The following is a 57,671-nucleotide window of genomic DNA, read 5'->3' as shown; positions in this document are numbered from 1 at the left end:
TGTTTTGCCAATTCACGAATAGACTTGATATCGATATCAATTTCTGGAATTTGATTTTTCCCAAACAAAAGTTTGCTGCAATGAGAATGATAGTCATCTTCACTCTGTTTCGCGCATAGGAGGCAAAATTTCATTATCTTTCCCCTATTACACTGACTGCACCAATACAATCTTCACATACAGTCAGTAGGATACCAAACCGATCTTTTTTGTTAAGTTTCCAAATATTTTGTGTGAGGTTAAGCAACCAACCTTCAGGGATTAAACCATCAAAAAATGGAAAAAGAGTTTTTGATTGGTATGCTTCTTTTTGTTTTGGCAAAGTAAAACTAATCGCAGGATAGGCTTCATTATTTATGTAATTTTCGTTGTATTGGAATACATAGCCATTTTCATTCTCGAATATCTCTCCTGCAAAAATTTCTCTGTAGAAAACGTTTCCCTTACGATTCATATTCGCTACCTTTTGCTTTTGGTTTTGGAACCAGTTTCGCACCGAAGGCTTCTAATACCTGATTCACTTTGTCCATTCTTAGTGATGGCTTTCCTTGTTCTAATTCTCTAATAAATCGTAATCCAACGCCTGTCATACGAGCTAGATCTTCCTGAGTTAATGAATTCTTTTTTCGTTCCCTTTTGACAAAATCAGATAAATGATCTAGTTCCATATATGTACCTTATCGGGTATAAAAATTAAGTAGTAAAGCGAAATAGTCCCGATCGGGTATATTTTGTTATTATAAGAAAATATTATACCCTAAAGGGTACAATAAGACAATTTTAAAAAAAACGAAGCAATTTTGCATTTTTTTCATAAAATATCGAAAAATCGCAAAACGGAGTTCTCCGATATTCGAAAACTTTATAAAATCTAGGTAAGAAATCGAAGGAGAACTAATTTGGAAAACCAAATACTAACCAAACAAGAAAACAATCTGACCCCAGAGCTATATCAAATAGCAGTTGAGCATTTTTTGCAGATACTTACTAAAAGGAATGAGATTTTAAAGAATCCCTACCCTGGTCTATCAAACGAAAAACAAACTGCTTTGGTCCATATCGAAAAAGGTCGCAGTTACCGAGAGACGGCAAAAGCATTGGGAATGAACCACACGATCATTACACAATGGTCGAAAAATGATCCAAAATTCAAACAGGCTCTTGAAGAGGTTAAGATGGAGAGGCAAAAAACCATTCGCATGCAAGCCCTGCTGCCTCAGTCAGGAAAAGAAGAGAAGGCCTCCACTTCAGTAAATGTTGAAGAAATTAAGGATCCTATTACTTAGAGAGACCTTCTCTATTCAGATTCCCTGATTCCTTTTCAGGAGATCTATTGTAGTTGCAACAATTGCAGCACATAATATGCGTTAGTGTAAGTGGGGGTTTCTCCGAGTATATACTCGGAAGAACCCCGGAAATAAAAAAATCCATCTGGCAAAACCCAATACTAAATGCATCAAATGCAGCAGTATGGAATCAAATTACATAAGATTATTATAATAATATTAAATACCAGATTTTTAAGACCTCGTTTTATGAACTTAAAAATTTGAGTTTCTTAAAAAATTTTTCGTACAGCAAAAGTGAAAAAAATTCAATAAATATGCGATATCGGTTCTCCGATATTCGATTTTTTTATAGAATTTAGTCAAGGTGATCACTTGGCGACCTAAAAGCCCTCCTTTTGAAAACCCCAGAAAGTGCGATGACCCAAAGTCTTCGTGATCTGTTGTCGGACTTTCGAAGTTTTAAAAGCGGGAGGGCCGTATATGGTCGAGCTATGTCTACAGGAATTAGCGGAAGAAAGGTTTAAGAGAAACAGGATAGTCAATATCTGCGAAGTAAGATGGGATAAACTTCAAAGAGAGTACGGAAAAGAATCAATGAACATAAGACATGTTAAACGAGTCACGAACAGAGTCACTTGGAATTGTCTTAAGAAATACAATCAGAAAAACCATGAGGTATATAGCAAGATTGGATACATGGGATATGCATTCACATTAACAAGAGGTGATAAAGAAGCGGATATGAAGGAATTGAAAGAGGCACTTCAAAAAGCATTAAAACAAATAAATTTTGAAGTTTACGGGTATAATATTTATGGATTAGAAATACCAATCATGACCTTTGAAGGCAATGGAATCGATGGGAAATACAATCCTCACCTACATGGTTATGTTTTAATCCCAAAAGGAGAAGTGAGGAACTTCAAAAGGATACTAAGAGAAGAACTAGCGAAATCATTATTCAATCGGCCTAAAGAAAATGGTCTGAGAAGGAAGCCAAATAAGCTATGGATGCAGAAAATAAAAGGAGATGGTGTCGCATACTTCGGATACTGCGGACGAGAAGAATCACCTGAACATGGCCAAGAACTGGATAAACTTGATTGGGATTTGTCTTCTTTTGGATTTGTATCAGAACCAGACCACAAAAGGAGCAAACGCATCATGAAGAGGATTTATCGCAGATTCCCTGAAACAGAACTCAATTCTGAATTCTTCCATCGCGTCATTTGCATGTTACACTGGATCCATAAACGAAAGTCTATGCCTTATTATTTAAAAACTTTCATTCCTCCTTTTGAAACATTCAGTTTCCCTAAGGAACAAAAGAAAAAAAAGAAAAGTTCTAATCCGTACCAAACGAAAGAACCGATTCTCAGTAGCATTCCAATTTCAGACACGAATTCGCATGATCAAATCGTTTGGAACCAATGCAGCACCCCCGGAAATTCAATCCCTGTGAATTGAATCCCTCTGCTGTATTTGGTGTAAAAATTCGACAATTTCGACAAATTCGACAGTAAACGAGTCGGTTTTGTCGAATTTTAGAGATGGATTTTCTTTCCTAATCGAGATTAGGTGCTGAAAATGCTGTACTCATCCTAGTTTATTTATGATTCAATTGGTTTAACTTCTTTTTATCAAATTGATTGTGTTTGGTTTTGCCATTGAACTTTTGTTGGTTCTTTACAATGGGACCTAACTCTTTGTCGGATTCAAATCGCTTGATAAAATTACTTTGTCTATTCGTATCAATTTCTGAAAACTTAGAGTAGGTTCGGATCGCAAGCTTTCGAATATGAGATTTTTCATGACTGTCTTCGATCGTTTTTTCTAGAGCAGATTGACTTGTTTGGTTTTGGTACAATTCCAATAATTGGATCGCTCTTGCTCTGATGAAAACATAGGTATCCTTTGCTTGGGCAATCCTTATCAAATAAGGCAATGGTTCGTCAGTCACCTTTCGAATCCTTTCTTCGTAAATTTCTACTTCTTCCTGGTGGTGAGGGTTCGAAATGATCTCTTTGATCGATTGGTATTTTTGGTGATCTATATCATTTGCACCAATTGGCATGATGATGAAGAGCGTGACACTTAGGATGATGATTTGAACGATCTGTTTCATTTAATATACCAAAGGATTCAATCGAAGAATCCATCCTTGTTCCGCTGTGATATCTCCTTGAGTGAAACCCACAGCACCTGTCCAAAACATCATATTCCTACCACCTGAGTTGGTTCCACTCCCACCCAAACATTCATTTAATTCGATGTACCCATTTAAATTGGTATCATTGGAAATATGACAGGTAGGCGTGTCTCTGAGTGGATCTCTATCCCAAAGATTCCCATAATCTCCAGAAGATTCTGTTACATGCCACAAGCCTAAAAAGTGACCTGTTTCATGAGATAAGGTTTCACCAAGTAACAATTGTTCATCATATGTAAGAACTTCTCCAGAATTCGAATACAACCTATGGGAATCAACAAACACAGCAATGCCTGATTGTTTTGTACCAAGTAAAGTGGCAGGACCCGGAATTCCACCTGACACGCCAAGTACTCCCCCATATTGGAGTTCTTCTCTTACGATGAATACATTTAACGCATTTTGTTTGCCGATAAAACTTGTTGTTTTAAACAAACCACCTAGAGTACCTGGGTATGCAGTTTCTGTTCCAAGATTGTATATCAAATCATAGTCAATTAAATTTGCAGAAGTAACTGAAACATTCAGTTTAATTTTAACAGATGATTGAGAAAAGTTTTCTCTCCATTTTTCCAATGCAACTTCGATCGCCTGTTCCGTTTGGATGGGGTATGCTTGGCCATTACTTCCATTCACAAATATTAGGTTGACATCGAGAATTTTCTCTTTTGCCCATGTATGGTAGAGTCCACTCATAGGACTAAGGGCATCTGCCGTTTGAAAATTTGATTCATCATTGTCCAGTTCTCGACAGGAATGGATCAATGTAGTCTTTACATTGAACGGATATGTAAAATTAAATTCAACTCCCAATGGTTGAGAAGAATCTCCTGTGTTTAAGATGGAAACAGCAGGATCAGTTGCATAGGAAGTATCTTTTGCATACGGTAACATCGAAATATGAGTGTTAATGCCAATAAAAGATGCTAAATCCCGATTTATAAAAGAAGTATTAAAATTATTGCGATCCGAATACCATAAAGGGAATAATCCTCCATAGAAAGTATCAGGATGTTCCACTACCACTTGCACCATAGGGCGTTTGCGATCCAAGGTCACTGGATGAATTTCAGTATAATAGTATAAATTCCCAAAGGGATACCACCATCCGATCGTATTCGATTGGATGGATTCAGTTTTGACACATGACCCATTATTGGAATTTAGGATTGAGTTGACGAGAAGGAGTGTCATCACATTGTCAGAGACACCCGAGTTAGCTTTCGATTTGATACAATCACTTAGGAAGAAAAGGATAGGAAAAAGAATTAAGATTTGGGACTTTCGCATACTTGATTCAACAATTCGAGACGAGTTTATTTTCAAAACTAAGGATTTTTCTTGTACATTCAATTCTTTTTATTTGAATACTTAGGTTTTACCATTTATCGGCTGTTCCACGATTTTTGTCAAAAATGAAAATATCCATCAAAGTGAAAGCAAACCAAAAAGTGCAAGGCCTGACATTTACTTCCGAGACGGAATGCATTGCAAAATTAAAGTCATTGCCGATAAAAGGCAAAGCCAATCAGGAATTAGTTGGTCTTTTAGCAGAGCATTTCGGGGTCACAAAAAAGGATATCCAAATCATTTCTGGCCAACTTTCAAATCTAAAAACAGTGGAAATCCTTAATTTGGATTGATAAGTATCAACCTCCCTCTCAGAGCCATATTCGTTTTTTCTGTTCACAGGATTGTTACAAAATTGTAATTTGTATCAATTGATTCTCTAAGAATGTCCGGAACAGAAACATGAAACAACAGGCAGTCCTTCTCCAAACCAAGAACCTCGGAAAAACATACCAAGTTGGTGAAGTGCCACTCGTTGCCCTCCATTCGGTCAATTTAGATTTTTTTGAAGGGGAGCTCGTTGTCATGTTAGGGGCTTCAGGTTCTGGCAAATCCACCCTTCTCAATATTTTAGGTGGTTTGGATACAGCAACAACAGGGGAAGTACTGTTTCATGGGAACACATTGGCTCTCGAGTCAGATGAAGGCCTCACACTTTACAGAAGGAACCATGTGGGCTTTGTGTTTCAGTTTTATAATTTAATCCCAAGTTTGACAGCAGAAGAAAACGTAAGGCTTGTGACGGATCTCTCAAAGAATTCGATGTCACCAATAGATGCTCTCACTCTCGTTAAATTGGCAGAAAGAAAAGATCACTTTCCAGCCCAACTTTCAGGTGGGGAACAACAACGTGTTGCCATCGCACGTGCCATTGCCAAAAGACCAGAACTTTTGTTATGTGATGAACCAACGGGAGCTTTGGATTTTAAAACAGGAAGGATCGTTTTAGAGGCAATCACTGGGATCAACGAAGATTTAGGGACCACAACCGTTGTGATCACCCATAATGAATCGATCGCTCAAATTGCAGACCGAATCATCCTTGTGAAAGATGGAACCATTGTTTCTGACACGAAAAACAAACACAAAAAATCAGTTTCCGAGGTGAGTTGGTGATTGGCTCAACTCTCAATTTAAAACTGTTACGAGACCTCAAATCGATCTCCTTACAAGGATTAACCGTTGGGCTTGTCATTGCAGCAGGCCTTAGTTATTTCTCAGCTTCTTGGTCTTCTTACTTTTCTTTATTACAAGCAAAGGAACAATTTTACAGCAAACAAAGTTTATGTGATGGTTTTGTGTATTTGAACCGGGCTCCCAATTTTTTGGAAAGGAAAATTGCAGCCCTACCTGGCATTACGAGTTTCGAAACAAGGATTTCAAAAGAGATTGTTCTCGATTTTCCCACGGAAGTGTACCCTTCAGCAGCACAACTTTTGTCATTAACAGATCACATCAATACCATCTATTTAACTAAAGGATCCCTTCCGAAACAAAATGAAGAAGTGGTGATCAGTGAAAGTTTCGCAAAAGCCAATGGCTTAGAACCAGGTGCAGAACTATCAACGATCATTGGAGGAAAACGTGTCCTTCTTACGGTCACAGGGATTGGACTTTCACCAGAATATGTGTATGTCTTTCGGCCTGGGAACCCACTCCCTGATGACAAACATTATGGAATCTTCTGGATGAAACGAGAGGCCATCGAAACCAATTTTAATTTTGAATCATCATTCAACCAGGTGGTTTTCCAACTCACCAAAGACCCGTTAGATAGAAAGAGAACACTTCATGACCTAGATTTACTGCTCGAGGAATACGGTGGCCTTGGTGCCAAAGAACGAAAGTTTTTACCATCCGAATCCTTTTTGAACGATGAATTTCGCCAACTGAGAACAACGGCAGTTTTCCTTCCTGGGATCTTTCTTGCCATAGCGGCCTTTTTATTACACATCATCTCGAATCGTCTCATCACAAAAGAAAGAGAACAAATTGCAACCTTACGAGCATTAGGATACACTGCCTTACAAATTGTTTTCCATTATCTCAAGTTAATCACGTGCATCACAGCCATTAGCAGTTTGTTTGGAATTTTCATTGGTTATCTTCTTGGGAACGCGATGACAAACCTATACGGCGAATTTTATAAATTCCCACATTTGGTTCCCGTTTTCCCACCTCTTTTAGTTTTATTTACCTTATCCTTTGGAATTTTCATAGGAGGGATCGGCACTCTATTTTCGTTATACGGCATCATCAAACTAGACCCGGCACAAGCAATGCGCCCTGCCCCACCAGGAAAATATTCCATTGCATTTTGGGAATCATGGATCACAAATTTGCAAACGATCCAGAGGATGGTCCTCCGAAACCTATTCAAAAGGCCTTTGCGGACAATCTTAACCATCCTTGGGTTATCCACTTCCATTATGATCATGATCATTGGAAACTTCATCCAAGACACTGTTGGCAATCTTTTAGATTTGCAGTTTAATACCATCCAACGTGAGTCACTGACACTAACCTTTCGCAATCCTGTCCATGAGTCTGTTTTATTTGAGCTAAAAGAGATGGACGGAGTGTTCGTAGCGGAAGGGCAAAGATCCATTCCCATCAAGATGACAAAAGATCAGAAAAGTAAAGACATTGTGCTCACTGGACTTCCAGACCAATCCGAATTAAGAAAAATTCTTGGAAAAAACTTAAAACCAATTCAAATCCCAATTTCTGGAATCATGGTGAACCAAGATTTAGCCAATCGTATGAACATCCAAATTGGTGAAACCATCCAAATCGAAACGCTTGATGGTGAGAAAAAGAAATTCTCTATTCAAGTAACCTCGCTTGCCAATGAAATCTTAGGCCAAGGTGTCTTCATGAGCAAAGAGAATTTAAACCGAATCTTAAATGAAGGAAATCTCATCAACATCGCCTTACTCAAAACCGATCCAAAGAAAGACATCGATTTAATCAAAGAATTCAAAGATGATCCATTGGTGATCGGTCTTTTTTCCAAAACGGCCATCTTAAAAGGATTCCAAGAAGTGATGCAAAGATCGTTACAATCAACATCCATCTTTATTTTGATTTTTACGATTATCATTTCCATTGGAGTGATTTACAATACTGCCATGATCACACTCTCTGAACGCATTTATGAATTGGGCAGTCTTCGCATTTTAGGATTCACGTTAAAAGAGGTTTTTGCCATCATTGCTTGGGAATTATCATGGCAAATCTTATGTGCCATTCCGCTTGGTTGCATTTTTGGTTACCAGGTAGCCAATTTGATTTTAAATAGCAATGAAACCGAAGGGTTCAAAATCCCTGCAACGATCTACCCATCAACCTATTATGTTTCAATCCTACTTGCATTATTCACAGCGGGCATTAGCTATATGATTGTATTTAGAAAATTAAAGACCATGGATTTATTAAGTGTTTTAAAGGTAAGGGAATAAAATGTTGAAAATGGATTTCGTCGAAATTTTAAAATCGAAACAAATAAAAATTGGAATCGGAGTTTTACTCCTTATCGGTTTCTCATACCTTATCTTACGAAAAAATCCCAAACCTGTTGAAATCTCACTTGTAACAAAAGGAACCTACCAACAAATCCTTTCGGTCCAAGGGAAGTCAAAGATCAAAGAATTATATACGGTGTATTCACCTGTGAACGGGGTGTTGCGAAGGGTGGAACTTCATGCAGGGGACAAAGTAAAGAATGGTATGACCCTCATCACAGTGGATTGGGACATCGTGAAAACGGTAAAGGCCAATACAAATGGGCAAATCTTAAAGGTATACCGAGAAAGTGCGGGCCCTGTTGCCATGGGTGAAAGGATATTAGATTATGGTGATCTTTCCAAACTAGAAATCATTGCTTACATCTTAACAGAAGACATGCCTGAGCTGACTCTTGGAGATCCTGTGAATCTTTCCGGATTTGGCGAACAAATCCTCAAAGGAAAAATTGCCATCATAGAACCTGCTGCCATCACCAAGGTCTCTTCCCTTGGAGTGGAAGAACAAAGGGTACCGATTTCCATCGCCTTTGATCCTCCAACGGGAATGGGTGACGGATACGAATTAGAATGTAAAATTATCCTTTTCGAAAAACCAAACTCGATCCTCATTCCAAGTTCCGCACTCTTCAGGCAAGATGAGAAATGGGCAGTGTATACGGTTGAGAAGAAAAGAGCGAAACTACGATTTGTGAATGTGGAGCACCAAAGTGAAGGGATGAGTCTTGTCAGTGAAGGATTGCAAGAAGGTGAATCCATCATTTTGTATCCAGGTGATGGGATCACAAACGGAACAAAGGTAATCCCGGAATAAACCTTATTTGCCCATGGGAAGTGTGATGGAAAATTTTGATCCCTTCCCTACTGCACTCTCAACTTTAATTTGTCCATGGTTCCTTTCTAAAAATTCCTTACAAAGGATTAAACCAAGAGCAGTTCCCCTCTCCCCTAAAGTCCCTGGCATACTTTTTTGTTTGGCATCAATTTGAAAAAATGTGCTTCGGATTTCATCGGAAATTCCTGTTCCAAAATCTTCCACTTGGATGGAAACTTTGCCATCAGTAGATTCCGTAGAAATTGTTACCTGACCACCGATATGAGAGTACTTGATCGCATTGGAAACTAAGTTTCTAAGAATCGTTTCCAACATATTCTCATCAGCAAAAACATATACATCATTTTTCACTAAGTTTTGGATCCGAATTCCTTTATTTTCGATCATAAAAGTAAAATAAGAGGCAACTGTATCCACCAATGATTTCACTGATACATTTTCTGGCAAAAATGAAATCTCATTGGTTTGTGTTCTTGCCCATGTTAACAAGTTTTCTAGTAAGGCATATACCTCACCAGATGATTGGAATAGAAGATTCAGATCATTACGCATCCGTTTAGGAGATCTGGTTTCCATATCTTCCAAGAGCATACCAATGAAAGTATTCATCCCACCAATGGGCCCTTTCAGATCATGTGATATGATTGAGAAAAATTTATCTTTTGTATGGTTTAATAATTGTAAGTCATTAAAATACCGGTTCATCTCTTGTTCTGATTTTTTTCTAGAATCAATATCTCGAGAGACACCAAGTAATTCTATTTCTGAATTTTGGTTCTTTTGGAAAACTGTATTTGCTTCAATCCAAATCGTAGATCCATCTTTTCGTTTTTGTTCCAGTTCATAGGCGTACGGGATTTTCATGTTTGATTTTCGAAAATCTTCCATACGTGGGTTCAGTAATTCTGTAAATTTCAAATAAGAATCGTTTGTGAACACACTTGAAATGTGGTGGTCTATTGCTTCCTCAATAGTAAAACCAGTCACTTGCGCAATCGATGGGCTCACATATGTAAATTTCTCTAAGTCAAAATTCCATACCCAAATGATATCGGTCGAATTTTCGGCAAGTGATTTGTACTTTTCTTCATCTTGGATTTGGCCCTTGATAAAAATATCAATACACATCGATAAAAAACCGAATGTGATCATCACTGATACAATATAAAAAAATAAATATGTGATGTCTTGGATTGGTCCTTTCCCAAAAGCAATTTGAGAAACTGAGACTTCTGTAAATGTATATATTAGGAATCGGCCAAATAAAAATAATCCACTAACAAGAAAAAAGTAAAATATAAAATTCCCTGTTAGGCGTTGTTTTCTATTTTCTTCAAAGATTGTTTTTGCAGTTAGAAGTAACTGTATGCTAGGGAATAAGGAAAGGAGCGAGACTCTATATTGTTGAGGGATGGTTGTAAATTGGTGGAGCGCCAAAGAGACAAAAAGCACTAATGCAAAGAATACTCCTAATTTCCAATTTGATTTTTTCCCAAATAAACTTACAATGATGAAATGATAGATTACTATCGATAAGAAGATAAATGTATTGCCGAAGCTGATGGAAATCCAATCAGGGATTAAACCCCTCATTGCTCCCATGACAATCCAGCCGAAAGCTTGTAACAATGTCGCAAGTGACCATGCTTTCACCAACTTGAGTTTCTTAAAATAATACCCCGATGCAAACCAAAGGCCAGCAGACATCAAAAGACATCCGACAATATTGATAAAAACAACGGTTCTTGGATCTAAATTCATGAAAATCGATACTTTAACGAGTATTTGTATAGAAAAACGAAAAGATGCGGAACGCAACTCATTTTAAATCATGATGGGACGATTGATTTGATTTCAGAATGATTCTAATTTAGTAGTTCCACTCAAGTTAGGTATGAATCCAATTTAGGATAAACGAGCGTTATCGAACGATTGATTGAAGAAGATTCCTATGTTGACGAAGGCAAATTGATCCAGTCTTTGCTTCAGGTATCCATGCTCGATGCAATCACAATCACACAAATTCCCATTTTACTTGCAGTGGGATCCCTCTTTTTGGTGAGACCGACCGCGTGATTGAACTCAAACTCAGAAAAACAAAATCCTTTTCAAATGGATTTGTTCAAAATGAATATGAGATTGTGAAATAACGAAGATTCTACGGAATCGTAGTAAATTTTTCTCTAAAAATATTGTATCTACTTTTTAAAAATGATTCAGAAAAGTATTAAGATAGAAATACTTGACACGAGGCACACATTGTCATCAGATATATTTGAGTGAAGAATTATCGTTGGGATTTAGAGAAAGACGAAATCTTACGAAAAGAACGAGGAATTTCTTTTGCATTAATTCTTTTTCAAATTGAGAATGGATTTCTTTTGGATATCATTAAACACCCGAATCAGGATAAATATCCAAACCAATCAATCTTCGTTATTGAAATTGACGGCTACGTCTACTTAGTTCTTTTTATTGAAAATAAAGACGAGATTTTTCTCAAAACGATTATACCAAGCAGAAAGGCTACCCGAAATTATCTTTTGAAGGAAGGCGATTAAAATGAAATCTAAGAAAAATAAAACATCAAAAAATATACCTTCGCTTTCTAAAGAAGAAAATGACATTCTCACTTCATATGAAGCTGGTGAATGGAAATCAATTGGATTGAATCATAAATTAATCAGTAGTTATCAGAAAGCTGCCTCTGCGACTTTAGCTAAGAACAAAAGAATTAACATTCGGCTTAATCAATTAGATTTGCAATCGATCCAAAAGAAAGCTTTCGAAGAAGGATTACCTTACCAAACCTTTATTTCTAGCTTAATTCATAAATTTGTTACTGGAAAATTAATAGAAAAATAATCTAAAAACCCACTACTTCGGATAACAGCGCTTTCTTGCTTCAGTTTCAGTAGGTACATAAAAGATCGAAAGATCAATTTTTAACCCATGCAAAAAATCTTTACCCCACATGACGAAAGACTGAGCGATTACCACCTCCTGAAGGCAAAGGAATCACCCTCAGAATCTTTCATTGCCGATCACGAGAAAACGGCGGTTCGGTTGTTACTGTCAGATTTTGCAGTTACCTCTGTTTTTTGTACAGAAAAGTATTGGCTTAAACATAAAGACCTCATCGAAAGAAAGTTAATTGATCCAAACCAATGTTTTGTAGCAGATAAATCCATCTTTGAAGAAACCATTGGATTTCATGTCCACCAAGGGTTTATGGCAGTAGGCAAACAAAGGTGGGCAACGGAAGAAAACCTAACCTTCCCCATCCTCATCATCAATTCGATTGTGGATAGCGAAAACATCGGTTCAATCCTTCGCAATGCAGCAGCATTTGGCATTCAGTCCATTCTCTTGGATGCAAAGTCAGCCTCACCGTATCTCAGAAGGTCTGTCAGAGTTTCTATGGGTGCAATCTTCCAATTGGAATTAGCCAAAACAACGAGTCTCCTCGATTCGATCAAACGACTCAAAGAGAGATCGGCCAATACAATCGCTATGGCTCTCCCAAAAGAAAATGCCTACCACTTACAAAAAACCAAAACAATCCATGAAATAGGGAAACCAAAAAACCTAGTCCTTGTCATTGGCAATGAAGCAGATGGCATTGAAGAAACTATCCTCGACATAGCGGATGTGATTGGTTATATCCCGATGAAAAATCAAATCGATTCTTTGAATGTTTCCCATGCCTTGGCTGTGGCACTATCCCACCTTCTCTGAAACTTAGTTTTCCCAATCCCAAAAAAAATCTTTATTTGTCATTTCCGGTTCTTCGTTTTCCTTCGATGTAGAAGGCGTTGGATTGGCCTCGTCCAAATCTCGGTTTGCATTCTCTAAGTCTAGTGTTTCCTTTAACCAATACTCTTCGGTTCCAAAATGTGGGAATAAGGATGGAAACGATGGATCTTCCCAACGTTTTCCAATCCAAGCTGCATAATGGATGAAACGTATGATTCTAAGCGGTTCAATGAGTTTTAGCCAATTTTCATCAAAGTCTGCAAACATACAGTAACCACTAAAAAAGTCAAAGAACTCATGCCTACGATCTGATTCGCCAAACGGAAGTAACATCCAAAAATCTTGTACGATGGGTCCATGTAAAAAATCATCAAAATCTAAAATGCTAAACCCATCACTGGAGATTAATAAATTCCCTTTGTGACAATCACCGTGGATCCTTTGGGAAGGGATCTTATATTCTTTGATGAGTGATTCAAAAACCTGAAAGGCACTGCGTGCATTTTTTTCGTATCGATCCGCTAAGGCAGCATTCAAAATCAATTTTTTATCTAAGATGTACTGAAGAGACGAAAGCCCATAACTTGGAATATCGAGTGAGGGCCTTCTAACAATCTGACTCCTTTTCCCCACAGAATGAATCCTTCCGAGTAAGGCACCTACTCGTTCCAAATCATCCGCTTGGATTTCTTCCACAATCCTACCGTTACGTAACGGCCAAATGGCAAAGTAAATCCCACCCCATTCAAAAAGAGTTTTCCCGCCAATGGCAATAGGAGCTAAAACAGGGATCTCTTCTTCTGCTAATTCATTTAAGAAAGCGTGTTCTTCTAGGATTTGTTTTTCATTCCATTTCCCAGGTCGATAGAACTTAACCACGATCCTTCCTGCTTTCGCAGTTTCAATATCATAAACACGATTCTCAACACTGTTTAAAACAAAATACCTTCCGGTTGTTTCGTAACCAAGGGATTCAACAGCATTTAAAATTGTATCGGGCGTTAATTGGTAAAAGGAATGGTGGATGTTCAAGGGGATAATCTAATGCGTTAACTTACGATTTTGTTTCGTCCAGAAGACTTTGCTTCATATAAATTTTTATCAGCAATTTTTAATAATTCATGATTGGATTGAAAGTCTGCTAGCTCTCCACCAGCAACTCCACCACTAAACGTAAAATGGAACATTTGATCTGTATCCGATTTCATCTCAAGTTTGGATACATTCTCTCGCACGCGGTCCAAAATTCTTGTCGCATCTACAATTCCTGTTTCTGGGAATAGGATGACAAACTCTTCCCCACCAAAACGAGAAATGATATCTGATTTTCGAAAACTCGTTTTTAACTCATGGGCCAATTGTTTGATCACTTGGTCTCCAATTTCATGCCCGTATGTATCATTGATCGATTTAAACTTATCAATATCGATCATTGCCATTGATAATTGGCTACTATGCCTTTTGCAACGTTGGAATTCTTGTTCGATCCTCTCTTCCATATAACGTCTGTTGTATAAGCCAGTCATCACATCACGGATCGCCGTTTCACGCAATTGGTCATGTAAGGCTTTGATTCGTAAGGCACTAAAAATTCTTGCGAGTAGTTCGATTTCTTTGGCAGGTTTTGTGATATAATCTGTTGCCCCTGCCTCGATTGCTAATTTAAAATATTCTGGTTCTGTATGGCCTGTCACCATAATGATCGGAAGCCAACCTACTGGTGAGGTAGATAGAATGTCAGAAATTAAATCGATCCCATTGCCATCAGGTAATTCCCAATCGAGTAAAACGACATCGATTGGTTCACTGAGAATCTTTTCCCGAGCAACAGAAATGGTTTCCGCTTCAATCGCGTTGTAACCATTTTTGATAACCCAACGACTGAGTAATTTCCGTTGTAGGTCAGAATCTTCAATGATTAGGATGTTTCTCTGACCCTCTGGCATTCACCTATCGTTTACTTTTTCTTTTTTTTACCTAGTATTTTTTCTACTTCCCCTGGTTCCATCGGTACTTTTACAACCGTCCCACCTTCTTTTCGGATCTGGTCTAAGTCAACGACAGCCCCCGATAACAACCGTGTTGCTTTCTTAGAATGATCCTTCACTCCATAGACAACCCATTTGCCTCCCTCAAGGGATAACACTAAATACGTGCAATCAGCGACTGCCAAAATGGAATGCGCAGAGATTTGAGCCATAAACTCATAACTAAGCACGATGCCTGTTCCTATCGCAACACCTGAGGGAACCCCAACCGCTTTTGTGACTTGGTACACTCCATAGGTCACACCGGTTCCAAAAGAAGCAGCTGTTCCAACGACACCCACCGTAGCCGACGTAGCCCTAGACGAAGCATACGTGACCACCTCAGTGGTGGCAGATGCCCCGGCCACAGTCCCACCTGCCACTGTCCCTGTGACAGCAAGCCCGCCACCCAAGACAGCCTGTCCCGTTGTCACACCAACATAACTCATGGGAGCAAGGATGTATTTCCCAGATGACTCAGTGACAAAGGCAGCAGACTTCACCGAATATGCAGAGGATTTCCGAGACATGGCAGAAGTGATCTTTGCACCTTTGTCTAACGACTGGACTGATTCATGTACAACTACTTCTGTACTATTGATGATTGATCCCAAAACAAGTTCAATGCTTGGTGCGGTCAAATACACAACACCTTTCCCTGTGAGTGTAATTGTTTCCACTAACCCATACATGGTTGTCCCTGCAGCGTTTGCACTGAGTGCTACAGGATAAATGAGCCCATTCCAAGTCACATAACCAACAGACAACAGAGCAAACTTTCCAATTGGTTTGATGATACTGTCATACAAAATTGCTTTGGTCGCTCTTGAAAAGGATTTGAGTAAGGCAGTGGGAATGCCTTCGTCTTTGTCAGCGATGGCCTCAATTTCTCCTTTGGCTCTCCCTAACTCTTCTTTTGTTTCCTTTCCATATTGGAAAATGGTTTCTTTCCAACTTCCAAAAATCGATTCAGAAACGGCAGAACGAATCTCGTTGATTTCAGAATTCCGACTAAAAAATCCACCCTTTCGAAAGTCTTCGTACGATTCATTCCATGATGCCTTTAACGCTTCATCCAAATCTATGTAGCCGTATACAGTAGATTCAAAATCTTTTTGGAAATTTTCTTGGTACTTTTGGAATCTTTTTTTTGCAGAAGGCGAAGTATCTTTTGGCATCTCTTTATTGAGTTGCATCTCGGCCCATTCATCCCACTCCTTTCGGATTTCTGCGGATTTTGCGATCACTGCTTGGTGGCTTTGTTTCCCACGATCAAACGAAGAACCAATAAGGCCATAAGATTCGGCAACAGATGCATACATAATGAAGAGACCAGGTTTCGTTGCATTCTCACTTAAGTACTTACGAACCTCTTCTCCTTTCTCATTGATGTTCCCTGCTGCCTTCCAACTCATTTTTGTTCCGTCTTTCACAATCACGACTGATTCTGAAGCACGAATCATGGATTTGGAAAATTGTTCCGCGGCAAAATCATAACGACTCCCAAGTACGGTAATCGATGCCTCTTCCATGGGAGGGATGAACTTGATGCTTGTCCCTTTCACAGGGAGTGCCCCTTGGTAATAGAGAGAGCTGTGACCTTCGATCACAAGTTTTTTGGTATTCTTTAATGGATCTTCCGCCTTCTTATCAGAACTTGCACAAGTAACAAGAAGGAAACAGGAGATAAGAAAACAATTGGCTTTTAATAATGGATTGGATTTCACTTTGTTTGTGCCTCTAATTTTTTGGAACGTTTCAATTGCTCTGACATCTCGGCATCTAACACCTTTTTGATGAGTTTCGGATCATCGGTTAATACTTTTACACGGCCTTGTTTTTTTGCTTCTTCTAAGTTAATCACAGTTCCCGTTGGGATATCATCATAACCTGCATAATTCCCTTTCACAACTGCGATGACAACCCTTGGGCCATCATAGGTGATGAAAATTGGACCATCCACTGCTGTGAGTAAAATCTGTGGTGGTAAAGCTGTGAGAGCCGTATAACCTAAAACAACTCCAGAACTCATTGTGTACATTCCCGCTTCTGCCACACCCGTTGTGAGGTCATAGGTAAGGCCTGTTGCATACGCTGCCGATTCAAGCCCAACCCCACCTGTTGCTCCGATGGCACCACCTGCAGTCGTTGCAGCGACTGAGGTCACCTGGTTGAAGAGAGCAATGGAAGTTCCCGATGTGTACGTGGGTACAGTTGCCGATGCCGATAGAATCCCAATCGAACTAAAGAGCCCTGCTTCCAATGTGGGAGAAAAAACTCTGTATCCCGATTTTGTTCCGTAATAAAAAACCAAACCGGTTGAAACGAGTGCATTGGAAGAAAAGTTCATCCCTTGTGAAAGAGGGACATACACTCCATTCACAACTAAGAGCTCTCCCGTATTCACCGTGGTTTTGGCAAGAGGAGAAATCACGACTTCCTTCAATGCAACCGTATACCCTTGGAAGATATCAATGAGGGCAAGAAGGGCATTGCCCCTTTCCCCTGACTCTTCATAATTTCGTGTGAATTCATCCGATGCTTTTTTAAAGGAATCTCCCCAAGAGTTCATAATATTCTTTGAATTGTTTTTTAAGGTCGAAGCAAACAATTGATTGAGTTGGTTTGATTTCTGATCTCTTGATTCCGCAAACCGGCTCAGTTCTTTATCCAATACATCGATATCGGATTTGACTCTCGGAACCAAATATACATATCCCAAAACAAAGCGGTCTCCCGCTTCCATAAAACTGGATTTGGAAAGTTTCCACTCTTCTTTTGATAACTCAAGACCGGCATCATAAATATCTTCTGTTCGTTTGGTTCCATCGGAATACCCTTCCTTCGTCCAATTTTTCACAGCTTCCATCGTACTACCAAGTTTACCTGGGAAATCTTCACTTCGTTTTTTTAATTTCACAAGTACCATGGCCCTGGCAACGTTAGCACTCATTAGATTTTCTTGGGATAGATCGATTGCTTTTTTCCCTGAAGGGATCACAGCCCATCCATGTTCATAAAGATTTTTCCTTGAGCCAAGGGAATTGGCGGTTAAGGGTGCAATTTTTTTAAATGATTGTGGTTTGTCAGAGGAAACAACAGAGGCACCGAATACTTTCTCTGCTTTTTGTTCACTCAAACAACTCACAAAATTTGCGAAAAAAACGAAAACAAGACAAACATAGAATTTCAAATGAGACTTCATAAGTTGGGAGAATGATTTCGAACGAAATGAATCATGCAACTGAAAAAAATCTTCCCATTGCTTAATCCATGTTTAGTGAAACTATTTGACTGCATTACAGAATTTGAATGACCGATCGAGATTGTTTCAAAGAATCATTCTTATGAAGAAATTAAACATATACTTTGCCATCATTGCCATTTTGTTATGTGTCTTGGTTGTCTTTAAAAAAAATGATCTCTCGTTCCATGCTCTCTTTTCCATCACCCCCCATGTTGAAATTTTTGATTTCAATGCTGCAGACAGAATTGCAAAAGAAAAATTAAAATCTAAATTCATCCCAACCCCTGTGTATAAAATTCCAGGTCTCGATGGAATCAGTTTCGAGGACTATAGGCAAATTGAATACAAACCCGATGTTGCCATTTGGAAAAATTTAGCACTCCCCTACCAATTGCATTTTTTCCACCCAGGCCATATTTATAGCAATGGGATCAAAATCTATGAAGTGATCGGAGAAAAACCAGTGGAGATCCCTTATGATTCTTCTCGGTTTCAATTTGGGAACCTCCCACTCACAGATGACTTTTTTGAATTAAGTAAAAAATTACAGTACACTGGCTTTCGAGTCCATTACCCCATCAACCAAAAGGAAGCACTGGAAGAGTTTTTAGTATTCCAAGGGTCTTCTTATTTCCGTGCCTTATCCAAAGGCCAAGTGTATGGTTTGTCAGGAAGGGGGCTTGCCATCAACACCGGCCCTGACGGAAAAGAAGAATTCCCAATCTTTGAAAGTTTTTATATCAAACGCCCCGAAAAAAATGATTCCTCCATTTTGATTTATGCCATCATGAACAGTGAATCCGTTGTCGGTGCGTATGAATTTTTTGTCACACCTGGCGAGGTCACAACGATTGACATACGAGCCAAAATTTACTTACGAAAAAAAATCAAACGTTTGGGATTTGCTCCACTCACCTCCATGTTTCTCTATGGTGAATCCAACATCCCAATCCTTGGCAACATCCATCCAGAGATCCACGACTCTGATGGACTGCTCACATATCTTGGCGAAGAGAATTGGGAATGGAGGCCACTCATCAATCCCAAAAAAACCAAACTCACAAGAATCGAACTGAACCATCCCAAAGGATTTGGCCTCATCCAAAGGGATCGAAAATTCAAAAGTTACCAAGATGAAAAATTGTTATACCATCGTAGGCCAAGTGTTTGGGTCGAACCCAAAGGGGATTGGGGTGAAGGTGAACTCTATCTTTTAGAATTCACAACCAATCTAGATTCCGATGACAACATCACTATTTTTTGGGAACCAAACATCCCTCCCAATTTGAAAGAAGGATTCGAATACCAATACAAACTAAGTTATTTGGAAAAATCACCTGAATCACACAGCTTAGGAAAAACATCCTCCTATTACAAAGGGACTGACCCTCTATTCCCAAAAGAAAAAATGTTAACCGTGTACTTCACAGGTGATTTGCTAAAGGCCTTAGATCCAAAAACAGAACTGAAAGCCGCGATCAAAAATGACATGATCCCAGCGGATCAAATTCGGTACCAAATCGAAAAGATCCGAGAACTTGACCAATGGAGATTACAAATTTGGCATACTTCACCCATAGAAGTGTCTACTTGGAATGTTCATTTAGAGAAAGAAAACCAAAAAATCACAGAAACATGGATCTATCGAGATGGCATATCAAAATAATACCTTGTACCAAATAGAACTGAGTGAACGTCTGCGAACTTTCCTTTTGTTATCGGGAATCCAAAACGAATATAACATCGCCAATACCCTTTCCGATTTTTTCAAAAACGTTTCCATTTCGTGCCAATGGGAAACAGATTGGAACGTTTGGTTGGAATATGTAAAGACAAACAATATCAAAAGAGAGTCCCCTCTCCCGTTCCCTGACAGAGCTTGGCAATTTGGTTCCATGGTTCCCAAGGATTCCGATTGGGAAATGGGTCCTAAAAAAACAAAAGAATCCATCATCAGCTCCTTCAAACCCATCTTCATTTTAGTTTCCATCTTCATTTGGAGTGCACTTTACTACATCCTCATCTTTAGGTTATTATGATCCAATTCCATCGATTCCTATTTTTTTTCGTATTCATCGTACCAATCATCATTGGCCTAACCACGTTCGCACAAATCATCTCGTTTGGTGGAGTGGAGTTAACCGAGTACTACCAATTCATTACCCTACTCTTCCTATTGCCCATGTTATCCTATGGTGCCACAACATCCCTATTTGGATTTTTCATTTCTCTTTTGAAAAATGGTGATCCTTCTCTCAAAGCAAAAAAAATCCCCGAACAAGAGTTGGATTTTTTAAACATTGAAAAGACACCTGTTGCCCTTGTGATGCCTGTTTACGAAGAAGATGAAGTTTCGATTTTTGCAAGGATCAAAGTCATCTATGAATCCCTAGAGAAGTACCACTCACTTCCCAAATTAGATTTTTTTATCTTAAGTGATACAAGAACCCCTGAGAAATGGATCAAAGAAGAAGCCGCTTACCTTGAGTTATGTGAATCAACGGGGAATTACAAAAAATTCCATTACAGAAGGAGGAAGAGTAACCTAAACGGAAAGAGTGGGAACATTGCTGATTTTTGTCGCCGTTGGGGCAATCGGTATGAGTACATGGTCATTTTGGATGCGGATAGTTTGATGAGTGGAGAGATCATCGTGCAACTCATTGCGATGATGCAAAAAAATCCGAAAGCAGGCATCATCCAAACAAATTCAAAATTATTCCGCGCAAAAACCCTCTTCCAAAAATTAACCGAATTTTCCTCTTATCTCTTTAGTTCTTATTTCTTAAAAGGTGCTAGTTTTTGGCAGATCAATGCCAATAGCTATTGGGGTCATAATGCCATCTTACGCATCAAACCGTTTATGGAATCCTGTGCCCTCCCCCACCTCCCCGAATATGGTGGGCTCGGTGGAAAAATTTTAAGCCACGATACAGTGGAAGCAAGCCTTATGCGAAAGGCTGGTTACGAAGTTCTATGTGCTTATGAACTAGAAGGGAGTTACGAAGAGAACCCACCCAATATCATCGATGTTTTGAAACGAGACCAAAGGTGGTGCCAAGGGAACATGCAACATTTTTGGTTTTTATTTGGAAAGAAGGTCCCGTTTATCAATCGCATCCATATCCTAAATGGAATTCTGTCTTACTTAAATTCACCCATTTGGCTTTGTTACATCCTACTCAGTTTGTGGAATTATATCGAAGAAAGTAAGTTTCTCAATTATTCGATGTTACCAGAAGAGTTCGAATATTTTAAATCTCAGATTTATGATCCCTTGTATTTAAAACTTTTGTATCTTTCCTTAATTTTACTTTTTTTACCAAGGTTATTAAGTTACTTCAGTTTGCCCCTAAAACAGATTTTCTTAAAGTTCCCAGCCTTCGTTTTTGAGACCTTATTTTCAATCCTCATCGCACCCATTTATATGATTTACCATAGTGTTTTTGTGGTTTCCATCTTCTTAAACAAAAAGATTTCATGGGGACCCCAAAACCGTGATGCGGAATCAAGTTACCCATTTTCTTACGTGGTCTCATCTTTTTTTGGAATCACAATCCTTGGACTTGTCTCTGCTTATATCAGTTACTCCTATTCTCTAATGCTTTTTTTTCTAACCATGCCAATTTGGATTGCTTGGGCCCTCTCCATCCCCCTTGTCATGTTGACAAGCCGCGAACAAAAATCATTAGAATCGTTTTTTGATCTCTCGTATTGGAAACCCAATCGTTCTCTCACGATGCATTTGGAGGAAGAACTGGGTCGCATTGGCGAGAAACGAATGGAAGGAAAGGAAATGTTTTATGCACTAGCCCATCCTGTATTCCATGCAAAACACAAACAATTACAAGGGAACAAATCATACCGTTCCAAACTTTCGGACTCCATCGCGAAGGATTTCGACATTTTACTCAGTGAAGGGCCAGAAGGATTGGATCGAAAAAAAATCTTAAACATCCTTTCCAATCGTGAATTATTAGATTTGTTTTATCAAAAATTTTGGACCTCGGAAAAATCCAAATGGGGGCAGTATTGGAAAACGATTTGGGGTGAAATCAACCCATCTTCCTTTCCATAATCCTCCAATAATAGGAAGATCGTTTCCAGTCTTCAATAAAACCGCAGTGCCCACCTTTCGCTTCAATCACCACATCAATGTAGGCGGAAGTTGGGATCTCTGTGAACTCTTTCCAAGGGATCACGGGATCATCCATAGAAGTCAAAATCGATGTGGGAACTTTGATGGTTTTGAAGAAAAGATCAGACAAAGTATAAGATAAAAAATATTCATCCACAGAACGAAACTGAGAAAATTCTTTTACCATTTTTTCTGTTAAATCCATCACAGATTCATATTTGTCCAAATCATGAAAGGAATACAAATGAGGGAAAAGTTGGCCTTTTTTCTCGAGAGAAGACTTCCATGATTTTAAAAAATATTTCCTGAGGAATGGATGGTCATCCATTTTGATTGTGGCACGTTTCGGATCAAGGGCCGGGCTAAAGGCAAAACAATGTTTGAGCCCTGGAATTTTTTGATCACCCTTCGCAGTGGAATGACGGCTTGCCATTCGTAAGACAAAGTTTCCTCCAAGAGAAAACCCGGCCAAATACACGGGGAGTTTGGATTTCACAGACTTTGCTAATTCGAGAACGGCATCATAGGTTTCTTCCAATAAACTTCCATTAAAGATGCCTTCGTTTAAATGGTGGGTGTCTCCGTGGTCTCGCAAATTCAATCGATACACAGAATAATCTTTTGCTAAAAAATGTTTGGTGGTCCGTATGATGTAACTGGAATGGATACTACCCTCCCAGCCATGCACCAAGATGACGATACCTCTTGGGTTCGGAACATCATGGACCCTTGCGAGTAACGTAACACCTTTTTTAGTTTTTACCGATTTCCATTCCCCTTCCAGATTTTTCCCATAGGATTTGTCTGCCTTCGATTTAAAAGAAGCAAGGAAGGACTGCACCATAGGGCCAGAAAAAAGAGGGATTGGTTTGAATGAACTCATCTTGGCTCCTTCCCAATCTCAAACGAAACTCTTATTTTTCAATAAATTAACAAAACCCGATCTTTCGGCACGACTCTTTCCATTGACAAAGACTCATCCTTCGTTACAATTTTGGCATGAGATACTTACCGATCCCCTTTCTCTTTTTTCTTTTCACTTGCCATAGCTATGCTCCCTGGAAATCCGAATGGAAACAAATCAATGGTTCCGAAGTATTTTTTGCGGCAGTCTCTGCAAAAGCGAGCCCGCAAGCAATCGAATCAGGTAGCCTTGCCATGCGAAGGACTACTTGTGTCAACGCAACAAACCTTCTCTCCACTTCCCCGAAACTAACAAGCATTTTGTTAGAAAATGAATCGGTTGAGCTCTCCGAATCTGAAATCAAAGACTTAGGGCGTCTCATCGCTTCTCACAAAATTAAACCCAAACAAGATTCTTGCCAATCAGAAGAAGGTGGTTTTATCCTATCAAGCCCTGCATGGGAAAATTGCCAGTGTGTATACCTCATTGAATACCCAGGTGGCAGATCCCAATTCCGACAAGACATCACCCAAGTCAAATAAACGCTAGGGCCTCGGGGTAGCAAGCCAGCGTTCCCAATAACGTTTCTGTAACCCTGAGAGTTCTTCAGGCCCTTTCAATTGGACAAGAGACAACCGAGTGGACGGGGACATGCTTTCCTCCATCCAACGTTGGAACTCTTTCCATTTCTCTTCACAAAATGGTTTTGAATTCAAATGTAATTTATTTTGTTTTTGTAATGTATAAGATGAAACCTCACGACTAAGCGGATCTGCCTTGGACAAACGTCCTAAACTCTCCCCTACTCGCTTCGCACTCTCGTCCGGAGAACGAAGCGCTAAAGCTCCCTTCGATCCTTGCCCTTCCTTTACAACTGGTTTTAAAAATCGTTTCCTTCCATCAAAGTGAGTTTGAACGAGCAAACCCTTCCCTTTCAACTGTGAGACAAGTCGCGAGATTGTATCCGCTTTCAAATGGAGTATCTTTGCAAAATACTCATTCGATGCATAACACCCCTCCTTTGCATCCAAAGAAACTATTTCTGCATACAAACGAATCTGATTCGGATTTAAATCCAAATCATACATCCATTGCGCAACCCAAACTCCCGTCCTTTCTTTCCCTTTCATCCTTCCTCTCTTTTCCAACAGAGACCTTCGGTGCCCAAAAGACAAAATGTTCTTTGGATCTTTACTGTACGAAAAAGCAAAAGCTATCGCACCGTAATTGAATTTGGAAGTTTTTGCAAACGTCCATGCTTGGAATTCATAGGAATCCCAGGTGATGTATGTTGCGGTATATGTGGAAGACCGCATGAGAGTATGGGAACACCTCCCCTACTCCATGCTTCTATTCACCAGAATGGATTTTTTTGTCAAGTCTAATGTGACATAATCTTTTGACCAAAAACCTTTGGATTCCGTGCTTTGTTTGGAGTGAGATTGGATTTGATAGGGGAGGGAAGAGAGTCTTTCTGGACTGCTTCCACACAATCCAGAAAGTTTACATCACCCAGTGAAAGGGTTACGATCATCATCCGTTTCAATTCAAAATAGTACAAGAAAATTTCTAAAACCTTCTTAGTTTTTTTCTCTTCCTTGGGGCGCATCGAATCCACCGATTCCAATCAATGAATTAAAAAACGACCAGGCTCTTCGCTCCAAACTCCACCTCACGGTTTCGTTTTCCGCTACGATCCTTTGCGCGGGGCCTTCATCCCAAACACAAAACCAAAATTTATCTCTCAATACCAAGGTACGCCGGCGTACTTTCTAAAATTTAAACATAAAATTTAATTTTCATTGCAGCTGTAAGTAGGAACAAAAAAATAAATCTGCAATGAAAATCATTACGGTTGCCAACATCAAAGGCGGAACATCAAAATCCACCACCGCAATTCACTTAGCCCTTGCTCTATCCAAAAAAGGTTCCACTCTCGCCATCGACATGGATCCCCAAGCAGACCTTTCTGACTTCTTTTTCCCGGAAGAACCAGTTGAGTTTTTTGACTCTGGCAACACTTTATCCGTACTAAACGCAGAAACAACTCTCGCGGAATCGATCAAAAAATCAAACAATGTAGATGTCCTTCCATCCATCATCGAACTCTCTGATTTGAGTTATCTAGCCTCAAAAGATTTTTCCATCATCCCAAGACTAAAAAACGTACTTTCAAAAACAAAATATGACTACGTTGTGATCGACACACCAGGGTCAGGATCTTCTGAAAACATCACTTCCTACCTACCGGCTTCTGTTATCCTTGTGCCAGTGACTCCATCCAAATGGGCTGTGCGCACCGTTGCCCAAGTTTTAAAAAAAGTAAACGAAGCAGAAAGATTTGATGAACAAAGTAAAAAAAAGTCTGTCATGATCCTCCCCTCTCAGTGGGGAACATCCCAAAAACAAATGGACCTTTTGGACAAATTACGAAATATCAAATCTTTAAAAATATTAGAACCTATCCCAAAAAACGACAGCATTCGGGACCGTACAGAGACTGGCAAACCTCTTCAAGAGGGGAGTGCTCCTTGGAAAGCATTCGAAAATTTAGCGGAGATTCTTAAATAAGGTACGCCGGCGTACCTTAGAAAAATTTATGAAAAACAAAACAAACTTTAATCCAGCAGACATTTTATCAAAAGCATCAAATAGAACTTCTTCCCTCAATCCATTCTTAAGTTCCGAAACCTCAACACAACACCAGACCATTGATATCCCAATAGACCAAATCATCACAGAAAACAACCCGAGAAAAACATTTAATGAGGCAAGTATCCGAGAACTTGCCGACTCCATTTCTCAATACGGGTTACTACAGCCAATTGTTGTCAGAAAAAAAGCAGGAAAATACGAACTCATCAATGGGGAAAGAAGGTATAGAGCACACAAACTCTTAAAATCCAAAACCATTCCTGCGGTTGTCAAAAACGTAGAACAAATTGACATCACCAAATTACCTGAAATCAAACTCGTTGAAAACCTCCAAAGAGAAGATTTATCAGAAGCAGACCTTGCCCTCTCCCTACAAGAGCTAAAAAGTAGGCATAAAGAAACGAACGAACAATTAGCAAAACGAATCAACAAATCAGCACAGTGGGTAAAAACAAAAATCGCACATGCTGAGATTTTAAAGGAATCTAGTTTCAACTCAAACGTAGACAAATCCCATCCAATTTACCAAATCCCAACTAGCCTATTTACTGAAATTGCTCCACTCGATGTTACAAACCGCAAAAAAGCCATCGATTACCTTATCAAAGGACTCGAGAAAAAAGGTGACTTCCCTTCCAGAAATGACCTACGTGAATACGTAAGGCCCTTAAAACCTACAAAACCTTCCAAAGCGAAACCGAAACTAAGCCAATTGGAACTCAAAGACTTAAAATCAAAACTCGCAAAAATCAAAGAAAAAATATCTGTTTTACAAAATGAAAAAGCGATCTTAGAAGAAACAATTCGAAAGTATAAGAAGTAAAGATTGATTGATCTAAGGATTTACCGAATTGATTTTTTTTACATTTCTTTTAGAAAAAAACTTGTACTGAATTCCAATCTAAGTTACATTGTAACCAATCCTTAACTGGGTTGAACAAAAACCCTGGGAAGTGTGGTAGCAACCCAGGGACTTTTCACTCCAAACAAATCCTCCAAAACCCAAACCTTTCCCACCATCCGAGTTTCCTAGACTCCCCCCAAGCTCCCAATGAGACTCACGTCGAATTATGTCTCATTTTTTCCATTGACAAAATGGAGAGATCTGTACATGTAGGGAACGTTCGGGGCACACAACCGGACACGGCTCTACCACTTATGCCGTTTTAGTTCAACCCGGAATTTTACCAAAAGTTCCGATGGACGTTCGTAAGAACTTCCAAAACGTTTCTTCTTTCTATGACCGAAGGTTTGTCTTTTCAAAAGTGAATCTTTGGAATGAGAGAGTAGGGGACAATGCATCTTCGTGATGTATCGGCTAAATACAACCAAACACTCGTAGCCGGAGTTGTGTGGGTTTGGAAAAGGAACCTAAAATGAAAACAAACCGAAAAGGAATATGGATCCCCGTTTGGATTGAAAACCTAAACTTATCCCATAGCCAAACAAAACTTTTTGCAGAAATCGTTTCCCTCCATGACAACGGTGGGTGTTTTGCCTCCAATCGATATTTCAGTGAAATCCTTGGACTGAAAGCAGACACCATATCAAGGCTCATCACCTCACTAAAAAAATTAGGCATCTTGGAACAAACTGGATTTGATGGGAGGAGACGATTTTTAAAACCAATCCTTCAGTTCCAACAGCAAGGTTCGGAAAAAAATCCAATGCAGGCATTAAAGAAAAACGACAATAAAATCCAAACCACCACCACAAAGGATTCCAAACCAGCATTGGAATCTTGTTACATCCCTAGTAGTACAGTACAATTAGAGAAAAAGGTACATACGAAATCTTCGTTTGAAGAATTTAAAATTTGGAGTGAAAGGACCTTATCCCATTCCACACATTCTAAAATTTCCCACTTAACCTCTCCCGATTTTATGGAAGGCAGTTTACTTAAAATTTGGAACCAGTGGATGGAAAAAACAGAACCTAAATCCAATCGATTCCAGGTAGGGATTTTATGAAACTATACCGCCACAAAAAAACAGGAAACTTATATTTACAACTGGATGAAGTGAAAAATTGCACCAATGCAAATGATGGAGAAAAAATGTTTTTCTACACGGAATATGGGAAAGAAAATCCAATGAAGTTTGTACGAGAAAAATCAGAATTTTTAGAGAAATTTGAAGAAGTGAAGTTTTCTTAACTTAGATTTTGTTTTCGTGAACACTTAGGTTGCAAAGCGAAGGATTGTTTCTGCCAACTCAATTTGGTTTAATTGCAAACGTTTGCCTTCGGAAATCGGAAAACTCGTTTCTAAACTCAAATTGCTAAACCCGTGGACAAGTGACCAAGACATGAGTGCAAAACTTCTGTGGTTTTCTTTTCTTTTTTTGGCTTTCAGGTAAAAACGGCAACCATGTACGAGAACTGCATACGACCTTAGTTTTGACCGTTTCAATTGTTCGGATTCTTTTTCTCGTTTTGTCTGGAACATGAGTTTATAATAATTGGGATTTTTCACCGCAAATTGGATGTAAACAAGTCCAAGTTTCACAAAGTAATCATCAGGATTCTTTTTGTCTTTTGCGACTTTTTTCTGCAAAGAAGCCAATCGATCAAAACCAATCGAAGATAAAATTTCTAAAACTCCATCTTTATGTTGGAAATGCCTGTAAACTGCAGCGTGAGAAACTCCAGATAAATTAGCAACTTCCCTAAGTGTAAAATCGGTCATGCCCTTTTTTTGTAGTAATTTATGGCAGGACTTGATAATGGAATTTTTTAGATCTCCATGGTGGTAGGTGCTTTTTCTCACATGGATATTTTGAAAAATAAGTTACCATTGGCAACATTTTTTCTTGCTTTTCTTTCTATAAATGTTACTACTGGTAACATAAGAAGGGAATTTATGCAAACACTAAGCACCCAGGAAACACAGGCCATTTTACATGAAATGACCGTAAATTTTAATCACGGTGGTAGAAAAATCACAGTACCTCCTCCGATCTTTGTCGCAATGAATGCTGAGATCATTTCCTATACCAAAGGGAAAAGTATTACCGTTTCTTTTCCTGTTACGGAAGACCAAACCAATCCAATGGGAATGATGCAAGGTGGCGTGATTGCTGCAGCATTTGACAATGCATTTGGACCTCTGAGTTACCTAGTGGCTAAACGCCCAACTACTACCATCGACATGAATATCCAATACATCCGTGGAGTTGCCGTTGGCCAAAAGGTGATTGTAACGGCAAGTGTCGAAGCAAAAGGGTTTTCCACCATTCATATGGTAGGGGAGATGAGAACAGAAAAAGAGAAATTATTGGCTACCGCCACTACCAATTTGCTGATTTTAAAAATACCTGGTGGGGCAGGGGAGTAAGATTTCTTTTATTTAGAATCGTAACGTTCGAGAAGCATTTCAATGATGGTTGGAGTACAAGTGGTTGTGTCATTGAAGTGTTGGCTCATGATGAGACCGTGCAAAAAGGTTTTGATGAAAATCATTTCTTTATCGGGATCTTTGATCCCATAGGCTCGAAAACGTTCCCGCATTGCTTCCTTAAAAGGTGCAAACCGCCTTTCCACATTTTCGATCATTTTTTTAGAAAGGGATACGGCACTAGGTTGGAAGAGGCATACGGAAATGAGTACCATCGTTTTCCTTTCTTCATTGGCGAATTGGATGGAACGAATGAAAAACTCCCGAACATACTCTTTCGCAGAAAGGTTAGGTGGGATATTATTATAAAATCTTTCCTGTTTTGCTAAATGGGAATCAATGATGTGCTCAAAGATTTGGTTTTTACTCTTAAAATAATTGTAGGCCAACCCTTTCGAAATTTTCGCATGATTGGCGATCATTTCCATGGTCGTTTGGGCAAATCCGTGTTTGGAGAAGAGGACAATCGCAGAGGCCAAAATTCTCTCGGTTGATCTCTCCCTAGCTAGTTGCTTTTTGTTATCGGACTTATTCGGAATCTTTTGTGGCACTGTCATCACCGTTCCTGTTATTTGGAATTTCGCAAACACTTTTTGGACTGAAATCCATGACAAAAGCAATAGAAATCACTTGGAAGCCTTCCCTTGGTTCGAAATCTTGTCCCTATGAGTTCATTTACGTCCGTAACAGTACTAAAATCTGCAAATATTTACTTTGATGGTAAGGTGACAAGCCGCACCGTTCTCTTCCCCAATGGGGAGAAAAAAACCCTTGGGATCATGTTACCAGGTGAGTATGAATTTGGAGCGGATCAGAAAGAAATTATGGAAATCCAATCAGGGAAATTGTCTGTTTTATTGCCAGGATCCGAAACATGGCTTCAAATTAACGGGCAAGCTACTTTTGAAGTCCCTGCTGGATCCAAGTTCAAATTGAAAATAGAAACGGTAACAGATTATTGCTGTTCTTACGTCTGATCGTCGATTGCAGCATCTGCGGCATTCGTTTTGACAGACTTGATGCCGTTTTCACAGGCTTGTTTCGATGAGTATCCTTCACTAGAAGCGATGATTTCACCATTACCTGCTTTGAGTCTGAATCGGAATTCACCTGCTTTGTCTTTGTAGATTTCAAATTTTGCTGACATGTACGTATCTCCTTGGAAAAGCAAGTCTATCCGATCCTCAAAAAATCTGGCAATGAAGTTTTATCTCCATTTTTTTGATCATCTCCCGTTCATTTTTTTCATCCAATAGATTAGGTAAGAGTAGGGACTAAAAAATGATCCAAGGAATTCTAAGAAGAAAGTGGTCTCTACTCCTAGTTTTCCTTCTCCTCACAAGTTGTACCTCGAAATTACCGGAAAGACCCATCATACAATATAGTTTCCAGGATGTAACATGGGAACAGGTGCTAAGTGAGAAGGTCAATTGGTCCAAACCGGAAGAGATGAAGTATAACTTCGGTTATTGGAAACGATTTGTTTGGATAAAATTTGAGATATATAATCCACAAAGCAAACAATCGGAATCTCTATTGGAATTGGAATCACCTTGGGTGGACGAAGTCAGTGTGGCCTGGATCCAAAATGGCCAAACCATAACAAAACTCTACAGAGGTTCTGATTCCCACAAGTTAAGAGAAATTCCCCATCGCAATCCTGTATTTACCATTTTGTTATCACCCAATGAAACAAAAACGATCTACATGAAAATTACCAATTCAGGGATCTTGTCGGCGCCCGTGCGGATCTGGCGAACTGATTCTTTTTTTGATCGGGTGGAACGAGATTATATTGCCAATGGAATTTATTTTGGAATTATCTCTGCGTTACTCTTGTACAACTTACTCATCTTTGTCAGTGTAAGAGAGAAAGCCTATATCTTTTACTGCTTTTATCTCACCACATTATTAATCAACTATTCGTTACTTGGAGGTTTTTTCAAACAACATCTGATCCCAGAGATAGAAGGGAATATCAAACCGTATTTATACTTCTCTGTCAATTCATCTCTTATGTTTGTGGGTTTGTTTTCGTTATCGTTTTTGGATTTAAAAACCCTGTATCCAAAACTGGACCGATTGATTTTGGTGAGTGCAGTTGTCGCATTTGTATTTGCGGTAGCATCCTTTTTTGTTCCCTTTTATTGGATGGAGGTATCATTTATTTATACCTTCCCGTATATGATCCTTTTACTTGTTTCTTCAGGGATCTATTCTTATTGGAAGGGCACAAAATCCTCATTGTTTTTTGTTTCTGCTTGGGTGACATTATTCATCGGTGTCATTGTAGATTCGTTAACAAAAGCAAGTATCCTCCCTTCTACTACACTTGGGAGGTATGGTGTTCAAATTGGAACTGCTTTTGAAGTTATATTGTTTTCTCTCGCCTTGGGGCGACGGTTACGGTTTTTGTTAGAAGAAAATTTATCTGCCCAAAACCAACTCACCACCATTAGAAAAGATTTAGAGATTGCGCGTAGCATCCAAATGCGTATCCTTCCCGGTAAGTTTCCAGAATTGAAACAACTGAATACCATTGTTTCGTATCTGCCATTGTATGATGTGGGTGGTGATTTTTATGATTATTTTGATTCCTCTGAAAATAAATTAGGAATCGTGATTGCCGATGTAACAGGGCACGGTGTGAGTGCTGCCTTAGATTCTTCAACAGTGAAAATTGCCTTTCGTAACGCCAAAGAATTTATGGATTCACCAAAAGAATTGATGGAGGCCATGAATCGATTTTTATGCACAAGCCTTCATGCAAGGTTTGTGAGTGCCGCATATTTTTATCTTGATTTTGACTTGATGCAGCTTAAGTTTTGTTCGGCGGGGAATCCTCCCATCATCCTCATCCGAAACGGATCCATCCAAGCTTACGAATGCCCTGGATTACTCCTTGGCGTAAAACCTGAGTTTGTTTATGATCAAAAAGAAATCCAATTGGAAACAGGGGATCGAATTTTGATTTTTACAGACGGTTTGTATGAAAATTTAAAACCAAACGAAGAACCATATTCAATTTTGTTTCCGGAAATCCAACCGATCATTGGTTTGTCACATGAACAGTTTCACCAAAAGTTATTAGAACGCCTATCGCTACTTAGAATCATTTTAAAAGATGATATCACAATGATTTCCCTAGAAATCAGCTAAAACAAGATCTCGATTTTTAAAGGTGGGATTTTTTTTGGTTGCCTAACGCTGGAATGCGACCGATCCTTCTCTGAATTTCAAACCAATCATGCGACTCCAAGATTTACTCAGAGACAAAAATCAGCTTCGGTTTTATTCCATTTTATTCTTATTTTGCATCACACCGATTGTTTTTGTCCAATTATACCCGAACACATTCTATCGAGAATACCCCATTGAGTCCTTTGTTGTATTTCATAATATTGCAGAGATGTTTAGCGTCATCGTTTCCTTTTCTATATTTGGAGTCGGTTACTATTCTTATTCTCAAAGTCGTAATTTCCAAACCTTTATTTTTAGCATTGGGTTTTTGGCTGTTGGTTTGATTGATTTTATGCATATGCTTGGTTACAAGGGAATGCCTGATTTTGTTACCCCTAATTCGGGAAATAAATCAACTCAGTTTTGGTTGGTATCCAGGTTATTAACTGCCCTCACTTTTATATTTGCAGTGTACGTAAAACCTAACAAGAGCTATGGCTTGGTTAGGCGGAGTTTGTATATTGGGATTGCTCTCTTACTTGCTTATTTTGCTTATGAACTGGTGATATTTAATTCACATTTGATACCTGATACGTATATCCATGGGGTAGGATTAACCCAATTCAAAAGGAATGCAGAGTTTGTGATTATGATTTTAATTGCGATCTCGATTGTTTTGTACATCCGATCCGAATCAATTTTCTCAAAAAAACAAAGGCAATATTACCTTGGAGCCTTTATCATCTGTTTTTTCAGTGAGTTGGTATTTGCTGTGTACACGAGTGTGTTTGACACATACAATGTATTAGGTCATATCTATAAAATTTTTGCATTCCAATTGATTTATAAAGCAGTCTTCGTGTCGGCGATCAATGAACCTTATGAAAAATTAATCCAATCCAATGAATTGTTATCTAAAGAAATCAAAGAGAATGAAGAATATTCTCGTTTGATCCAAAAGTCCTTACAAGAAAAAGAGAATTTGATTGGAGAGATCTTCCATCGAACGAAAAATTCGATTGAACTGGTTCGCTCCCTTCTTATGATTCAGGCCTCAGGTTTTCCAAATGATAAAAATATCCAGTCCATAGTAGAAGATACATCGATCAAAATTCAAACCATGTCACTTGTACATGACCATTTGTACCAAAACAAAGATTTAAGTGAAATCCAGGTTTCAAATTATTTGTTTTCTCTTTCTGAAATGGTCAAATCAACGTTCCCACCCATTGGCAAAGTGGTTGAGGTTGAATTGCCATGAAGGGGTTTTGTTATTAGATACGGCAGTTCCTTTGGGTCTTATCTTCACGGAGTTACTAACGAATAGTTATAAATATGCTTTCCCAAACCAAAACAATGGAAAAATCAATGTTCATTTTGAGATCCAAGGGGATAGGTCTTTGTTTGAATATGCTGACAATGGAGTCGGATTACCACCTAGCTTTAATATCAATGATCAAAAGAAGTTGGGTTTAAGTTTGTCAAAAATCATCGCTGAGAAGCAAATGGGAGGGACCTTGAGCATTGATGGTACCCAAGGTTTTCGTTTGAGGTTTGAATTTCCAAATAATTTATACAAAAGAAGAGTTTAGATTTTTTTCCCTTCCAATGGACTCAAATACAAGATCAAACCAAATTTTTGACTGAGGGATTCCTGGTTTTCTTTTTCCAAACATTTGTAAGATAAGATTCCCTTCATTATCAAATAGTTCGATGGATGTCACCATTCCGTCTCTTGTCGGTTTATTGACAACATACGCTGTTTGGATGTGATCGGTTCTTAAATGCAAATTGAAAATTGGATCTAAAACATTGAACCATGGCCCCATTGTTTGTAAGTTTTTGATTTTGCCAGTATGGATTTGGATGATGCTGGGGTTGCCAACAAAAATCATAATTTCGAGATCCATATTACTCACTTTATGAAGGAGTTCTGTGAATTCATCGACTGAGATACGAAAGGAAAATTTCCCTTCCGCAGCTTCTAACGAAAATTCACGTGAGTAATCGTATTTTCTAAGTAAGGTAAAAAAATCATGGGTGTCTTCTAGTTTGCTCCAATCTTCCAAAAATTGAGGGATTTGGCTTTTATCATTTGTTTCAACCTTTCGTTGTTTTGTTTCTAACCCAAGGGTGAGTGGAGTGCTTTCATCTACAAAAGATTCTTTGAGTGATTCCCATCCTGCATCGGATGATTGTTCGGTTTTGTAAATCTTGTGTACAGCCGCACCCGCTGGATCAAAAAATTGGAAACTCTTTGTGATTGCATCTCCCTTTTTATCTTCTACATAAAATCCAAATTTCCAATCTTTCAAAAATATCCGGAGGTCGATGTCTTCTCCAACGGCAAGGGCAGTTTGTCCATTCACCAATAGATTGGCATAGATTCCCTTGCGTTCATGGACACAGGATTCATTACGAGTTAAGGCCATCACATACCCAAGTTTTGGCGTTTCCAAAAGGAATTCTGCGAAATTAGGTTTGAGTGGTTTGACTTCGTATCCAATGCCTGTTGTAAGGAGTTCTGCTTCGCTTACGTTTAAGTGTTTGGCTGCGTCTCGAATTCGTAGGTTTGGGATTTCGGTTTTAAGTGTTTCCCATTTTTGTTTCAATGTATCGTTCATATTGGACCTCCTATGATCTCTGGTATGATAAAATTGATTTCATTTGTCTTTAGAATCTTTGTTTTGATTCCAAATGCGATTTCTAGATTCTTTGTGGTTAACACTTCTTCGGCAGTACCGGATTGGATGAGTTTTCCTTTGTCGAGTAAGGTCACTCTATCTGCATACTGCGAAGTTAAATTTAAGTCGTGTAGGATTAAGAAAATCGCATAACCTTTGTTTGCCATGTGCCGGCATATATTGAGAGTTTGGTATTGGTTCGGGATGTCTTGGGCAGAAACTGGTTCATCCAAAAATAGATACCGTGGCGGAGTTTCCCACACTTGTGCTAATATCCTTCCGAAATTGACCTTTTGTTTTTCGCCTCCTGATAAAGTTGGGTAGTGTTGGTGTTTTAAGATTGTTGAACTTGTCATTTTCAAACAAGATTCAACGATCTCCTTATTTTTGTTTTTATCGGTCGCATGTGGGTAACGACCAAGGGCAATGATTTGTTCCGAAGGAATGGGAAAGTTGATTTGTGTGTCTTGTGTTAGGACGGCTCTTGTTTTTGCCAGTTCCGTTTTCGAAAAAGCATTTATCTCTATGTCGTTACAATATACAGTTCCCGATTGGGGTTTTGTATCTCCACAAAGGATATGGAATAAGGTAGATTTCCCCGCACCATTACGACCGATGAGAACATGCAATTCACCTGGTTTGATTTCGATATCGATCCCTTCGAGGATATGTTTATTGCCAATTTGGTACGAAATGTTTTTGCCGATAAGACTCATAAGGATTTTTTCCTCTTTAAGATTAAGTGTAAAAAGAAGGGAGCTCCGAGGAGTGCAGTCACAATCCCTACTGGAATTTCAGAAGGAGCAATGATCACCCGACAAATGGCATCAGCAAAACAAAGTAGTCCGCCACCCAAAAAATAAGATGCATACAATAAAAATCGATAATCTTGTCCAACCGCAAGTCGTACGATATGGGGGACGGCTAGACCGATAAATCCAATATTGCCAACAATGGAGATACAAGATCCCACGCTAACACCGATGAGTAGGATCATCAGTGTTTTAAGGAATTCAACAGAGATGCCTAAATGATTTGCTTCTCGTTCCCCTAAGATTAATACATTCAGTTGTTTGGCAAGAAACGGACTTACGAGGATAGGGATTACGTAAAAGATTGAAAAGGATTTGAGTAGGTTCCAAGAGGCTCCTCCTAAACTCCCCATATTCCAAAGGGATAGATTTCTTAATTGTGATTCACTTGCGATGTAACTTAAAATTCCAATGAGTGAAAAACAAAGTGCATTCACCGCAATGCCTGATAACAAAATAGACTCGATGTCTGTTTTCCCCTTTGCATTGGCAAAAACGAAGATGATCGAACAAGACAACATCCCTCCGATAAAGGAAAAAATGACAACACTCCAAATGGAGTGAAGGAAAGGGATGAATCCACCAAGAACAATTGCAATTGATGCAAAGAGGGAGCAACCTGCTGTGATCCCAATGAGGCCTGGATCAACGATGGGATTACGAAAGAGACCTTGTGCCAGTGCTCCTGACCAAGCAAGTGATCCTCCGACTAGGATTCCAAAAAGGATACGAGGGATTCTCAATTCAAAGAAAACTTTAGATTCAATTGTATCCATGAATAAAAGTTCTTTCCAGTTGATTTCCATGGCTCCCAGTTGGGAGGATATGATGGCTGAAACGACTGCGAAGAGGATACTGAATAAAATGAAAATTTTTTGATTCATTATTCAGTTTGTTTCCATTTATCATTCAGTGTTTTTAACACTTGAGGTAAGCGAGGGCCAAAACCTAATAGGAGTAGGTCATCCACTAAGATGATATTTTTTTCTTTCCCGGCCCGTGTGAGTTCGATCCCATTGATGGACCAAATCGCTTTTGTTCCGCCAAATCCTTCTGCCGATGTTTCAGGCATTAAGATGATATCTGGGTTTGCTTTTACTAATGCTTCGCTTGTGAGTGGTTTGTATTCTGAAAACTCGGTGACCGCATTTTTGGCACCTGATAAAGTGATCATGGCATGAGCTGCAGTGCCTACACCTGAAATGAAAATGGAACTTGGGTTCCTTGAGTAAAGGAACAACACCTTTACATTTGTTTTCTTCAGTTGGAGTGATTGGATTTGTGTACGAATTTGGCCTGCGAGTTTTTCTGCTTCTGCATTTTTCCCAAATAGTTTTCCGACAGCTAACACCCGATCAATGGGAGTTTCTAGTTTGTATTCGTCGGGGAATAAACTGACCTTTATCCCTGTATCTTTTAGGTTCTGTATGGTTTGTGCTGGCCCTGCTGTTTCTAATCCCACCAAAATCGTAGGTTTAAAACTTAAGATCCCTTCTGTTGTTAAGGTTCTTTGGTAACCAACCACAGGCAATGGTGCTGAATCTTTTGGGATACTTGAAGTTGAATCCACTGCAACGAGTAGAGGATTTAAGTTAAGAGCATATAGAATTTCTGTAATGGTTCCATGAACGGAAACAATTCGCTCTTTTGTTTGCGAAAGTAGGGGTGATACCACCAGTGCAATGGAAATGGCTAAGGTGAAGAGTTGGTATCGTGAATGCTTTGGAATCGGTTTTTGGCTTCGGATCATGCGCCAAGACTGAGAGGGGTCTGTTTGTTTGTCAACTAAAATGAGAATGAGACTCAAAATAGTATTTGACGGGATTCGGTAGGTTTCTTTTTTGAGACTAAGAATCAATTAAACAAGGAGAGCATCTATGAACCTGCTCAACCAAATCTTAAAAATAAGCCTTCTTACCTGCGTAAGTTTGTTTTCCCTTCAATGTGATGATAAGGATTCCCAAGTCGAAAATACAATCTTTCTCGGTTTGTTAGCAGCTGACGCAAACAAACGTTGTGAAACAACAATCGATGCTTCCTACACTTCCGGTTCGTATGCAACCTTGTGTACCCCCCAAGCGGGGCCAGGGCGTTTCTTTCGTTTCGAAGGAATGAAAGCCTTAGGGGACAATGGATACTTTTATTTATTCTTGGGATATTCGCAAACACCAACTTCGTCCACACCCAATGCATCAGGGCAATATTCATTTGTCGCAGGGAAATCTGTATCCAGTCCAAACCCATATGTTTGGTTTCGTAACTTAGAATACGGGAACTACCAAGGTGGGCAAACAGCAAGTGGTGCCAACTCAACCGCATTTAGTTTGTCCACAGAGCAAGAGTTATGTGTTTCTTTTTCAGGGACAACGAGTGCGCCTACCACTTATTTATGGGTAACGGGTGTAAGTGGTGCAAATTGTAAGAATGTCGCTACCCTCCAAAAGGAGAATGCCATCATCAATTACGCAAGTTGGTCAAATTCAGCGAATGTTTTGTCGACAAGTGGGCAATCCTTCTTTCGGTTTAGCAACGTGAGCCTCTTAACTGCCTCAAAGATCGTCGTTTCCTCGGACAGTGTCCTCTAAATCGAACCAAGCCAGATCGGAAAATACGATCTGGCAAGAAATCTTATCATGAGAAAAGATATGCCATTAGTACAATCTATTTTAAAAACATCATTTCAATCCTTAGTCTTCATCATTTTTGGTTCGTTCCAAATTTTTTGTTCCATGAAACCAAAATCAGAAGATAGTTCGGCGGCCTTACTATTTTTATTATCTGATGAAAATAAAACGAGTTTGAATTGCACGAGTACCCCAACCAATGCAGTTGTCACCTCTGGTTCCTTTACCACTTCTGCAAATGCATCCTCTACTTGTAATTGGGTTTATGTCAGCTTAAAAGGCAATGGAGTGTTATCCGATGCGAATAGCCAGTGGGACATCGCATTCAAACGATACAATGTCGCAACCAATGGTGGGACAAGTGGTTCTGGATCTGGTGGAGCCTGTGATTCTGGTCAGACAAATTTTTCCAATGCATTCAATGGTTCAGAATGTACGGCTGTCGTTGATGTTAAACTCACAAGCTCTGGTGGAGGGCCTGTTTCCGCTTCCCAAGAAAGCATCAATCCTACCATGGCGGCTCCTTTGGACCTATCGCCGATGCCATCAGGTTATGGTGCTTGGTATTCTTATTCCAGCGGTATCCTAACTGCTAGGACAAAAGTATACATTGTGACAGGCAGTGATGGTGCCAAGTATGCGATTCAGTTTTTAGATTATTATAATGCAGCGGGTACATCAGGATTTCCGAAGTTCCAATGGAAAAAACTGTAATGAAACAATGGGAAGTGTCCAAACTAATGAGAGTATTATCTTTCATTTTTTTTTTGGAGCCTTGTCTTTTTGTTTTCATTTCAGGACATTTATCCAGAATCCAAAACGGAGGCAAACGAAGACAGGTCCAATATCATCACTGTAACGGGTACTAGGCGAAAGAATCTATTGAAAGATTCCACGATTACAACGGAAGTCATCACAAGAAAAGATATCGATGATATGGGTGCCAGAGATTTATCGCAAACCTTAGGCAATGTGCCGGGGATTGAGGTGAAACCGGCACAGTCAGGGGAAAGAGGGCAGACTGTTCGCCTGCAAGGATTGTCGGCTCAAAATGTTCTCATCTTAGTGGATGGGCAAAGGACAACAGGGCGTTTCAGTGGTTCGATCGATTTGACTCGGTTCAAAGCGGAAGACATTGAACGGATCGAAATTGTAAAAGGTGCATCATCTGCCATTTATGGATCTGATGCAATCGCCGGGGTCATCAACATCATCACAAAAGAAGCACAGGACCCTTTGTATGCAGAATTTCGTTCGTTAGGTGGAACGGGTAGCGAACGTTACTTTGGTCCTTATATGGAATACCGTAACTATGCATCCGTCGGTGCAAAGTCTGACAACTTATCCACTCTATTCACAGTTGGTTGGCATAAGGGAGAAGGGTATGATCTCACACCTGATGCAACGGTCGGTCCAAGGAACGGGCGTTATGCTTCCCTTGCTCCCGGTTACAATCCGTATACCTTTGATACACCACTCGCAAACCAATACATTTTGGCGACACGATTCCCTATGTACTCCCCACCTCTTGAATCCACATCAGGGAGTGCCTTTAATGATATGAATTTATCAAATAAAACCGTGTACCGACCAACTGATAATTTGATTCTCACAGGCCAATTTTACTATAGGCATTTGGACCAATCCGCTGTTGATGCATCACCTCCAAGGACAGTCTTTGATCGTAGGAACAAAACGCATGACTTTATGGGGGCGTTTAATGTAGATTGGATTGCATCTCAAAAAATCAATGTAAACTTAAATGCAAACTATTCTAGGTTCCAAGACTTATATGTGACAGACCAAAGGAAGGCAGATGATTTGGATTCACAACAGCGAACGGATAATGCTGTGGCAGAATTTAGAACGAGGGTCGATTATAAAATCTCAGAAAATCATGTCACGTCAGTGGGAGCTGAAAATTTACAAGACCAAATCTCTTCGTCAAGGATAGCTCCCGATTGCCGAAGGACATACCCTAATATTTGTTATGAGGACTATAATCCATTGTTAACCAAAGGCCAGGTCATCAATGGGAATGCATACCGATTTCGGAATGCGTTTTATTTGCAAGATGAGTGGAGGGTGTCAGATAAACCGAGAATCCAAATTGTCCCTGGGATTCGTAATGACCATGATTCGATTTATGGTGGGGAGTGGCTTCCGAAACTTGCCATTCGCTATGATGTCACAGACCAATTTCGATTCCGAGTGGCCAATGGACTTGGATACCGAGCACCTAGTTTCCAAGATTTGTACTTTAATTTTTTGAATCCAGGTGTTGGTTATCGTGTTGTTGGGAATTCTGATTTGAAACCAGAGTTATCGAGAAGTTATAATTTCGGTTGGGAATGGGACATTACAAAACGGATCTGGTACAGTTCGAATTTGTTTCATAACAACGTAGACAATTTGATTGGTTACCGGACAAATCCAGTTAGGGATTCATCTGGTCTTATGGTGTACCAAACATCAAATTACCAAAAGGCGATGACACAAGGGATTGAATCCTCCATCAGTGTGCGAATGACAGACATGGTGACAACGGGAGTTGGGTACACTTACACGGATAGTAGAGATGAATTGACCAATCTGCCATTAGAAGGTAGAGGGCGTCATCGTTGGAATTTGAATGTTAGGGTTGAAGAAAAAACAAGTGGGATTTCTTTATCGGTTTTTGCTGTTGTATTTGGAAAACAACCCTACTATTGTATCAAAAATCCATTTTGGTGTAATCCTGATTTGCCATCTAACTTTGATTCTTTGGAAACTGTCTTAACCCAAGACTCACAAACTGCAATCCAAAATCAATTTGGAAGTTTGCCAACGGTTCTATCTGATTACTGCGCTGAAAAGAATCTTTCGTATTGCACAACAAGTCCTACATACGGTTATCGAATGGTAAATCCTTACACGAATTTAAACGTAAGGCTTTCGCAGAAATTTTTTGGCCATTTCCAATGGTTTGTTGGCGTAGACAATGCTTTGGATTCTTGGGATTTACAATACAATCCGCAGCGTCCAAGATTCTATTATTTTGGTTTGGATGGGAAATTTGCATTCAGTGATGTGAAACTAAAGAATGGAGATTCATAAGGTGTAACATCTTTCCACTAGGGAATGTGAATCCCCGTATACCGTTTGCGAAAGGATTGTAATCCAAATTCCCAGGTTTGAAAGTCACCAAGGAGGATTACTTTTTCTTTGGCGCGGGTGATGGCCGTGTATAAGATCCTTCGGTTGAGAATGGAAAGATTGTTTTCAGCATCGATACCAAGTGCTGCCATCGGAGGAAGGTAGAGGAGGATCGATTTGTACTCAGAGCCTTGGCTTTTGTGGATCGTAAGAAAGAAAGCGGGTTCATGGTCGGGAAGTGTGTCTAAGGCAAAGGAATACAATCGGTCTTCAATCGGAAAAACTGCCCTCAATTCAGAATGGATCGAAACCACAAGGCCAATGTCACCATTAAACAATTTTCTCATTTGATCATTTGCTTGGATGATGATGGGCATCCCTTCAAAGTAAAACGACTTGGATAATTGTCTGTACTGCAAACGAAACTCGTTTTTAGGATTCGTTAATTGTTTTTTGGCATAAGATAAAATTTGGTTTTGGATCGCTTCGATCCCAAAGTATCCATTTCGTAAAATCGTTAGGCATCTATATTCATTCACGATCGATTCAAAACTTAATTTGTTCTTAGGGTCCTTTAGCGCGTTTGGTTCCCAATGGAATTTGGAAGTCGCTTGGGCAGTTGGGAGATAGAATCCCTCCCATAAAAAGGGAACCATACTGTCTAGGTTCCAATCTAAAATTGTTTGGTCCTTTCCATTTGGTGACTTTGTTTTTTTATCCCCTTGGATCCAAACAAAATCCTTTTCCAAATTGAGTTCTGATTTCGTGATCAAGTGTGGTTTTGGAAATGGTTTTGCTTTGTCGTTTTCGTCAAAGGATTGTTTTACAATTTCTGCAAATACACTGAATTTAGAATCATTCGAAAAACGATGGTTACTCGTAAGTTCCGATAAAAATTCTTTTTTCTGTTTTAACGTGGTGATGAGATCGGTTAATACCTCACCTTGCCCAACGGAAGGGAGTTGGTTCGGGTCACCGAGGAAGATGATATGAGTATCAAAATGGATCGCAGAAAAAAATAAACCCATCAATTTTAAATCCACCATAGACGTTTCATCCATGATGATGAGATCATAAGGCAAGTACCGTTTTTCTCCAAATTTGGGTTCGTTCGTCAATGGGTTGATTTTTAATAAATTGTGAATGGTTTGCCCTCGGAAATTGGTTTTCTCAAGCGGAACCCGAGAAAACTTTTCCAAATTCCTTTGGATGGATTCGGTTAACCTTTGTGAGGCCCTTCCTGTTGGTGCAACAAGTGCAATCCTATCCACAGATGGAAGTAAGTCCAATCGGTCTAACGCCATTAAGAGAAAGGAAACAACTGTTGTTTTCCCTGTCCCTGGGCCACCAGAGATCACACGAAAGTTGGATGTGATCACCTCTTGGATCGTTTTCCTTTGTTCTTCTGCAAGAGTGATCTTTGATTCGGTTTCTAAGTCACCCACGATCGTTGTGATTTGATTGGGAGTGGCCTCGGCACTTTCTTTTTGGTTGGTTTTATGTTCTAAGAATTTTGAGAATAAAGATTCGAATTTACTTTTTTCGGAATGGCTTTTTTGCAGATACAACCGGTTTTCATTTCCCACTGTCTCAATCACAAACGGAAAACAATCTTTCAGTTGATCGATTATTTTGCCATCCGCAAGCGGAACATACAAATCACCACTTTGGGATTGTACAAGTAAACTTGCGATCGTATCCTTCAGTGTTGGGTCCCAATCTGGGAACAGTTTGTATAAGGTATCCAGAAAGGTTTGGGTTTTTTCATCGATTGTTTTCATGAATATACCTTTTCTAATTGGTCAGAAGCGTTACGGATATAGGCCATCACTTCTTTTTTGATCCCTTCAAACTGTTCGGTTGTCCATTCGGAATCGGAATGTTTTAAATCGGAATAAATTCCAGTTTGTTTGTCTCCTGACATCCCTCTTAAAAACAAATAATAAACACCACCAAACTTCTCTAAGGCTCCTTTCTGTCCAAAAAGTGACTTCAGGTATTCAAATAAAATAAAGGAATACACTGACTTTTGGAAGAGATACCCTTTGTCTCGGACGGCATTTGCCACAGCTTCTTTGCTATAATCGTTATTGGGTAAAAGATTGGATTTATAATCTACGATATAAAATTTCCCTTCCTTCACGAATACCAAATCGATGGCTCCTTTTAAATAGTGTTCGAACCCTTCTGTCAAAGAAGCACCACTTTCTTTCAGTAAGTTTTGTAAGAACAAATGGAATTTTAATTCGGCGGACTTCTCTTCTTCTTTTAATTCACTCAGAGAGATCGAGTTTCCCGTCGCAAGGTTTAACTTTGCTGTCATTGCATCCTTTAATAAAGAAGCAACTGTCAATTCTATGTTTGGTTCGTTGTGATTCACTTCAATCGGATACCGAGAAAAAGATTTTTGGTAGGCCCACTTCCAAGAAGGGCTTTTCAGGATCGCATCCACATCCAATTGGAAGGTAGAGAAATCACATAATTCCAGAATGTTATGTAAAAAATTTCCGATCTTTGCACTGGAGGGCAATTCAAAAGTAGAAGGGATGCCTTCCTCAAGAGTTTCTTCCAGATCCTTTCTCTTTTCATCTTGGGAGGCATTTGCATTTTTTTCATTTGCCTGCAAACTTGTATAACTATGTTGCAAGAGTACCCTTCCAATTTTGATTTCAGAAGGGTAGAGGATAGGGGAGGATTGTCCCTTCTTTTGGGTGCCAACCGATGGGTGAGGATTTGTATGGTCTCTTTCTGCAATTCCATTGGGATCTCGGAAGACAAAACTCTTTGTAAGGGAAGGGTCTTCGTTTCGTAGGCTTTGGATTCGGACCAATTCTCGATAGAGTATTTGGCCATAACCAGATTTTGGAATCGAATCTTCTTTAGTCAATTTGCCCCAAAGGAGTTTCGGAAGGTAAAGTCTTAGATTGGGCCTTGTGAGTGCAACATATAACAGACGTTTTTGTTCATTTAGGAAATGGTTTTCTTCGTCTTCTTTGTCAGGATTTAAATCCCATAATTCGAGGATCCATTTTCTCTGTTTGCCTTCCGGTGTTTCGATTTCGATTGGGTATTCTTTGTTGGTTAAATTGGTACCTCGGTTTCCAAAATAAAATAAGAATACAACAGGCCATTCCAATCCTTTTGACGCATGGATGGTTAAAATTTGGACAGAATCTTCTTCTGTTTCGCGATCAAATAACGGCTCTTCTTCGGGCGATTGTTTTTTTTGTTTGAGTTCGCGTAACGTAGCCAATAATTCTTGGAGGTTACAATTTGTTTTTAATTGTATTTCTAATAATTTTTGAAAGATTTGTCGGAAGTTTGTGCGCCTTCGTTCCCACTCAAGGCTATAATCTCCTTCCTGCCAAAAGAGTTTGGTTTCATCCATCACAGAACGAAAGAAACTTGCGTATCGATTTTCTTTGATGAGCCTTTGCCATTTGTCAATGAGTGATTTTTCATACGAATCAATGGAATGTTCATCAAACTTTTGGATCTCATTTGGGTGGATTGAGAAGATATCAGAGAATAGAATTTTTTTATAACTTTGTGAAGAGTTGGATCCCAGTAAACATTCCAAAAGATTTTGAACTTGGTCTGCTTCTCTCGATTGGTAAATCCCTCTTTGTTTGTAGATGGAACAAGGGATTCCCGCTTTTGTTAAATAAAATTCGACAAGTTCAGTTTCTTTTTTATTCCCACAAAGGATGGCGATGTCCTTTAGTTTGACTTCTTTCGTTTCACGTTCTCCTTTTTTAAAGTAGGAGAGGGTTGTTTCTTTGTTTTGGATCCGTTTGATTTCATTACGAATTGTCTCAGCCCAAATATTTCTCGTTTTGTTAACTGTATGAAAGCGTTCCTGGAATTCAAAAATATGAATCGCTTGTTCCTCTGGTTTCGCATACTTATATTTGATGGTGGCTTCATCAGGAGAAGATACCTTTTTGTATAAGTAGTTTTCTTTACTCGAACCTGGTTCTTCGATGGGGAAAAAATGTGTTTCCCCCAATTCTTTTGTTTCATCATGGAAAATCGAATTTAAGCCATGGATTAATTCTTTTGTGGACCGGTAATTGGTTTCTAGGGTTGCTTTGGACCCTTCAAAGTCACGAGAAGCTTCAAGGTAAATTCCAATATCGGCTCCGCGAAAACCATAGATACTTTGTTTGGGGTCTCCGATGCAAAAGAGCATTCTAGACTTGGTATCCTGATCGTAAAATAAAGTTTTGAAGATTTGGTATTGGTTTTTGTCTGTGTCTTGGAATTCATCAAGGATACAAACTTGGAATCGTTCTTGTAAAGATTGAACCAACGTTCGGTTGGGGTTACGAACAATCGCATCGTGTACCTTTAGGATCAATTGGTCATAGGTGATGGATTCTCCCTTTTCGATGATGGATTTTGTTTTGGATGTGAGTTCGGTTACCGTATTCTGCAAAAAGATCGATCCATCAAAATCCAACCTTTCAAAAGGAAATACTTCTTTCAGAGAATGGACAACAGATTCAATTTTTCCTTGTAACGCAAGTGATGCGGCATCTAGATTTTTTACAATGGTATTACCTTTCAGAAGGAAAAAATCGAATCCTATGGTGTCTATTTTATTACCAAGAGATCGATTTAATTTTGAAATTCGTTTCAATTCTCTTGACACAGTTTTTATATCTTGGCTTCGGATTGCATTCGCGAGTAATTCGAGTGACTGCCAATTTCCCATCCACTTGGGGATACTACCTTTCGCACCTTGTGCGGCGATGGCCTCACCTGTTGGTCCTTTCAATGCATCACAAATTGTAGTGAGTGCATCGGAAAGATTGGTTTTGTTTGCTTTGGCAATGCATTCCTCTAAGGATACCAATGTTGGAAATGCATAGTCTTTTGTGTCAGCAAGGAGTTTGGACGTTGTGCTCACAACGAGGTCCTCATGATTCTTTAAATTAGAAAGGAGGATATCATTTGCGAGTGATTCTTTTTCCCTTCCTTCCCACTGGCTCCTTTTGAGATCATAAAAAGTTTTACGAATCAATTCTTCGTTCGATGTTAGTTTTACATTGGGATTGTTTTGGGTTTCTACCGGGTATTCCGTTAACACCATATTGCAAAAACCATGGATGGTGGAGATGGTGACTTGGTCTAAATCTCGGAGATACTGGTAGTATTCGGGGTGTTTTCCATTCTCGTAAAGTTCTAAGATTTTTAATTTTAACCGAGTCTTTAATTCACCAGCTGCTTTTTCGGTAAAGGTAAGCACTAAAAAATGGAGCAGACGGTTTTCTTTGATCTGATTTGCCACGTCATGGGCCATCATATCACCTAACATTTGTATAATGAGATGGGTTTTCCCTGTCCCAGCGGAAGCTTCGATAAAATTGGGATGGTTTGCTAAAGGATGTTCCATGATCAAAATCCTTTTTTCAGAAGGGGTAAAAGGAGAGGGTATACCTTCTGAAACGAAAATTGGTGTAGTAAATCCTTGGTATAAGGAGACAATTTCATGTACTTCGATTCATATTCTAAGATTTGGTCTGACTCTTCTTCCAAAAATTCTTTCCAAGCAGATTCTAATTCTTCCATGCCATCTAATGAGTGTTCCATTCCCATCTCCGCAAAAAAGAGATTGAGGCCAGGGTTTGGTACATACATTGGAGGTGATTCACTTGTGAAAGCGACCATCTGTCGAATGTATTCGGCAGATTCCGTTTCCGGTAAACTTTCCAAATGTAGGGTTTCATTTGATTTGTTCGGTTTTGATAAGATGGGTATGACGGCTAATTTTTTTCCGATGGTTCGGAACAAACAAGCACTTAGGAATAAATAAACCATCTTACCAAAATAGTCTTTCACATATTTGTTTGGTTTTTCCGGTTTTGGATGGAAACTTTTTGGATAAAACCAATAATAAGTATCACCGACCGCAATCAAATTCTCCCACTCTCCCGTGACCACTTGGGATTCATCCAATGAAAAGGCAGGCAATTGGAAGCCATCACGTAAACCTGTATCACCGATGGAAAGGGAACTTATGTATTGCAGTTCCTTGGGATTGGAAAATAACTCTGCTTTTAACGTTTCATACACTAAAGAAATGTCTGTGAGTTCTTCTAACAAAGTTTCTGTTGTAACCAAATGGAATGCACCATAAGGGAACTCTGCTTTGTTCTCTGCGATTGTACTAAACTCAGAAATTTTTTTTCCAATCGAATCTTTGTCCCAAGGCCAAGGTCCTTCCTTTGCCAATGATTCCGTGAACAAAGGTATAAATTTTGATTTGAATAAAAAGGATTCCAGTGAATTGAAAAAAAATGGTTCTTCTGATGGGGTTTCTTCCTCATCATCAAAGTATCCTAGATTTTCTTTGATATAAGGGAGAATGGGATTTTTAAACGCAGAAGCAATCGACCCTATGGGAATTTCTTTTTTGAATTTCGATCCTGCAATCGGTAGATGTAACTCTTCTAATTGAGTGAAATTTGGTTTTGGTAAATCGTTATCCAAACTTCTATTCTGTATTAAATTTCTCGCATAATCATAGGAATGTAAAATTCCTTTTTCATAAAAACGACTATAGGGTGTTAGGGGGATTTCTGTTGCAGAATCAATCCCAAGAGAATTCATGATCTCAAACAAACTGGAACAAGGCTCAAATTCTTTATCTTCTAATGTGTTTTTTCCTACATAGGAAAATGTGATGCTATCTTCCGCTGATAATATGGTTTCCCACAATAAGGATTCTTGGATTTCCACTCGATTGAGGTCCCAAGGTTTCGAATCATTTTTTCTTAGATTGAACCGAGATAGGTCTTTGGAACCTGGAAATTTTCCTTCTCCAAGTCCCACGATATAGATATGGGAGAAGGGGATGGGTCGCATGGGTTGCAATAAGGAGATCGTGATCCCTTCCGTCAGGTAATTTCCTTTTTGTGTCGGGATACTCGAAAAGATTCCATCCGTTTGTAAGGTAAGGAATTGTAAAAAGTCATTCACATCCTTCCAATCGTTTTCACACCAAATCGAAACCTGATCCAACCAGGAAGCGAAATAGATCCTTTCGTTTTCTGTTTCTTCACTAAACTTAAAAAATTGGTTCCATTTGCTTTCGAATGTTTTGGCTCTTTCACTTGTTGGCAAATTCAAAAATTCAGTTTCGAAAAATGTTTGTAAGGATTTGATTCCTTCCCAAATCAAATTCAACTGCAGAACGGAATCTCCTTCTGCCAATGGATCTGTGATCACACCCATTTTTTCCCAAGTGGTTTCTCCATCACCGAGGATGGAGAGGACAGCACGTTTCACACCAAATGAAATTGTATATGGGTTCTCCTCTTTGTTTTCATCATAAAGAGAACCAAGTGAATCGAGTAATTGGACTACGGAATTTGTTTCCTCCATGGATTCGGTTTTGTTTTTCCCGGAGATGAGTGGGTTTTGGAGTAAATGTATGAGATCCTCTTTTTCCATCCGCTTTTTTAAAAACGATTGGAATAGGATTTCAAATGCTTTGTATAACAATGATGTATCTTTTGCAACCAAATCAGAAAGGGAATAATTTAATCTTTGGAGAGTAGGGGTAACATTGGCAGTTTGCGTTGTATAGATCCCTCCATGGAACACCCATTCAATGGCTGCTTTGTAATCATTTGTATTGGGAACAAGGATCGCAAAATCTAATAAACTTAAGTTTCCCTTACTGATGCTGATTTTATGAAGGATGTCATGAGCGATGGATTCCATTTCGCGGTATTCAGAAGGTGCATTCCATACCCGAACGGTTTGATCGTTTAAGTAGTTCTCTTCTTTTATCTGCTCTTCCAGTAAAATGGATTTTAGTTTTGCTAACATGCCACCACTTGCATATTTGGATGTTTCTTTTTTTTTGGTAACATTCGAAAATTCTTTCGCTAAATACGATTGTGGTTTTGCAAATTTGGATAAATAGTTTTTGGTTTTTTCTGGAATTTGGCCAATGACTTTGCCATTATGAAATTGGTAGATGTAGATATTAAAATTTGAATTCTTAGAAACCGTTTTCAAAAAATCAATGTATGTCCCAGACAAATTGGACAAACAAAAAAAGTGCAAATTGCCTTCGAGAGGTAAGTCTTTGCCTTTGTTTAAATAATAGAATAAGTTTTTTTTCCCACCTTGGTTTGTGCCGAGGTATATCCCTTTTTCTAATTCCCAGTACGGATCACTTGTTAGGTGGTTTGATATGGAATTGATTCCTCCCCCAAGCCAACTCTTGATCCAATCAGAGCGGTTCAATTCATAGTCTTTAAAATACTTTGTGAGTAAATCAGAGAGATAGTATAACTTTTGTACATCGGAAATATAGGTTTGGATCTCTGGATGGTTTTGGAATAAGGATGTTTGGTTTTCATACAGGTAACGAAAACAATCCCTCTGAAAAGAATTGTAATCGTAAAATTCTTCCTCTTCTGCCCATGAAGGGATTTGTAAGGAAGCGAAGATTGTTTTTAAAATCGCTTTTTCTAAGAATGTAAATTCAATGTTGATGGAAAGTTGTGTATCATTGTATTTTGGAATGTTTAGTTTTAACCATGGTATCAAATTGGTATTCGGCACCACAACAAGTGGCATACGAAGTGGGTTTTCAATTTGTTCCTTTTTGATTTGTTTGGTTAGTTCCGAAGTGATTTCGTGCAGGTGGAGTCCTGCAAAATAATGTATTGGCAAAAAAAATCCCTTAATTCAAAAATCAGAGATAGTTTCACCTCACAGAAGGTGGAACGCAATCATTATCTGTTCTTCCTTTTTGAAAAAGAAGGAATTAGGGCGCCATTTCCGGCTATCCGCTCCAATCTTTGCCAAAGGCAAAGGATTTCCGCTACTATCCGGGGCGCTTGTCTATCGGAATGAATTTGAAAAATGGGAGAGTTGCCTCTCCCAAATGCCCACCTAGCAAAAACTAAGTGATATCATCTTTACTCACTTTCAAACTTAAGTATGGATGCGGTTGTTGTGCTGTGTTTGAATGTCGTTGTGTAGAGTGAAATTGGTTTTGGTACAGCATACATTGGGTCAATGTTGTCAATGGCCAAACCAATGCGAGATCCAGCAGGGAAGTCATGTGCAACTGCTTGTAGGTCTACATTTAGGTCTACGTCTTTTCCCTTCACATTGAAAAGAGTTGCTGTTCCGTGGCTAATCAATTTTCCCGTTCCCCAAAAGTCTACTTCATAGAGGTATACCACAACATGAGGTGCGTAGTCTGAACTATTGATACGACCTTTGTAATAGGTTCTTCCACGGAGTTTGAGAGGGGAAGAGAGTTTGTCAGAAAGGTACACCATAGCATTTGTGCGATCAATCAAATTCACATTGGTTGTCACAGGTACAGAAACGGCACCATCCAATATTTCTGATAATAGCGGAACTCCTGTTGAGGCACTCGTTCCACCTGATAGAATGGTATCATTCCCGTTACTTGTGTTCGCTGTTGTTGTGATTTTCCCAGGGCTAAATAAGCCCATTGGTCGTAAATGGTAAGTTCTTTCGACCTTAGAAGGGATTGGCCAATTTGCATAACTCACACGATCACTAGAGAATCGTTTTTGGATTGTCACTTTTGGTTTCGTCATGATTCCATTTTGGATTCCTTTTAACCAATAATCAAACCAGTCGTAAGCATTCGTCCAAACATAATTTTCTAGTCCTAAGACCCCACCAACTTCAGCGGTTGCATGGATTCCATTATTGAGATCCAATTTTTTAGGAACAGTGAGTTGTTCGAAGTAGGGAAGGATTTGGTTTGGTTGGAATAAATTATCTTGTGAGTTATTGGAAATGTAAACTGGTTTGCCAGCTGCATTGAGTTCCGCCACAAAAGTATTAGGTGATCTATCTCTTGCCCATGATAAAACTGTTGGAATGTCTCTTGTATCCAATAGTTTTTGAAAATTCTCTGCAATGATGGGATCCATCCTTCCTGTGAAGTAACCTGCTGTCACGAGGAGGAGTCCCCACACAAGTCTTGGTGATTGGTTTCCATAAAGCGAATCAGGCAAACTTCCCCAACCACTCATGGCCACTGCGGTTTTGATCCTTGGCTCTTTGCTCAGTCCCAGTAATGAAATCCCAGCGCCATACGAAATCCCCGCAATACCGATGTTTGACGGATTGACAGGAGCATTTGCTAATAGGAAATCAATTCCTTTGGAAAGGTCTTCCATATCCTTTGGACCAGCGACATTGATGAGTCCACCTGACGTTCCAAACCCACGAGTGTTGTAACTAAACACAACGTATCCTTTTTTTGCCAGTTTTGCAGCAGGAACGATGTATTCGTATTCATTGAGTGCCCAACTATTGACAAAGATAACCGCAGGGTAGGGGCCTGTACCTGATTTTGGTATGAACAAGTTCCCTGTGATTTTCACACCATCGTTACTTAAAAACGAAATGTTATCGTTAAAAGTAAAACTTCCATCATTTTCATTTTGGAATGCTGTTTGGATGTCTCTTGTGGTTGCGGCATTGCTGAGTTGCAAACCTTCTGGTGTCACATTTGAAGTTTCCGCCTGGCCATTTAACACCGACAGTATGGCACTCGTTTCCTTTCCGTTTTGATTTCCATTACCCCCACACGCCACAAGGAGGAAGTTCCCTACAATGAGGAGGAGAGTGAGATAGTTTTTTTGCTTTTTCATAATTCGCCTCTGAATTGACTCTAAAATAACATAAAGAGGGGGGCTTTGCGTCTAAAATGGCAATCCTAGACGAAAATTGAGGTCTAAAATCATCATTTTGTACTATTTATTCTGACATTCTCACTTCCAAACAGTTGACGAAACCGTGCACATTGACCGACTTTTGTCGTATGTCTGAATTTTTCGGGTCTTGGCTTCAGTTTGGTGCTTGGTATCATTTCGTTTTGGGAATCGGAGTCATGGTACAAGAAAAAGGAATCAGAGGGGTTTTCTTAGGCATTGCTGCGTTTTCCGGAGGGACACTCATCATTTACGCATACCGATTGTATGCAGGATTCGAATTTGATCTTCCACTCCTTAATCATGGTTATGTGCCCATCCTCTATTTGATTCCAGGGAGTATGCAATACAGCATTGAACATTTTTTGAGTACCGAGCCCGTTTCTATGGGTCAGCTCAAAAGATTGTTCCCCACGTTCTTTATGATGGTTCTCTTGGTTCTATTACAAATTTTTTATCCACAATCTTTACAACAATCAATGAAAGAAAGTTTTACTGGGCTTCCGTATTCCATTCCGGAATACTTAGCCCAACTTGGTTGTTTGTATTATGTGATCATCTTACTTTCGATGATTTACCAGTATCGAAATATCCTATACAACAATCCAAATGAGGAAGCAAAATTGGGAGTCCGAGTTTTGGGGATGATCTTAAAAGGCAATATCATATTTGCTAGTTTAATTTTTATCAGTTCAGTTTTTCGTTTACATTCAGGACTTTATTTTACGGCAAGCCTTGCTACACTTATGGCAGTTTTGGCCTATGTGGGAACGAAAATCAAAAATGAATTGTTTAAAGATATTTTGCCTGGCCTTCGTCAGTCCTATCGCACTTCCCGAATCCTAAATCTCAATTTGGAAAAATTACAAGAAGACTTAGACCATTTGTTCAAAAATGAATTCGTTTACCGAGAAGAAACAATCAATTTATCCAATCTTTCGGAACGTTTGGGCATCAAAGATTACCAACTCAGTGAATATACCAATGCATATTTAGGAATGAACTTCAATCGATTGGTGAATGAATACCGAATTGCTGAAGTTTGTAAGCTCATCGAAGAAAACCCAAAGGTCAATTTGTTGTCCCTTGCATACAAAGTTGGATTCAATTCCAAAGCAAACTTCAATGTTGCCTTTAAGTCCTTGAAGAAGATGTCACCGAGTGAATATGCGAAGTTAGTGGGGAAAGGAGAGAATGGGAGGTAAAATGCTCCTTTTTTTCAAAGCTCCTAACTTTTTTGCTATATTTTTTCAATTCTAAAATCAAAGATCTGTGAAGGAGACTCAACTTGGCTTCCAAAAAAATTATCTTTTTCATTTCTATCCTCTTCCTTTCGTACAATTGCAATAAGGATTCAAAAGTTCCCATTGCTTTGGCTTATATATTAGAAGATAAAACATGTGTTTACTTGGAGCCAACTCGAAAGTCAGAGTGTATGCTTTTTCTAAACAAAGAAGATACAATCGATGTAATCGATAAATCCATTGGGGACAAAAGCTTAGGCCAAAAATTCAATTGGAGAAAAGTAATTCGCGAAGGTAAAATTGGCTTCTTACCAATAGAAGGAGAGGTCAAGTTGTTTCAATATGTAACCATGGCGCCTGTAAGTCATCCTTATCGAATGGTTGTCAATGCTTCGAGATTACGATTGCGAAGTCTCCCAAGTTTAAAAGGCGAAATTTTAGAGCTGCTACCAAATGGGGATCAAGTTTCGATATTAGGACTCAGTGTCACACGTTACCAAATTGATGGTTTGTCGGAAGTGTGGGCGCGAATCAAAGCACCATCAGAAAAAATCGGGTTCTCATTTTTAGGGTATTTAAAATACCAAGAATCAGCAGATACCTCAAACGAAGAAGAAATGGTGGAAGAAGGTGATGCCATCCAGGGGTTCGTTGCTTTTAAATCACCAGATCATGTTGCGTATCTTTCTCCAGGGGGGGAAAAGGGATATGCTTCTGAAGACTATTGTTCTAAAGGTGTTACTGAAAAAAAGGGCGCAAATTTAAATGGAAGTGGTAAATACTTTTTAGTAGATCGGAAAGCTCCATCGGGAGATACAAATTATTATAAGATCAACAAAAAACTTCATCACAGAGGAGATAATGAATCAATGGATACCTGTATTTACGCATGGGTATCAGAAAAGGATGTAGAATATCATAATGAAGCATTCGCATCTTGGAATCTTGAAAATTATAGAGATAAGTTTCCCGAAAAATTCGTTCGTTTTGCAAACAAAAATAATTTAGATTTTGAAAGAACAGAATTAAAAAAACTTAATTTTACAGAATCTTCCGAAAAACAAATTTATCATGCTATCATATATTACTTGTCATCCGATATGGCGCCTGATGGAGAAGAGGAGTATATATTAGAAGAAACGGACAATTCGTTTATTAGTTTAATCGGTTCCAAGTATGAAAAGTTTAACTTTCAAGATTTGAATGGTGACGGAATCAATGAAATCATTGCTATAAATGATTTTCGAGGAAGCTATACATATGAATATTTTCAAATATCAAATAACAAAGCGATCAAATTTTTGACAATTGATTATAATGACTATGAAGTTGATGCCAATCAATGCATTGCAAAATTAAATCTCGCATCTGGCGAAAAATCAATGAGTATAAAAGTCAACGGAAGTGATGATTATGATAAAATATGTAACCACTTTACCAAAGACAAGAAAATCGGAATTTATGGTCATAAAAATATGTACCAATTGGAGAACGGAAAATTGATTCGCTAATCATGAAATTCCTTTCTCTATCAATGATCATGATTTTTGCCTTTTTCTGTAAGAATTCGCAAAGCAATCATGTTTTAAGATTTTCTAATGGATTGAATCCCATATCATTTGATGTTTCTAAGGACAGTGCGCTAAATCCAGTTTCAAAGAAGCCGATGGAATCGAGTAAGGATTGTGCAAGTTGTCATGAACAAATTTATAAAAACTGGGAAAAGTCAATGCATAGGCAATCTTTTACAAACAGAATCTACCAAGATAGCCATAAAGACGAGCCGTTGGATTGGTGTTTAAATTGTCATGCTCCTTTAAAGCAAACTTCTATTGTTAATCATAATTCTGAAAACAATCGGTATCATGCAGAAGAAGGGGTTTCTTGTATAACTTGTCATGTGAGAAATCAAAAGATACTTACGTCAAAGAAAATGGAAGGGGATTCCCTTGCACATACATATGATGAAGTTCCTGTGATGAAAGAAGGGGAATTCTGTGGGAATTGCCATCAATTCAATTGGCCAACTCGAAAGAGTTTTATTGACCCAAACAGTACAATCGTTTATACGAATATACCCATGCAAAATACGTTGGGGGAGTATAAACTTTCCAAATTAAAAAAAACAAGAAATTGCCAGTCGTGCCATCTTTTCCCAAATTCTGTAAAATCACATACTTTCCCAGGTGGTCACGACAAAAAATATTTGGAAGAGTCATTTGAAGTTACCTTAGAGCGAATTTCAATCGATCATTTTAAACTAATGATTAAAACGAATGGTATTGCACATGCGTTTCCTACTGGTGATCTCTTTCGTTCGATGAGAATTCGAATTTTAACACCAAATGAGTTTTTAATTAATGAATGGATTTTAAATAAAGATTTCATTCCTAACAAAGGTAATTTGAACCAACCTCCTAAAATCTTAGTGGCTGATACTTCTTTTCCACCTCCTGATGGAACAGGAGAAACTATCAAAGAATTTCATTTCCAATATTCAAACAATGGAACAGAGTTCAAATTCGAAATGTATATGGATTATTTAAATCCAACTAGTCATATTCAGGGATCTGTTCCAATATCAGAATCACTACTTTTATTCAAAAAAGGAAAATTGCCAATTCCTCCTGTTTCTGCGGATAAAGGTTAATTGCAATTACCGAATGAATTTTCGAGTGGTTTGAGATACTTTACCCAACTTGATATGAAGAAAGAGTGATTTCCTCGCCTAAATTTGAATCTACTGTGCTTGGATCCTAACTTCCATCTCCATTGCTCTATTTCGAATTTTCTTACATGAAATAAGACAATTTTTTCTCCAATTTGTCCTAGGTAGTTTTTATATTCTGTCTTTGTTGCCACGGACCTTCTTTGCGTTACTTTTCTTCTAAAATTGTGACACTTTTTGAGTCGGCATTACACCCATTAGCATGGAAAAGAACAATGCAAAAACAATTATCAAAAGCATTACAAACGATGTGATGGCAGCGTTAAAGTCCGGTAATCTTGGTCAGTGGGTCAAACCTTGGCAGAGCTTTGGGTTTCCTTGGAATGCAAAAACATATAAGAATTATGGATTGCTGAATTCTTTCTGGCTCACAGATAGCTTGATGAAATTTGGGTATACCTATCCGGCTTGGGCAACTGAGAAACAATGGAAGGAACTCGGTTATTCATTAAAAGAAGGGGAATCAGCAAAGACAGAGGTTTTGTATCCTTGTCGCGTAAAGATTCCGATCATTCCTCAAAGAATGAGTATAGTTGAGGATAGCACAGAAGAACAAGAAGAAACAGAGATTGAGTATAAATCATATTCCGTTCATAAAGTGTATCCAGTATTGAACATCTCTCAAGTGAATGTTCCTAAAAGTAAATATGATTGGTTTGTCAGGACGACGATTCAAAATGCACCCGAAAGTATAGATCAGTTTGTCCAATCGATCAAACACAAGATGGTGGAAATCGGAGTTGTCCAAGCAGCCTATCAAATCTCTACCGATACGATCCTTATGCCAAAGAAAGAATTGTTCTATTTCGAGACTGATTATTGGTCCACCTACTTACATGAATTAGGTCATTGGACGGGTGCCTACCACAGATTGAACCGAGGTTTCTCTAGTGGCAGTCGCAATTATGCCTTTGAAGAATTGGTCGCCGAACTTTGCTCCGCCATCTTTGCCGGTGAATTTGGATTTAGCGGAGATTTGCAACATAAAGAATACATTGGCTCTTGGTTGAGTATTTTGGAAAATAATCCAAAGGCGATTGTTAAAGCGGGTTATCTTGCGATGGAAGCCGTGGACTATTTGAAGAAAGAAGCGAAGAGGGGGGTATTAAAATAGGAAGTGGCGATCTCCTGATGAATACTAAATGTAATAAGATTTATTCGGACACAGATACAATTGTTCATTTATGTAGTATAGTTTTAACTCAATAT

52 protein-coding genes and 1 pseudogene (1 of these 53 running past the window's edge) are annotated in these 57,671 nt (G+C 38.9%); 29 read left to right on the top strand and 24 right to left on the bottom strand.

Features of this window, described 5'->3' with window-relative positions; translation table 11 throughout:
- The 3 genes in view from EHQ62_RS00340 to EHQ62_RS00330 are tightly spaced (each overlapping or abutting the next) and all read right to left on the bottom strand, a layout consistent with a single transcriptional unit that may run on beyond the window.
- Positions 1 to 134: the 5' end (the start) of a HipA domain-containing protein gene (locus tag EHQ62_RS00340; RefSeq protein WP_135640313.1), read on the bottom strand. The gene continues 796 nt to the left of window position 1, outside the view; 134 of the gene's 930 nt are visible here — the first part of the coding sequence; its start codon is at positions 132 to 134; its stop codon lies beyond the left edge, outside the window.
- The gene (locus EHQ62_RS00335) at positions 134 to 454 is read right to left on the bottom strand and encodes a HipA N-terminal domain-containing protein (protein WP_135640312.1); all 321 of its coding nucleotides are present in this window, start codon (positions 452 to 454) and stop codon (positions 134 to 136) included. The genes EHQ62_RS00340 and EHQ62_RS00335 overlap by 1 nt, the downstream gene beginning before the upstream one ends.
- The gene (locus EHQ62_RS00330; RefSeq protein ID WP_135640311.1) at positions 444 to 668 is read right to left on the bottom strand and encodes a helix-turn-helix transcriptional regulator; all 225 of its coding nucleotides are present in this window, start codon (positions 666 to 668) and stop codon (positions 444 to 446) included. Before EHQ62_RS00330 ends, EHQ62_RS00335 begins: the two co-directional genes overlap by 11 nt.
- Positions 669 to 899: 231 nt before the next feature.
- Here EHQ62_RS00330 and EHQ62_RS00325 point away from each other — a divergent pair, with 231 nt between their 5' ends.
- Positions 900 to 1,286 carry a hypothetical protein gene (locus EHQ62_RS00325; protein ID WP_135640310.1) on the top strand — a complete coding sequence of 129 codons (387 nt, stop codon included), beginning with the start codon at positions 900 to 902 and terminating at the stop codon, positions 1,284 to 1,286.
- A gap of 597 nt (positions 1,287 to 1,883) precedes the next feature.
- Complete coding sequence (locus EHQ62_RS00320; protein WP_244241568.1) at positions 1,884 to 2,756, top strand: hypothetical protein; 873 nt, start codon at positions 1,884 to 1,886, stop codon at positions 2,754 to 2,756.
- Between the two features lie 139 nt (positions 2,757 to 2,895).
- Here EHQ62_RS00320 and EHQ62_RS00315 read toward each other — a convergent pair whose 3' ends face one another.
- Positions 2,896 to 3,414: a HEAT repeat domain-containing protein gene (locus EHQ62_RS00315; protein ID WP_135640308.1), complete on the bottom strand. Its 519-nt coding sequence runs from the start codon at positions 3,412 to 3,414 to the stop codon at positions 2,896 to 2,898.
- Positions 3,415 to 4,788, bottom strand: coding sequence for a M43 family zinc metalloprotease (locus tag EHQ62_RS00310; protein WP_135640307.1), 1,374 nt, complete (start codon positions 4,786 to 4,788; stop codon positions 3,415 to 3,417).
- A gap of 125 nt (positions 4,789 to 4,913) precedes the next feature.
- Here EHQ62_RS00310 and EHQ62_RS00305 point away from each other — a divergent pair, with 125 nt between their 5' ends.
- The 4 genes from EHQ62_RS00305 to EHQ62_RS00290 all read left to right on the top strand — a co-directional run bounded on the left by EHQ62_RS00305 (position 4,914) and on the right by EHQ62_RS00290 (position 9,186).
- On the top strand, positions 4,914 to 5,141 hold the full coding sequence (locus tag EHQ62_RS00305) for a DUF167 domain-containing protein (protein ID WP_135640306.1): 228 nt from the start codon (positions 4,914 to 4,916) through the stop codon (positions 5,139 to 5,141).
- Between the two features lie 109 nt (positions 5,142 to 5,250).
- Positions 5,251 to 5,964: an ABC transporter ATP-binding protein gene (locus EHQ62_RS00300; protein WP_135640305.1), complete on the top strand. Its 714-nt coding sequence runs from the start codon at positions 5,251 to 5,253 to the stop codon at positions 5,962 to 5,964.
- Positions 5,961 to 8,309, top strand: coding sequence for an ABC transporter permease (locus EHQ62_RS00295; RefSeq protein ID WP_244241567.1), 2,349 nt, complete (start codon positions 5,961 to 5,963; stop codon positions 8,307 to 8,309). The genes EHQ62_RS00300 and EHQ62_RS00295 overlap by 4 nt, the downstream gene beginning before the upstream one ends.
- Before the next feature lie 10 nt (positions 8,310 to 8,319).
- Positions 8,320 to 9,186 carry an efflux RND transporter periplasmic adaptor subunit gene (locus EHQ62_RS00290; protein WP_244241566.1) on the top strand — a complete coding sequence of 289 codons (867 nt, stop codon included), beginning with the start codon at positions 8,320 to 8,322 and terminating at the stop codon, positions 9,184 to 9,186.
- 3 nt (positions 9,187 to 9,189) lie between these two features.
- Here EHQ62_RS00290 and EHQ62_RS00285 read toward each other — a convergent pair whose 3' ends face one another.
- Positions 9,190 to 10,968 (bottom strand): sensor histidine kinase, encoded by a 1,779-nt coding sequence (locus tag EHQ62_RS00285; protein ID WP_244241565.1) that lies wholly within the window; start codon positions 10,966 to 10,968, stop codon positions 9,190 to 9,192.
- A gap of 801 nt (positions 10,969 to 11,769) precedes the next feature.
- Here EHQ62_RS00285 and EHQ62_RS00270 point away from each other — a divergent pair.
- On the top strand, positions 11,770 to 12,072 hold the full coding sequence (locus EHQ62_RS00270; protein WP_135640302.1) for an antitoxin: 303 nt from the start codon (positions 11,770 to 11,772) through the stop codon (positions 12,070 to 12,072).
- 87 nt (positions 12,073 to 12,159) lie between these two features.
- Complete coding sequence (locus EHQ62_RS00265) at positions 12,160 to 12,945, top strand: TrmH family RNA methyltransferase (RefSeq protein WP_135640301.1); 786 nt, start codon at positions 12,160 to 12,162, stop codon at positions 12,943 to 12,945.
- 3 nt (positions 12,946 to 12,948) lie between these two features.
- Here EHQ62_RS00265 and EHQ62_RS00260 read toward each other — a convergent pair whose 3' ends face one another.
- Genes EHQ62_RS00260 through EHQ62_RS00245 form a run of 4 tightly spaced genes read right to left on the bottom strand, consistent with a single transcriptional unit; the run spans position 12,949 to position 18,195 of the window.
- Positions 12,949 to 13,995 carry a serine/threonine protein kinase gene (locus EHQ62_RS00260; protein ID WP_135640300.1) on the bottom strand — a complete coding sequence of 349 codons (1,047 nt, stop codon included), beginning with the start codon at positions 13,993 to 13,995 and terminating at the stop codon, positions 12,949 to 12,951.
- A gap of 17 nt (positions 13,996 to 14,012) precedes the next feature.
- Complete coding sequence (dgcR, locus tag EHQ62_RS00255) at positions 14,013 to 14,909, bottom strand: diguanylate cyclase DgcR (RefSeq protein WP_135640299.1); 897 nt, start codon at positions 14,907 to 14,909, stop codon at positions 14,013 to 14,015.
- 11 nt (positions 14,910 to 14,920) lie between these two features.
- On the bottom strand, positions 14,921 to 16,717 hold the full coding sequence (locus EHQ62_RS00250) for a hypothetical protein (protein ID WP_135640298.1): 1,797 nt from the start codon (positions 16,715 to 16,717) through the stop codon (positions 14,921 to 14,923).
- A complete protein-coding gene (locus tag EHQ62_RS00245; protein WP_425269511.1) occupies positions 16,714 to 18,195 on the bottom strand; it encodes a hypothetical protein in 1,482 nt (493 codons plus the stop codon). The genes EHQ62_RS00250 and EHQ62_RS00245 overlap by 4 nt, the downstream gene beginning before the upstream one ends.
- Positions 18,196 to 18,337: 142 nt before the next feature.
- On the opposite strand from EHQ62_RS00245, the gene EHQ62_RS00240 reads away from it, so the two are divergent.
- The 3 genes from EHQ62_RS00240 to mdoH are packed head-to-tail and all read left to right on the top strand — an operon-like array spanning position 18,338 to position 22,315.
- Positions 18,338 to 19,903 carry an OpgD/OpgG family glucan biosynthesis protein gene (locus EHQ62_RS00240; RefSeq protein WP_135640296.1) on the top strand — a complete coding sequence of 522 codons (1,566 nt, stop codon included), beginning with the start codon at positions 18,338 to 18,340 and terminating at the stop codon, positions 19,901 to 19,903.
- Positions 19,887 to 20,276 (top strand): hypothetical protein, encoded by a 390-nt coding sequence (locus tag EHQ62_RS00235; protein WP_135640295.1) that lies wholly within the window; start codon positions 19,887 to 19,889, stop codon positions 20,274 to 20,276. The genes EHQ62_RS00240 and EHQ62_RS00235 overlap by 17 nt, the downstream gene beginning before the upstream one ends.
- Positions 20,273 to 22,315 (top strand): glucans biosynthesis glucosyltransferase MdoH, encoded by a 2,043-nt coding sequence (gene mdoH / locus EHQ62_RS00230; RefSeq protein ID WP_135640294.1) that lies wholly within the window; start codon positions 20,273 to 20,275, stop codon positions 22,313 to 22,315. Before EHQ62_RS00235 ends, mdoH begins: the two co-directional genes overlap by 4 nt.
- On the opposite strand, the gene EHQ62_RS00225 is transcribed toward mdoH, so the two are convergent.
- Positions 22,293 to 23,258, bottom strand: a complete 966-nt coding sequence (locus tag EHQ62_RS00225; protein ID WP_135640293.1) for a YheT family hydrolase — start codon at positions 23,256 to 23,258, stop codon at positions 22,293 to 22,295. The genes mdoH and EHQ62_RS00225 overlap by 23 nt on opposite strands.
- A gap of 116 nt (positions 23,259 to 23,374) precedes the next feature.
- Between EHQ62_RS00225 and EHQ62_RS00220 the strand changes: the two genes are divergently transcribed.
- Positions 23,375 to 23,821: a hypothetical protein gene (locus EHQ62_RS00220; protein WP_135640292.1), complete on the top strand. Its 447-nt coding sequence runs from the start codon at positions 23,375 to 23,377 to the stop codon at positions 23,819 to 23,821.
- Positions 23,822 to 23,824: 3 nt separating this feature from the next.
- Here EHQ62_RS00220 and EHQ62_RS00215 read toward each other — a convergent pair whose 3' ends face one another.
- Both EHQ62_RS00215 and EHQ62_RS00210 read right to left on the bottom strand, forming a co-directional pair.
- Positions 23,825 to 24,409 (bottom strand): helix-turn-helix domain-containing protein, encoded by a 585-nt coding sequence (locus tag EHQ62_RS00215; RefSeq protein WP_135640316.1) that lies wholly within the window; start codon positions 24,407 to 24,409, stop codon positions 23,825 to 23,827.
- A gap of 251 nt (positions 24,410 to 24,660) precedes the next feature.
- Entirely contained in the window at positions 24,661 to 24,888 is a 228-nt protein-coding gene (locus EHQ62_RS00210; protein ID WP_135640291.1) for a hypothetical protein, read from the bottom strand.
- Positions 24,889 to 25,118: 230 nt separating this feature from the next.
- Here EHQ62_RS00210 and EHQ62_RS00205 point away from each other — a divergent pair, with 230 nt between their 5' ends.
- From EHQ62_RS00205 to EHQ62_RS00190, 4 genes are all read left to right on the top strand, one after another.
- Positions 25,119 to 25,850 carry a ParA family protein gene (locus EHQ62_RS00205; RefSeq protein ID WP_135629333.1) on the top strand — a complete coding sequence of 244 codons (732 nt, stop codon included), beginning with the start codon at positions 25,119 to 25,121 and terminating at the stop codon, positions 25,848 to 25,850.
- Between the two features lie 28 nt (positions 25,851 to 25,878).
- Positions 25,879 to 26,757 carry a ParB/RepB/Spo0J family partition protein gene (locus tag EHQ62_RS00200; RefSeq protein ID WP_135640290.1) on the top strand — a complete coding sequence of 293 codons (879 nt, stop codon included), beginning with the start codon at positions 25,879 to 25,881 and terminating at the stop codon, positions 26,755 to 26,757.
- 553 nt (positions 26,758 to 27,310) lie between these two features.
- Positions 27,311 to 27,904, top strand: coding sequence for a helix-turn-helix domain-containing protein (locus EHQ62_RS00195; RefSeq protein WP_167482815.1), 594 nt, complete (start codon positions 27,311 to 27,313; stop codon positions 27,902 to 27,904).
- Positions 27,901 to 28,089 carry a hypothetical protein gene (locus EHQ62_RS00190; protein WP_135640288.1) on the top strand — a complete coding sequence of 63 codons (189 nt, stop codon included), beginning with the start codon at positions 27,901 to 27,903 and terminating at the stop codon, positions 28,087 to 28,089. The genes EHQ62_RS00195 and EHQ62_RS00190 overlap by 4 nt, the downstream gene beginning before the upstream one ends.
- 24 nt (positions 28,090 to 28,113) lie before the next feature.
- Here the strand turns inward: EHQ62_RS00190 and EHQ62_RS00185 are convergent, their stop codons facing one another.
- Positions 28,114 to 28,701: a TetR/AcrR family transcriptional regulator gene (locus tag EHQ62_RS00185; protein ID WP_135640287.1), complete on the bottom strand. Its 588-nt coding sequence runs from the start codon at positions 28,699 to 28,701 to the stop codon at positions 28,114 to 28,116.
- Positions 28,702 to 28,794: 93 nt separating this feature from the next.
- Here EHQ62_RS00185 and EHQ62_RS00180 point away from each other — a divergent pair, with 93 nt between their 5' ends.
- A complete protein-coding gene (locus tag EHQ62_RS00180) occupies positions 28,795 to 29,268 on the top strand; it encodes a PaaI family thioesterase (RefSeq protein WP_135640286.1) in 474 nt (157 codons plus the stop codon).
- An 8-nt stretch (positions 29,269 to 29,276) separates the two neighbouring features.
- Here the strand turns inward: EHQ62_RS00180 and EHQ62_RS00175 are convergent, their stop codons facing one another.
- Complete coding sequence (locus EHQ62_RS00175; protein WP_015679054.1) at positions 29,277 to 29,885, bottom strand: TetR/AcrR family transcriptional regulator; 609 nt, start codon at positions 29,883 to 29,885, stop codon at positions 29,277 to 29,279.
- A 108-nt stretch (positions 29,886 to 29,993) separates the two neighbouring features.
- Here EHQ62_RS00175 and ppnP point away from each other — a divergent pair, with 108 nt between their 5' ends.
- Positions 29,994 to 30,305 carry a pyrimidine/purine nucleoside phosphorylase gene (ppnP, locus tag EHQ62_RS00170; protein WP_012476864.1) on the top strand — a complete coding sequence of 104 codons (312 nt, stop codon included), beginning with the start codon at positions 29,994 to 29,996 and terminating at the stop codon, positions 30,303 to 30,305.
- On the opposite strand, the gene EHQ62_RS00165 is transcribed toward ppnP, so the two are convergent.
- On the bottom strand, positions 30,296 to 30,475 hold the full coding sequence (locus EHQ62_RS00165; protein WP_015679053.1) for a YegP family protein: 180 nt from the start codon (positions 30,473 to 30,475) through the stop codon (positions 30,296 to 30,298). The genes ppnP and EHQ62_RS00165 overlap by 10 nt on opposite strands.
- A 134-nt stretch (positions 30,476 to 30,609) precedes the next feature.
- On the opposite strand from EHQ62_RS00165, the gene EHQ62_RS00160 reads away from it, so the two are divergent.
- The 3 genes from EHQ62_RS00160 (at position 30,610) to EHQ62_RS18675 (ending at position 34,100) form a co-directional block, all read left to right on the top strand.
- Positions 30,610 to 32,487 carry a 7TM diverse intracellular signaling domain-containing protein gene (locus tag EHQ62_RS00160; RefSeq protein ID WP_135640285.1) on the top strand — a complete coding sequence of 626 codons (1,878 nt, stop codon included), beginning with the start codon at positions 30,610 to 30,612 and terminating at the stop codon, positions 32,485 to 32,487.
- A gap of 88 nt (positions 32,488 to 32,575) precedes the next feature.
- Positions 32,576 to 33,769, top strand: coding sequence for an MASE3 domain-containing protein (locus tag EHQ62_RS00155; RefSeq protein WP_244241562.1), 1,194 nt, complete (start codon positions 32,576 to 32,578; stop codon positions 33,767 to 33,769).
- A 7-nt stretch (positions 33,770 to 33,776) separates the two neighbouring features.
- Positions 33,777 to 34,100: a sensor histidine kinase gene (locus tag EHQ62_RS18675; RefSeq protein ID WP_244241561.1), complete on the top strand. Its 324-nt coding sequence runs from the start codon at positions 33,777 to 33,779 to the stop codon at positions 34,098 to 34,100.
- Here EHQ62_RS18675 and EHQ62_RS00150 read toward each other — a convergent pair.
- The 4 genes from EHQ62_RS00150 to EHQ62_RS00135 are packed head-to-tail and all read right to left on the bottom strand — an operon-like array spanning position 34,080 to position 37,862.
- Positions 34,080 to 35,132: a hemin-degrading factor gene (locus tag EHQ62_RS00150; RefSeq protein WP_135640284.1), complete on the bottom strand. Its 1,053-nt coding sequence runs from the start codon at positions 35,130 to 35,132 to the stop codon at positions 34,080 to 34,082. The two genes, EHQ62_RS18675 and EHQ62_RS00150, sit on opposite strands and share 21 nt — an antisense overlap.
- Positions 35,129 to 35,908: a heme ABC transporter ATP-binding protein gene (locus tag EHQ62_RS00145; RefSeq protein ID WP_135640283.1), complete on the bottom strand. Its 780-nt coding sequence runs from the start codon at positions 35,906 to 35,908 to the stop codon at positions 35,129 to 35,131. Before EHQ62_RS00145 ends, EHQ62_RS00150 begins: the two co-directional genes overlap by 4 nt.
- Positions 35,905 to 36,888: a FecCD family ABC transporter permease gene (locus EHQ62_RS00140; protein ID WP_135640282.1), complete on the bottom strand. Its 984-nt coding sequence runs from the start codon at positions 36,886 to 36,888 to the stop codon at positions 35,905 to 35,907. Before EHQ62_RS00140 ends, EHQ62_RS00145 begins: the two co-directional genes overlap by 4 nt.
- Positions 36,888 to 37,862 carry a heme/hemin ABC transporter substrate-binding protein gene (locus tag EHQ62_RS00135; RefSeq protein ID WP_244241560.1) on the bottom strand — a complete coding sequence of 325 codons (975 nt, stop codon included), beginning with the start codon at positions 37,860 to 37,862 and terminating at the stop codon, positions 36,888 to 36,890. Before EHQ62_RS00135 ends, EHQ62_RS00140 begins: the two co-directional genes overlap by 1 nt.
- Positions 37,863 to 37,881: 19 nt before the next feature.
- On the opposite strand from EHQ62_RS00135, the gene EHQ62_RS00130 reads away from it, so the two are divergent.
- The 3 genes from EHQ62_RS00130 to EHQ62_RS00120 all read left to right on the top strand — a co-directional run bounded on the left by EHQ62_RS00130 (position 37,882) and on the right by EHQ62_RS00120 (position 41,724).
- On the top strand, positions 37,882 to 38,589 hold the full coding sequence (locus EHQ62_RS00130; RefSeq protein WP_135640281.1) for a hypothetical protein: 708 nt from the start codon (positions 37,882 to 37,884) through the stop codon (positions 38,587 to 38,589).
- A 60-nt stretch (positions 38,590 to 38,649) separates the two neighbouring features.
- Positions 38,650 to 39,342 (top strand): HmuY family protein, encoded by a 693-nt coding sequence (locus EHQ62_RS00125; RefSeq protein WP_244241559.1) that lies wholly within the window; start codon positions 38,650 to 38,652, stop codon positions 39,340 to 39,342.
- 69 nt (positions 39,343 to 39,411) lie between these two features.
- Complete coding sequence (locus tag EHQ62_RS00120; protein WP_208720589.1) at positions 39,412 to 41,724, top strand: TonB-dependent receptor plug domain-containing protein; 2,313 nt, start codon at positions 39,412 to 39,414, stop codon at positions 41,722 to 41,724.
- Between the two features lie 17 nt (positions 41,725 to 41,741).
- Here EHQ62_RS00120 and recD read toward each other — a convergent pair whose 3' ends face one another.
- The 4 genes from recD to EHQ62_RS00100 all read right to left on the bottom strand — a co-directional run bounded on the left by recD (position 41,742) and on the right by EHQ62_RS00100 (position 52,430).
- Positions 41,742 to 43,544 carry an exodeoxyribonuclease V subunit alpha gene (gene recD, locus EHQ62_RS00115; protein WP_135640279.1) on the bottom strand — a complete coding sequence of 601 codons (1,803 nt, stop codon included), beginning with the start codon at positions 43,542 to 43,544 and terminating at the stop codon, positions 41,742 to 41,744.
- A complete protein-coding gene (locus EHQ62_RS00110) occupies positions 43,541 to 47,161 on the bottom strand; it encodes a UvrD-helicase domain-containing protein (RefSeq protein ID WP_167482814.1) in 3,621 nt (1,206 codons plus the stop codon). The genes recD and EHQ62_RS00110 overlap by 4 nt, the downstream gene beginning before the upstream one ends.
- 2 nt (positions 47,162 to 47,163) lie before the next feature.
- Positions 47,164 to 50,457, bottom strand: coding sequence for an exodeoxyribonuclease V subunit gamma (locus EHQ62_RS00105; protein WP_135640277.1), 3,294 nt, complete (start codon positions 50,455 to 50,457; stop codon positions 47,164 to 47,166).
- Positions 50,458 to 50,705: 248 nt separating this feature from the next.
- Positions 50,706 to 52,430, bottom strand: a complete 1,725-nt coding sequence (locus EHQ62_RS00100; protein WP_135640276.1) for an alpha/beta fold hydrolase — start codon at positions 52,428 to 52,430, stop codon at positions 50,706 to 50,708.
- A 170-nt stretch (positions 52,431 to 52,600) separates the two neighbouring features.
- On the opposite strand from EHQ62_RS00100, the gene EHQ62_RS00095 reads away from it, so the two are divergent.
- From EHQ62_RS00095 to EHQ62_RS00080, 5 genes and pseudogenes are all read left to right on the top strand, one after another.
- Positions 52,601 to 53,695, top strand: a complete 1,095-nt coding sequence (locus tag EHQ62_RS00095) for a helix-turn-helix domain-containing protein (protein WP_135640275.1) — start codon at positions 52,601 to 52,603, stop codon at positions 53,693 to 53,695.
- An 83-nt stretch (positions 53,696 to 53,778) separates the two neighbouring features.
- Positions 53,779 to 55,245 carry an SH3 domain-containing protein gene (locus tag EHQ62_RS00090; RefSeq protein ID WP_135640274.1) on the top strand — a complete coding sequence of 489 codons (1,467 nt, stop codon included), beginning with the start codon at positions 53,779 to 53,781 and terminating at the stop codon, positions 55,243 to 55,245.
- A 2-nt stretch (positions 55,246 to 55,247) separates the two neighbouring features.
- Positions 55,248 to 55,622: pseudogene (locus tag EHQ62_RS18795) on the top strand (multiheme c-type cytochrome); the annotation flags it as partial.
- Between the two features lie 45 nt (positions 55,623 to 55,667).
- Positions 55,668 to 56,384, top strand: a complete 717-nt coding sequence (locus EHQ62_RS00085) for a cytochrome c554 and C-prime (RefSeq protein ID WP_244241569.1) — start codon at positions 55,668 to 55,670, stop codon at positions 56,382 to 56,384.
- A gap of 280 nt (positions 56,385 to 56,664) precedes the next feature.
- Positions 56,665 to 57,576 carry an ArdC family protein gene (locus tag EHQ62_RS00080; RefSeq protein ID WP_135640272.1) on the top strand — a complete coding sequence of 304 codons (912 nt, stop codon included), beginning with the start codon at positions 56,665 to 56,667 and terminating at the stop codon, positions 57,574 to 57,576.
- The last annotated feature ends 95 nt before the right edge of the window (positions 57,577 to 57,671 follow it).

Source organism: Leptospira jelokensis, from assembly GCF_004769635.1.
In the GTDB taxonomy this organism is placed as follows: domain Bacteria; phylum Spirochaetota; class Leptospiria; order Leptospirales; family Leptospiraceae; genus Leptospira_A; species Leptospira_A jelokensis.
Note: the sequence above shows the minus strand (reverse complement) of the source record. Positions and strands in the feature narration are given on the sequence as shown.

Bases quoted from the DNA above. Each gene is read 5' to 3' on its own strand.
- EHQ62_RS00335 (WP_135640312.1), bottom strand. From the start codon at position 454: ATGAATCGTAAGGGAAACGTTTTCTACAGAGAAATTTTTGCAGGAGAG.
- EHQ62_RS00330 (WP_135640311.1), bottom strand. From the start codon at position 668: ATGGAACTAGATCATTTATCTGATTTTGTCAAAAGGGAACGAAAAAAG.
- EHQ62_RS00320 (WP_244241568.1), top strand. From the start codon at position 1,884: ATGAACATAAGACATGTTAAACGAGTCACGAACAGAGTCACTTGGAAT.
- EHQ62_RS00315 (WP_135640308.1), bottom strand. From the start codon at position 3,414: ATGAAACAGATCGTTCAAATCATCATCCTAAGTGTCACGCTCTTCATC.
- EHQ62_RS00310 (WP_135640307.1), bottom strand. From the start codon at position 4,788: ATGCGAAAGTCCCAAATCTTAATTCTTTTTCCTATCCTTTTCTTCCTA.
- EHQ62_RS00305 (WP_135640306.1), top strand. From the start codon at position 4,914: ATGAAAATATCCATCAAAGTGAAAGCAAACCAAAAAGTGCAAGGCCTG.
- EHQ62_RS00300 (WP_135640305.1), top strand. From the start codon at position 5,251: ATGAAACAACAGGCAGTCCTTCTCCAAACCAAGAACCTCGGAAAAACA.
- EHQ62_RS00290 (WP_244241566.1), top strand. From the start codon at position 8,320: ATGGATTTCGTCGAAATTTTAAAATCGAAACAAATAAAAATTGGAATC.
- EHQ62_RS00285 (WP_244241565.1), bottom strand. From the start codon at position 10,968: ATGAATTTAGATCCAAGAACCGTTGTTTTTATCAATATTGTCGGATGT.
- EHQ62_RS00270 (WP_135640302.1), top strand. From the start codon at position 11,770: ATGAAATCTAAGAAAAATAAAACATCAAAAAATATACCTTCGCTTTCT.
- EHQ62_RS00265 (WP_135640301.1), top strand. From the start codon at position 12,160: ATGCAAAAAATCTTTACCCCACATGACGAAAGACTGAGCGATTACCAC.
- dgcR (WP_135640299.1), bottom strand. From the start codon at position 14,909: ATGCCAGAGGGTCAGAGAAACATCCTAATCATTGAAGATTCTGACCTA.
- EHQ62_RS00245 (WP_425269511.1), bottom strand. From the start codon at position 18,195: ATGAAGTCTCATTTGAAATTCTATGTTTGTCTTGTTTTCGTTTTTTTC.
- EHQ62_RS00240 (WP_135640296.1), top strand. From the start codon at position 18,338: ATGAAGAAATTAAACATATACTTTGCCATCATTGCCATTTTGTTATGT.
- EHQ62_RS00235 (WP_135640295.1), top strand. From the start codon at position 19,887: ATGGCATATCAAAATAATACCTTGTACCAAATAGAACTGAGTGAACGT.
- mdoH (WP_135640294.1), top strand. From the start codon at position 20,273: ATGATCCAATTCCATCGATTCCTATTTTTTTTCGTATTCATCGTACCA.
- EHQ62_RS00225 (WP_135640293.1), bottom strand. From the start codon at position 23,258: ATGAGTTCATTCAAACCAATCCCTCTTTTTTCTGGCCCTATGGTGCAG.
- EHQ62_RS00220 (WP_135640292.1), top strand. From the start codon at position 23,375: ATGAGATACTTACCGATCCCCTTTCTCTTTTTTCTTTTCACTTGCCAT.
- EHQ62_RS00215 (WP_135640316.1), bottom strand. From the start codon at position 24,409: ATGAAAGGGAAAGAAAGGACGGGAGTTTGGGTTGCGCAATGGATGTAT.
- EHQ62_RS00210 (WP_135640291.1), bottom strand. From the start codon at position 24,888: ATGCGCCCCAAGGAAGAGAAAAAAACTAAGAAGGTTTTAGAAATTTTC.
- EHQ62_RS00205 (WP_135629333.1), top strand. From the start codon at position 25,119: ATGAAAATCATTACGGTTGCCAACATCAAAGGCGGAACATCAAAATCC.
- EHQ62_RS00200 (WP_135640290.1), top strand. From the start codon at position 25,879: ATGAAAAACAAAACAAACTTTAATCCAGCAGACATTTTATCAAAAGCA.
- EHQ62_RS00195 (WP_167482815.1), top strand. From the start codon at position 27,311: ATGAAAACAAACCGAAAAGGAATATGGATCCCCGTTTGGATTGAAAAC.
- EHQ62_RS00190 (WP_135640288.1), top strand. From the start codon at position 27,901: ATGAAACTATACCGCCACAAAAAAACAGGAAACTTATATTTACAACTG.
- EHQ62_RS00180 (WP_135640286.1), top strand. From the start codon at position 28,795: ATGCAAACACTAAGCACCCAGGAAACACAGGCCATTTTACATGAAATG.
- EHQ62_RS00175 (WP_015679054.1), bottom strand. From the start codon at position 29,885: ATGACAGTGCCACAAAAGATTCCGAATAAGTCCGATAACAAAAAGCAA.
- ppnP (WP_012476864.1), top strand. From the start codon at position 29,994: ATGAGTTCATTTACGTCCGTAACAGTACTAAAATCTGCAAATATTTAC.
- EHQ62_RS00165 (WP_015679053.1), bottom strand. From the start codon at position 30,475: ATGTCAGCAAAATTTGAAATCTACAAAGACAAAGCAGGTGAATTCCGA.
- EHQ62_RS00160 (WP_135640285.1), top strand. From the start codon at position 30,610: ATGATCCAAGGAATTCTAAGAAGAAAGTGGTCTCTACTCCTAGTTTTC.
- EHQ62_RS00155 (WP_244241562.1), top strand. From the start codon at position 32,576: ATGCGACTCCAAGATTTACTCAGAGACAAAAATCAGCTTCGGTTTTAT.
- EHQ62_RS00150 (WP_135640284.1), bottom strand. From the start codon at position 35,132: ATGAACGATACATTGAAACAAAAATGGGAAACACTTAAAACCGAAATC.
- EHQ62_RS00145 (WP_135640283.1), bottom strand. From the start codon at position 35,908: ATGAGTCTTATCGGCAAAAACATTTCGTACCAAATTGGCAATAAACAT.
- EHQ62_RS00140 (WP_135640282.1), bottom strand. From the start codon at position 36,888: ATGAATCAAAAAATTTTCATTTTATTCAGTATCCTCTTCGCAGTCGTT.
- EHQ62_RS00130 (WP_135640281.1), top strand. From the start codon at position 37,882: ATGAACCTGCTCAACCAAATCTTAAAAATAAGCCTTCTTACCTGCGTA.
- EHQ62_RS00125 (WP_244241559.1), top strand. From the start codon at position 38,650: ATGCCATTAGTACAATCTATTTTAAAAACATCATTTCAATCCTTAGTC.
- recD (WP_135640279.1), bottom strand. From the start codon at position 43,544: ATGAAAACAATCGATGAAAAAACCCAAACCTTTCTGGATACCTTATAC.
- EHQ62_RS00110 (WP_167482814.1), bottom strand. From the start codon at position 47,161: ATGGAACATCCTTTAGCAAACCATCCCAATTTTATCGAAGCTTCCGCT.
- EHQ62_RS00100 (WP_135640276.1), bottom strand. From the start codon at position 52,430: ATGAAAAAGCAAAAAAACTATCTCACTCTCCTCCTCATTGTAGGGAAC.
- EHQ62_RS00095 (WP_135640275.1), top strand. From the start codon at position 52,601: ATGTCTGAATTTTTCGGGTCTTGGCTTCAGTTTGGTGCTTGGTATCAT.
- EHQ62_RS00085 (WP_244241569.1), top strand. From the start codon at position 55,668: ATGGAAGGGGATTCCCTTGCACATACATATGATGAAGTTCCTGTGATG.
- EHQ62_RS00080 (WP_135640272.1), top strand. From the start codon at position 56,665: ATGGAAAAGAACAATGCAAAAACAATTATCAAAAGCATTACAAACGAT.